Origin of the sequence: Thalassoglobus sp. (genome assembly GCF_048270125.1) — a bacterium.
GTDB lineage: Bacteria > Planctomycetota > Planctomycetia > Planctomycetales > Planctomycetaceae > Thalassoglobus.
On the sequence record NZ_JBLWTN010000018.1, the window covers coordinates 1 to 57,671 of the forward strand.

The 57,671-nt window shown below is 50.2% G+C and carries 36 protein-coding genes and 1 riboswitch (1 of these 37 running past the window's edge); of the genes, 17 read left to right on the forward strand and 19 right to left on the reverse strand.

Annotated features, from left to right (window positions below; all coding sequences use genetic code 11):
* Positions 1-121: 121 nt before the first annotated feature.
* From ACN0YR_RS17425 to ACN0YR_RS17435, 3 genes are all read left to right on the forward strand, one after another.
* Positions 122-544: a CorA family divalent cation transporter gene (locus ACN0YR_RS17425; RefSeq protein WP_417850589.1), complete on the forward strand. Its 423-nt coding sequence runs from the start codon at positions 122-124 to the stop codon at positions 542-544.
* 291 nt (positions 545-835) lie between these two features.
* A complete protein-coding gene (locus ACN0YR_RS17430) occupies positions 836-2,233 on the forward strand; it encodes a glutamate decarboxylase (RefSeq protein ID WP_417850512.1) in 1,398 nt (465 codons plus the stop codon).
* 103 nt (positions 2,234-2,336) lie between these two features.
* Entirely contained in the window at positions 2,337-3,215 is an 879-nt protein-coding gene (locus ACN0YR_RS17435; RefSeq protein ID WP_417850513.1) for a hypothetical protein, read from the forward strand.
* Between the two features lie 289 nt (positions 3,216-3,504).
* On the opposite strand, the gene ACN0YR_RS17440 is transcribed toward ACN0YR_RS17435, so the two are convergent.
* The 7 genes from ACN0YR_RS17440 to ACN0YR_RS17470 all read right to left on the reverse strand — a co-directional run bounded on the left by ACN0YR_RS17440 (position 3,505) and on the right by ACN0YR_RS17470 (position 13,253).
* Positions 3,505-5,493: a SulP family inorganic anion transporter gene (locus ACN0YR_RS17440; RefSeq protein ID WP_417850514.1), complete on the reverse strand. Its 1,989-nt coding sequence runs from the start codon at positions 5,491-5,493 to the stop codon at positions 3,505-3,507.
* A gap of 349 nt (positions 5,494-5,842) precedes the next feature.
* Complete coding sequence (locus ACN0YR_RS17445) at positions 5,843-6,508, reverse strand: carbonic anhydrase (RefSeq protein ID WP_417850515.1); 666 nt, start codon at positions 6,506-6,508, stop codon at positions 5,843-5,845.
* Positions 6,509-6,609: 101 nt separating this feature from the next.
* Positions 6,610-6,936 carry a hypothetical protein gene (locus ACN0YR_RS17450; protein WP_417850516.1) on the reverse strand — a complete coding sequence of 109 codons (327 nt, stop codon included), beginning with the start codon at positions 6,934-6,936 and terminating at the stop codon, positions 6,610-6,612.
* A 397-nt stretch (positions 6,937-7,333) separates the two neighbouring features.
* Positions 7,334-8,602: a GTP cyclohydrolase II gene (ribA, locus tag ACN0YR_RS17455; RefSeq protein ID WP_417850517.1), complete on the reverse strand. Its 1,269-nt coding sequence runs from the start codon at positions 8,600-8,602 to the stop codon at positions 7,334-7,336.
* Positions 8,603-8,721: 119 nt separating this feature from the next.
* Positions 8,722-9,783, reverse strand: a complete 1,062-nt coding sequence (locus ACN0YR_RS17460; RefSeq protein ID WP_417850518.1) for a protein arginine kinase — start codon at positions 9,781-9,783, stop codon at positions 8,722-8,724.
* Between the two features lie 275 nt (positions 9,784-10,058).
* The gene (locus ACN0YR_RS17465; RefSeq protein WP_417850519.1) at positions 10,059-10,985 is read right to left on the reverse strand and encodes an ABC transporter ATP-binding protein; all 927 of its coding nucleotides are present in this window, start codon (positions 10,983-10,985) and stop codon (positions 10,059-10,061) included.
* A gap of 57 nt (positions 10,986-11,042) precedes the next feature.
* Complete coding sequence (locus ACN0YR_RS17470; protein WP_417850520.1) at positions 11,043-13,253, reverse strand: hypothetical protein; 2,211 nt, start codon at positions 13,251-13,253, stop codon at positions 11,043-11,045.
* Between the two features lie 594 nt (positions 13,254-13,847).
* On the opposite strand from ACN0YR_RS17470, the gene ACN0YR_RS17475 reads away from it, so the two are divergent.
* The 4 genes from ACN0YR_RS17475 (at position 13,848) to ACN0YR_RS17490 (ending at position 18,975) form a co-directional block, all read left to right on the forward strand.
* Positions 13,848-15,545, forward strand: coding sequence for a hypothetical protein (locus tag ACN0YR_RS17475; RefSeq protein WP_417850521.1), 1,698 nt, complete (start codon positions 13,848-13,850; stop codon positions 15,543-15,545).
* 26 nt (positions 15,546-15,571) lie between these two features.
* On the forward strand, positions 15,572-16,516 hold the full coding sequence (locus ACN0YR_RS17480) for an ABC transporter ATP-binding protein (RefSeq protein ID WP_417850522.1): 945 nt from the start codon (positions 15,572-15,574) through the stop codon (positions 16,514-16,516).
* A 49-nt stretch (positions 16,517-16,565) separates the two neighbouring features.
* Positions 16,566-18,110: an ABC transporter permease gene (locus ACN0YR_RS17485; RefSeq protein ID WP_417850523.1), complete on the forward strand. Its 1,545-nt coding sequence runs from the start codon at positions 16,566-16,568 to the stop codon at positions 18,108-18,110.
* A 100-nt stretch (positions 18,111-18,210) separates the two neighbouring features.
* The gene (locus tag ACN0YR_RS17490) at positions 18,211-18,975 is read left to right on the forward strand and encodes an isoprenyl transferase (RefSeq protein WP_417850524.1); all 765 of its coding nucleotides are present in this window, start codon (positions 18,211-18,213) and stop codon (positions 18,973-18,975) included.
* A gap of 42 nt (positions 18,976-19,017) precedes the next feature.
* Here ACN0YR_RS17490 and ACN0YR_RS17495 read toward each other — a convergent pair whose 3' ends face one another.
* Together ACN0YR_RS17495 and topA are read right to left on the reverse strand one after the other, a co-directional pair.
* Complete coding sequence (locus ACN0YR_RS17495; RefSeq protein WP_417850525.1) at positions 19,018-19,584, reverse strand: YqgE/AlgH family protein; 567 nt, start codon at positions 19,582-19,584, stop codon at positions 19,018-19,020.
* 191 nt (positions 19,585-19,775) lie between these two features.
* Entirely contained in the window at positions 19,776-22,484 is a 2,709-nt protein-coding gene (gene topA, locus ACN0YR_RS17500; protein ID WP_417850526.1) for a type I DNA topoisomerase, read from the reverse strand.
* Between the two features lie 540 nt (positions 22,485-23,024).
* On the opposite strand from topA, the gene ACN0YR_RS17505 reads away from it, so the two are divergent.
* Positions 23,025-25,943: a hypothetical protein gene (locus ACN0YR_RS17505; RefSeq protein ID WP_417850527.1), complete on the forward strand. Its 2,919-nt coding sequence runs from the start codon at positions 23,025-23,027 to the stop codon at positions 25,941-25,943.
* Between the two features lie 264 nt (positions 25,944-26,207).
* On the opposite strand, the gene ACN0YR_RS17510 is transcribed toward ACN0YR_RS17505, so the two are convergent.
* Positions 26,208-28,196 carry an alpha-amylase family glycosyl hydrolase gene (locus ACN0YR_RS17510; protein WP_417850528.1) on the reverse strand — a complete coding sequence of 663 codons (1,989 nt, stop codon included), beginning with the start codon at positions 28,194-28,196 and terminating at the stop codon, positions 26,208-26,210.
* Positions 28,180-30,354, reverse strand: coding sequence for an HAD-IIB family hydrolase (locus tag ACN0YR_RS17515; protein ID WP_417850529.1), 2,175 nt, complete (start codon positions 30,352-30,354; stop codon positions 28,180-28,182). Before ACN0YR_RS17515 ends, ACN0YR_RS17510 begins: the two co-directional genes overlap by 17 nt.
* A 388-nt stretch (positions 30,355-30,742) precedes the next feature.
* Here ACN0YR_RS17515 and ACN0YR_RS17520 point away from each other — a divergent pair, with 388 nt between their 5' ends.
* Complete coding sequence (locus ACN0YR_RS17520) at positions 30,743-31,570, forward strand: HAD-IIB family hydrolase (protein ID WP_417850530.1); 828 nt, start codon at positions 30,743-30,745, stop codon at positions 31,568-31,570.
* 230 nt (positions 31,571-31,800) lie between these two features.
* On the opposite strand, the gene ACN0YR_RS17525 is transcribed toward ACN0YR_RS17520, so the two are convergent.
* Both ACN0YR_RS17525 and purL read right to left on the reverse strand, forming a co-directional pair.
* A complete protein-coding gene (locus ACN0YR_RS17525; protein WP_417850531.1) occupies positions 31,801-33,222 on the reverse strand; it encodes a hypothetical protein in 1,422 nt (473 codons plus the stop codon).
* 138 nt (positions 33,223-33,360) lie between these two features.
* Entirely contained in the window at positions 33,361-36,267 is a 2,907-nt protein-coding gene (gene purL, locus ACN0YR_RS17530) for a phosphoribosylformylglycinamidine synthase subunit PurL (protein WP_417850532.1), read from the reverse strand.
* Positions 36,268-36,547: 280 nt separating this feature from the next.
* A riboswitch (cyclic di-GMP riboswitch) is annotated at positions 36,548-36,630 on the forward strand.
* A 106-nt stretch (positions 36,631-36,736) separates the two neighbouring features.
* Here purL and ACN0YR_RS17535 point away from each other — a divergent pair.
* From ACN0YR_RS17535 to ACN0YR_RS17550, 4 genes are all read left to right on the forward strand, one after another.
* A complete protein-coding gene (locus ACN0YR_RS17535; protein WP_417850533.1) occupies positions 36,737-38,905 on the forward strand; it encodes a pilus assembly protein TadG-related protein in 2,169 nt (722 codons plus the stop codon).
* A gap of 290 nt (positions 38,906-39,195) precedes the next feature.
* Complete coding sequence (locus ACN0YR_RS17540) at positions 39,196-39,921, forward strand: hypothetical protein (RefSeq protein ID WP_417850534.1); 726 nt, start codon at positions 39,196-39,198, stop codon at positions 39,919-39,921.
* A gap of 82 nt (positions 39,922-40,003) precedes the next feature.
* A complete protein-coding gene (locus tag ACN0YR_RS17545) occupies positions 40,004-41,182 on the forward strand; it encodes a pilus assembly protein TadG-related protein (RefSeq protein ID WP_417850535.1) in 1,179 nt (392 codons plus the stop codon).
* Positions 41,183-41,396: 214 nt separating this feature from the next.
* Entirely contained in the window at positions 41,397-41,840 is a 444-nt protein-coding gene (locus ACN0YR_RS17550) for a TadE/TadG family type IV pilus assembly protein (protein ID WP_417850536.1), read from the forward strand.
* Positions 41,841-41,983: 143 nt separating this feature from the next.
* On the opposite strand, the gene rfbB is transcribed toward ACN0YR_RS17550, so the two are convergent.
* A complete protein-coding gene (rfbB, locus tag ACN0YR_RS17555) occupies positions 41,984-43,003 on the reverse strand; it encodes a dTDP-glucose 4,6-dehydratase (protein WP_417850537.1) in 1,020 nt (339 codons plus the stop codon).
* 226 nt (positions 43,004-43,229) lie between these two features.
* Here rfbB and ACN0YR_RS17560 point away from each other — a divergent pair, with 226 nt between their 5' ends.
* The 4 genes from ACN0YR_RS17560 to ACN0YR_RS17575 all read left to right on the forward strand — a co-directional run bounded on the left by ACN0YR_RS17560 (position 43,230) and on the right by ACN0YR_RS17575 (position 50,074).
* Entirely contained in the window at positions 43,230-44,519 is a 1,290-nt protein-coding gene (locus ACN0YR_RS17560) for a glycosyltransferase family 4 protein (RefSeq protein ID WP_417850538.1), read from the forward strand.
* Positions 44,520-44,876: 357 nt separating this feature from the next.
* A complete protein-coding gene (locus tag ACN0YR_RS17565) occupies positions 44,877-48,422 on the forward strand; it encodes an acyl-[ACP]--phospholipid O-acyltransferase (RefSeq protein ID WP_417850539.1) in 3,546 nt (1,181 codons plus the stop codon).
* Positions 48,419-49,045, forward strand: coding sequence for a nucleotidyltransferase family protein (locus tag ACN0YR_RS17570; RefSeq protein WP_417850540.1), 627 nt, complete (start codon positions 48,419-48,421; stop codon positions 49,043-49,045). The genes ACN0YR_RS17565 and ACN0YR_RS17570 overlap by 4 nt, the downstream gene beginning before the upstream one ends.
* A gap of 267 nt (positions 49,046-49,312) precedes the next feature.
* A complete protein-coding gene (locus ACN0YR_RS17575; RefSeq protein WP_417850541.1) occupies positions 49,313-50,074 on the forward strand; it encodes an AAA family ATPase in 762 nt (253 codons plus the stop codon).
* A 14-nt stretch (positions 50,075-50,088) separates the two neighbouring features.
* Here the strand turns inward: ACN0YR_RS17575 and ACN0YR_RS17580 are convergent, their stop codons facing one another.
* From ACN0YR_RS17580 to ACN0YR_RS17600, 5 genes are all read right to left on the reverse strand, one after another.
* Entirely contained in the window at positions 50,089-51,132 is a 1,044-nt protein-coding gene (locus tag ACN0YR_RS17580; protein WP_417850542.1) for a non-reducing end alpha-L-arabinofuranosidase family hydrolase, read from the reverse strand.
* A 358-nt stretch (positions 51,133-51,490) separates the two neighbouring features.
* Positions 51,491-51,997: an FKBP-type peptidyl-prolyl cis-trans isomerase gene (locus ACN0YR_RS17585; protein WP_417850543.1), complete on the reverse strand. Its 507-nt coding sequence runs from the start codon at positions 51,995-51,997 to the stop codon at positions 51,491-51,493.
* A gap of 54 nt (positions 51,998-52,051) precedes the next feature.
* Positions 52,052-55,114 (reverse strand): insulinase family protein, encoded by a 3,063-nt coding sequence (locus ACN0YR_RS17590; protein ID WP_417850544.1) that lies wholly within the window; start codon positions 55,112-55,114, stop codon positions 52,052-52,054.
* 243 nt (positions 55,115-55,357) lie between these two features.
* Entirely contained in the window at positions 55,358-56,344 is a 987-nt protein-coding gene (locus ACN0YR_RS17595; protein WP_417850545.1) for a hypothetical protein, read from the reverse strand.
* A protein-coding gene (locus ACN0YR_RS17600) for a glutamine amidotransferase (RefSeq protein WP_417850546.1) crosses the window boundary here: on the reverse strand, positions 56,341-57,671 show its 3' portion. Its footprint extends 1,126 nt past the window's final position; only the last 1,331 of its 2,457 coding nucleotides appear in the window; its start codon lies off the right edge, out of view; it ends in the stop codon at positions 56,341-56,343. The genes ACN0YR_RS17595 and ACN0YR_RS17600 overlap by 4 nt, the downstream gene beginning before the upstream one ends.

A 57,671-nucleotide genomic window follows, 5' to 3' on the forward strand; every position in this document is an offset into this window, starting at 1 on the left:
GGCGCGGCCTGGAAAAGCTCCTCCTCATCCTCCGCGGAGCATCGCTATAAACCAAAAATGTGGGTAACGTTGACTGGACCCTACTGTCCCTGAAAATCTTGATCCACAAGAGATTGCAACGCTGCGAAGAAAAGTCAGCCATTATTCGGCAGTTCATGATGACCACACCTACTGTGCAGGCATACTGCAAACCGTGGAGTCAGAAGCATTTCGAGTTAGTGAACAATCTCATTTTTACCATGACATGTTGAAATTGACACAGCTCTCCGGGCAGTTAATCGACGGAGCAGAATCAAGAGTCGTTAGCCTTGCACGCGATTACGAATTAGTCTTGCAGCGACGAGTCGATAATCGACTCCGATTTTTAACAATTCTCTCAGCTGTTTTAATGCCATTGTCATTGATCTCCGGAATCTACGGGATGAATTTCAACGACATGCCAGCGATGGGTAAGCCACTCGGCTACCTGGTCGTAATTGGTGCAATGCTCGGAACAGCAGCCCTGACTGGCGGATACCTCTGGCGAAAAGGCTGGTTTGACTAAACGCCCACTTACGCCCCTTCCGGAATTCGAAAATCAAAGAACGCAGGTTGTCCCCAGCCACACTCCCCTTCCACTCCGTCGCAAAGATGCATGTATGCGGTCTCGTGGAGATGGGTGAATTATCACCAAAAGAACAGGCTGCACGGACTCAAAAAAACGAAAGTGCTCTAGCGCCCAGCATTTTCTGGATCGGCTCTTACGGTCAACGGGAGCATTGAGTATCGTAGCTCGACGGCAGCCTGAGCATGAAATTCGCTGAGTGACACCCAGAATCTCCGAGGACTGAACGATATGTCATCTGATCAGAAAAACGGCAATCAAAGCACCAATGACGACGACTTATATGCGTCAAGTGATTTGTCTGTCAGTTTACCTAAGTCACGAATCCCGGAGGCTGAACATGATCCGCGACACGCCTACGCTGCGGTGCGTGATGAACTGATGCTGGATGGAAACTCTCGACAGAATCTGGCGACATTTTGCCAGACATGGGTGGAGCCTGAAATCGAGCAACTCATGACCGATTGCATCGGTAAGAATATGGTCGATAAAGATGAATACCCGCAAACAGCTGAGATTGAGGAACGTTGCGTACGCATGCTCGCTCATCTCTGGAACTCCCCTGCGGGTGATTCCACCGTTGGGACCTCGACTGTCGGTTCAAGCGAGGCAGCGATGCTGGGCGGCTTAGCGATGAAGCGACGCTGGGAAGCGAAACGTAAAGCTGCAGGGAAGTCGACTGACAAACCAAATTTAATCACCGGTCCCGTTCAAATCTGCTGGCACAAATTTACGCGTTACTGGGATATCGAACATCGCGAAATCCCCATGGAAGCGGGACGCCAACTCATGACGCCCGAGGAAGTTTTAAGCCGCTGCGATGAAAACACGATCGGTGTCGTCCCGACGATGGGAGTGACATTCACATGTCAGTATGAGCCTGTCAAAGCAGTGGCTGAAGCGCTCGATCAACTTCAAGCCGACACAGGGCTCGACATCCCGATTCATGTTGATGGAGCGAGCGGAGGATTTATCGCTCCGTTTTGTGCGCCAGAAATCGAGTGGGATTTCACAATCCCCCGAGTCAAATCAATCAATACTTCGGGACATAAGTTTGGTCTCTCGCCGCTTGGTGTGGGCTGGGTTGTATGGCGAGAAATGGAGGACCTTCCCGAGGATCTCGTTTTCTGGGTGAACTACCTGGGAGGCAACATGCGTGACATCGCCTTGAACTTCTCACGTCCTGGCGGACAGGTCGTCTGTCAGTATTACAACTTTCTACGACTTGGGATGGATGGCTACAAGAAGGTTCACTCTGCCTGCTACGACACGGCTGAGTACCTCGCAAGTGAGCTTGAGAAATTGAATCTCTTTGAAATGATTTACAATGGTGACCGTTCAGTTGGCATCCCGGCCCTCTGCTGGAAATTGAAAGAAGGGACTGATCCCGGCTTTACACTTTACGGCTTAGCTGAACGCCTGAATGCCCGTGGATGGCAGGTTCCGGCATACTCACTTCCCGCCAATCAAGAAAGTGTCGTGATTCAGCGTATTCTTGTCCGGCATGGTGTCAGTCGCGACTTGGCGTCGCTCCTCATCAAGGATATCCAGGCTGCCATAGAACACTTTCAACTTCACCCTGAACCGAAACATATTGCAGAAGAACACAATAGTGGGTTTCATCATTAAAACAGACTATGCCACGCAGAAGTTCCAACAACGAGCATAGCCCAGCTGCCCATCACGGTATTCCGTCGCAATCATTTTTTCCTCTCACGATACGATCTGAGAAGTGAGTCCCATCCACCATTCCAGGCTTGTCGAAACCGTTTCCTTCGGTCCCTTCATTACGCGCGGGATACTCACCCATCCCGACAAACCGGCAAGAGTCTGGCTGTCTCGACACCATCGCAAAGGCTTGGCTAACCCAGAGCGGTTCAAAGCGGAAGCAACGTTAAAATTGCTGCTCCGGTGCTTATGGTTGCCGGCTCATTTGAATTGGTGGATCGGGGTCATCTTCGCTGTCGGGGCGAGTTGTTTTGGAATGGCGAGCACGTTGATACTCTTCCCCAGCTTAACGGCTGAAGTCGCCATCTCTGAAACAGACATCAACCGCATCTTCTTTGCCGGTTCGATCCCATTTTCAATCGCAGCCTGGCTTCAACTTTATCAGGCAGCGAATGCCGCGCCGCTGCCAGCTTCCCAAGACCCTGAAGTAAGAGAACGCCGCAGCAGGCTGATTGGCTGGAGACCTCATGAGATCGGCTGGGTGAGTTGTGCTTTACAGTTCATCGGAACCCTGTTGTTCAACATGAACACATTCAATGCGATGTCTTCCAACCTGACGTGGGTCCAGATCGACCTGTGGGTCTGGACTCCGAACGTGATCGGTTCCATCCTCTTTTTGGCATCGGGATATTTAGCGTTTATCGAAGCGGGTCACAGTTTGTGGTCGTGGCCGCATGCCAGTCTTTCTTGGTGGATCGTCTTTATCAACCTGCTTGGTTGCATCGGGTTTATGACCTCTGCGCTGTTCGCCCCACTCTTTTCTGAGACTCCCAATCCATTAGCAACGACCATTTCAGTTTTCTGCACCTTACTCGGCGCGATTTGCTTTTTCGTCGGTTCACTCTTAATGCTTCCCGAAACGGCAGTTCAAGAAGTTACGTAACCGAGAGCAATTTCCACAGTTGGTCTGCAGTCAACACGCTGCATCGTTAGTAGTTATTATGCAGTTATATAGCCCCCGAGAGAGTCACCCGGGGGCTATAAATGGAGCACGAGAGCATCTCTCGAATTGGTTTGCAGGTTCTGCCTCGTGGCGAACAGCATTTTACTAGAACCAGTCCGAAAACCTCTGGAATAGCCGCTTTTCTCAACGTTTGAGAGAGCAATTTCAAGTTTCAGGATCAGTTCTAGAGAAATGCGTTCTACACGGGTAAACGGTAGAGCAAACTGCTCTAGTTGAATGCTGGGTCTGCAATCTCGACTTGTCGGTCGATGGAAGCAGAAACAGGGACCGGTGTCTGAGATTCATGAACCCCGTTTCGAGCAAACAACTTCAGATCTTCCCAATCAACATTCACGGTTCCTCCTGTTTGAGTGTGTTGATTCCCCCAAGTGGTCAGCAACGAAACGCAGGCGTGATCGATATAATTCAATTCGGAAATATCAACATTCACTTCTGTTCCAGGCGGAATAAGTTCCAGCTGATTTGCAAGAGAAGGAATCTTCAGGAATGTCGAAGCACCTGAGAGCTTGAGGTCGACGATGTTGTTTGGAAGTTGGTTCATTGTGACATTCAACTTGCCAACAGAAAACATCAGCTTCAACATGGAAAGTCCCAGCCCCACTGCCACTCCGATCAAGAGATCTTCAACGACGATCACGATCACTGTCACAAAGTAAACAGCGACTTCCCCCCATCCAAACTGCATTAAATTCTGCACTTTTTTCCAGTCACAAAGTTTATAGCCAATGTAAACTAAAATCGCTGCAAGCGCCGAAGTCGGAATCATGCGGAGAATGGTCCCCAAAAACACCACGAATACCAGAAGCCAAACACCATGTAAGATTGCCGACATTCTTGTCTTCGCACCTGCATGCACGTTTGCACTACTCCGAACAATCACTCCCGTCATGGGAAGACCTCCGACGAATCCAGCGACCATGTTGCCGACCCCTTGAGAAAAGAGTTCTTTGTCGTACCGTGTTCGCGGCCCGTTGTGCATTTGGTCAACAGCGGTTGCACTCAATAACGTTTCGGCACTGGCAACAATTGCTAAGACAATAGCGGAAACAATGACACCTCCCCAGGGAGCGTCTTGCAGCGTCGCCCAGCTGAGAAGATGTAACTCCTCGGAAATGGAGTCTGGAATTTCGACATACAAAACGGGAAGCTCTAAAAAGGCTGCGAGCGACGTTCCCACAAGGATCGCCAGCAATGGTCCGGGGATGATTTTCAGTTTTCCAAAGGAAAATGTCGCCCACAAAATGAGAGTCAGTATTGTCAGGATCCCGACACCCGCAGCCATCTCATGGTTTTTATAAACTCCCTCGATCGCCAAGATTGCGTTCGAAGCCTCTTTTTCAACTTTCAGAGCTTGAGAAGGATCGTCTGACCGAAGGAAAGCCAGACTGACAGACATCGCTTGAATTGCACGATCCTCTGCGGCTAAGAGTTTGGATTCTCGCTCAGGATACTCTTCGAAAAACGTCAGACTCTCTTGCACAAAAACCTGTGTCTTTGCAATCAGAGATTCCTGTCTTTCAATGAGATCGTCGACTTGCACCGAACCGGGGGCGACAACAGTTTCTTTATGATTCGGCAACCGCTCAGTCAATTTTTCATGAATCACTTCTTGTTGACGGTGCAATTCAGCGAGTTGCATCAATGACTCTCGCTGCACATGTCGCCGGTCTTTCTCTGTAAACGATGGAGCCTTCCAGGCTTTGGCAATCGCATCAGGAATCGTTGCCAGATTTTCCAATGCGGATTCCTTCGGCTTGTCATCAAGCATGACGTGAAACTGGCTCGCAAAGATGATGACACCGATCCCCGCTAACATTCCATTCACAACAGCAGGTGAGACAGCACGGAACCATTGCCCTAAATGAAGAGTGGCAGCAGCTAACTGGAAGATACCAGCAAGCAGCACAACCAGGCCTAACATTTCCAAGCCATGGCGAGTGACAACTTCATAGACAATCACAGTCAGGCCAGCTGCAGGACCACTGACCTGGAGTGCACAACCACTCAGGCTGCCCACTACAATTCCGGCAATAATCCCAGTAGCAAGACCAGCACTAACAGGGACACCAGAGGCAATCGCGATTCCCATACACAGGGGAAGAGCGACAAGAAAGACCACAATCGAGGAAGGAAGATCACTCCTCCAGTTCGACTTGGTTTCTTCGGGTTGGTTATTCGAGCTTTGAGAAGTCGACATGAGGATTACTCCTATAGATTCAGTTTGAGGTCGAGAAGAGAACACTCAGATTTCGATCGCAATTCAAGACGCCGTTGAGCAACCGGAAAGATTGCTCACTCATGGCGAGATACCTTGGCATGCAACACTGAAATCAATTCATCAAAGCCCAGAGCAGTTTTCTAACTGGTGTGAAATCTGTCTCGTAAAGTCCAGCGATTCTCATGAGAGAGCTGATTCATCACGAACACAAAATGCACGAAAGTGCTCTGGAGCAATTTTCGAATTGGCGTGCAAAATCTGCCTCGTGAAGTTCAGCGATTCTCCTGAGAGAACCGCTTCTTCACGGACAAAAAAGCACGGCAGTGCTCTAGGACGCAACGGGCTGACGATGCTCTTGTGGAGACCGACCTTCAGCTTGGTCGACTGTCACAAACTGACCGGTTCTATGCGAGAATCCAAAAACCTTCCCAGTTTCAAATTTATAAACCCAACCATGCACATTGAGTTCTTTTCTGGAAAGAGCTGCTATAACGGAAGGGTGAGTTCTTAGATTCTCCAACTGAACAAGAACATTCTCTTCGATAGCGAGAGTCAATCGTTTCTGAGGATCTTCGACCGAAGCGTAATTCTCTTCGAGGATCCGTTTCGTCGACTCCACATGCATGAGAAGCTCGTCCACAGCTGGAAGCTTCCCTTTACCTTCTGGATTCAGCAACGCCTGCATCACCCCGCAATGCGAGTGTCCACAGACGACAATGTCTCGAACCTTGAGGACAGAAACTGCATATTCAATCGTCGCTGCCTCGCCGCCCCGAACTGCTCCATAGGGAGGAACAACATTTCCAGCCGTGCGCAAGATAAAGAGTTCGCCCGGTTCGGTTTGAGTGAGAAGATTCGGACAAATTCTTGAATCTGAGCAGGTAATGAAGAGAGCAAGTGGCTGCTGACCACGTGACAAGCGAGTGAACAATTCTTCTTGATCGCTGAAGATGTTGTCCTGAAACTGGTGAATTCCTGTCATTAATTTTTGCATAATGCACCTTGAGCCTATGACTTAGCATGTGTTGAGTAAAACAATTCCACAGAGTTTCGATTGCGCAACGAGAAACGTTGACGCTGGCGGCGGAATTGATGCTAAGTCAGCATTGGTGCGCAAAGACCATTGGCCAGGCGATGGCCTTGGACAGAAAGAATTTGCGTTTGCTTTGCGGAGTACCGTGTGTTTTTCAAACAGGGATCAGACTCGATCCTCCCGGCAAAGCGGTTTTGTCGACGCGTTTCAACTCGACGAACAATATGTTCGGCGGTTTCAACATGTCGAGTCTCTTCCTCAGTCGTTCCACTGGTTCGAATTGGGAGCTGAGAAAGGCTGGCAATAAGCGCGTTCGCAGGAAGCCCGCCTGCCAATAACAGCAGTAAAGCTAAGCAATGCAGCCAATGTTTGAAGAATGGTGCCATCATACGCAGTGAAACAAGCTTCCGCCAAAAAGGGCTTTAGAGATGAAACCCTAGGAGCATATTATCGGCACCTCACATTTTTTCAACAAGACGAAATCAATCAATTTCACAGAATATTCTCATGACAACCAAACATTATTTGCCTCAAAACGCCTCCACTTGAGCTCAGAACATTTCACGAAAGCGGGTCGCTGCGGCCTCCAACCATCCAGGTCAGACTGTTCAAAAAAGCAAACACCAATCCACCAATGGTGCAATTTGGAACCATTTATCGCCGCAAAAATGTGCTCGAGTCATCCAGAATTGCCACACTCTGAACAAACGAACAGCAGTCATCTTACAGTTTGACTGCGAGTTGGCGATGCTGGGTCTCCCGGCACGCAGGGCTGAGTCTTTTGAGCTATTCCTTAGCTTCAGATTTGGCCTTGATGGCCCCCAACGGTGGGAGCAAATGCCCCATTTTTTCTCGTTTGGCTTCCAAGTATTTGGCTCGCTGCTCTTCAGGAGGAGCAACCAGTGGAACCTGCTCCACAACTTTCAGGTCGACCCAGTTTTCGAAGGCTTCTGTTTTTTTGGGGTTGTTCGTCAGGATGCGGATTTCCCGTAGCCCCAAATCTTTGAGAATTTGTAACCCGACCATGTAATCGCGCAGGTCTGCTTTGAAGCCTAATTTGTGATTCGCCTCGACCGTATCGAGCCCTTGATCCTGAAGTTCGTACGCTTTCAGTTTTGCAGTCAGTCCGATTCCGCGTCCTTCCTGAGGAAGATAAACCACCGCTCCACAACCTTCGTTGACGATCATTTGCATCGCAATGTGGAGTTGGTCACCGCAGTCACAACGTAATGATCCGAGAATGTCTCCCGTAAAACATGAAGAATGCATGCGGACCAATGGAGCGGGAGATGAGGCTAAATCACCCCAGACAATTGCAATCGGTTCCTGATCTTCATGCTCGACTTGATAGGCAATGAATTTCGGAGTGCCGTACTCTTCTGTCGGGATGTTGACTTCTACTTCTCGGGTCACCAGGTTTTCGCGAATCCGTCGATGCTGAATGATGTCAGCGATCGTAATAATCGGGATGTCGTGCTCAGCCGAGAGTTCTTCAAGCTCGTCGAGCTCAGCCATTCCATAACCACGCTGGCTACAGATTTCGATAATGCAGCCGACAGGCGTCAGCCCGGCGAGTTTGAGCAGATCGATCGCTGCCTCGGTGTGTCCTGCGCGACGAAGTACTCCTCCTTCGCGGGCCAGCAATGGGCTCACATGTCCCGGTTTGACAAAGTCATTCTTTTTCGATTGAGGATCAGCCAGCGCTTTGAGCGTCCGGGAACGATTCTCGGCGCTGACGCCGGTTCCTGCTTCGCGATGGTCGACCAGCATCAAAAAGGGAGTTTGATGAGCTGAGGTGTTAGCGTCTCGATCGACAATAGGAGAGAGATGCAACCGCTCAGCGACTTCTTGAGTGAGGGGAGCACAAAGGACCCCTGCAGCCCTGCGCATCATAAAGTCGACTTTTTCGGGTGTCATAAACTCTGCCGCACACAGAAGATCCCCTTCGTTCTCTCTTTCTTGTGCATCGACAACAATCACCATTCCCCCCTCTTTGAGGCGGGTTAAAATTTCATCCAGATTTTTTGTGGCTGTTGCGTGTCCAAGGGTATTCATGAGGAAATGACTTCTGTCTAAGAGAGAACGGCTTCTTCGATCAACACTCGGCGTATTATATGCGATCACTCCCTGAGGAGTACGACGAAGATGCAAAGTTCTCAAAGTCAGCAGGAATGTCAGTTTTGTGGAGGATCTGCCAGCCGTGACCTCAAGTAAGCAGCTCGCACAACATTCCGCTCGGAAGATTCCAGGAGTTCCCCTCGATTCTTCTGCAGGTGAGCCGGTTGAATGTGCATGAACAGCTCGTTGACGGTCGACATCTCCAAGTTGTCCAGAAGTCCCAGAGTGATCCCCATTCGCAAACTGGAGAGTTTTTCCATGGTCTCTTCAGAAGAGATTTGTCGGGCACTTCTGAGAACGCCATAGGCGCGGGCGACCTGATCGTGCAAACGCTGCCGATCGGCGTTGACTAATGCTTTTCGGGCACGTCGTTCATATGCCAGAATATCCGGGATGACCCGCTTCACATTCTGAATGATCTGTTCCTCGGAGCGGCCCAATGTGACCTGATTCGAGATTTGATAAAAGTCTCCCAGCGCTTGTGAACCTTCACCATACAAACCACGCACAGCCAGGTTCATCTTGTGCATTGCCTGAAAGACTTTTTGAATCTCTTTGGTCAACACCAAGGCTGGCAAATGCAGCATGACGCTCACTCGCATCCCTGTTCCAACATTTGTTGGACAGGCGGTGAGATAGCCGAATTCGTCGCTGAAGGCGAACGAGACACGCTCTTCGAGACGATCATCGAGTTCGTTGAGTTCACTCCAAGCATGATCGAGAGCGTATCCACTTCGCAGGACTTGCATGCGGAGATGATCCTCTTCATTGATCATCAGGCTGACGGTCTCTTTCGGCGAGATACAGGCTCCACGGGCTCCTGTTCCTTCTGAATGCTCGCGGCTGACGAGTTGACGCTCGACGAGAAACGTTCGATCCAGCGGACTCGCATCTTCAATATTGATGTAAGAGAGCCCCGGACCAGAATCGAGTCGCTCGATATGATCTTTCAGAAGATGCTCAATTTCCCGCTGAGTTGCCTCTTCCGTCCTTGTCGGAAACGGAAAGTCAGCGACATTTCGGGCCAGGCGAATTCTGCTCGAGATGACAATGTCTGACTCTGGACCGGTCCCTCGAAGCCATTCTCCGCTTGTTCCTTTCAAATCGTCTAAATCCACAGCTTATGTTCTCCTGACACGACCGCATCTCAAAGATGTAATTTCCTCTATTGTCCAGTGCAGGCAACATTCCCGCAACGGAAGAATCTCACGAAGTTCGTAGATCGTGAAATGTTTGAGATCTCTCACTCACGAAAGGTGATTGAATCGCGATTTGTTGATGCTTGTTGCGCCCGTGAAGATCACTTTCACGCCTGTTCGCCACGTGACAGAGCCTGTACACCAGTTCGCAAGAAGCTCTAGCGATGGCAACAAGCCTTACTGACTGCGAAGGCTTATTGTTGCAGCCCCTTGGTCAGTTCCATAAATGCTGTTTCAAGATTCACTTCTTCTTCCCGGAATTGAATAATTCGAAATCCGTTTTCAAACAAGACCGTGGGAAGCGCGCTGTAGTCTTCCGTGCCGGGCTTGAGTGTTACGAAGATCGTATCAACCCTCATTGAAACGTCTCGGACAACGTCTTGTTGTTCAAGAAGTGACGCTGCCTTTTCCTGATTCTCCGTCACTTTGACTTCGAGCAAGATCGCTTCACGAGCTTTCTTCATGACATCGGCAACGTAATCATCAGCGAGCATGTTGCCCTTTTCAATGATCCCCACTCGCGTACAGACATCGGCAAGCTCAGGAAGAATGTGGCTGGAGACGATGATGGTCTTGTTCATCTCTCCGAGTCGCCGCAACAACTTGCGAATCTCAATGCGTGCACGAGGGTCCAGCCCGGATGCCGGTTCGTCGAGCAGCAAGACTTGTGGATCGTGCAGTAAGGTTCTCGCAAGTCCGATACGTTGAGTCTGACCACGCGATAGCTGGTTGACCATCGCATCACGTTTGAAGGACATATCAACCAGTTCGAGTTTCTCTTCACAAATCTTACGACGATTCGGTCCATTGATACGGTAAGTCGATGCGAAAAACTCCAGGTACTCGATGACGGTCATGTCGTCGTAGACACCAAAGAAGTCAGGCATGTACCCGACGAGGCGACGGATCTCCTCCGGGTTCGTGTAGATCGATTGCCCGCAAACGTAGCACTCTCCGTAATCCGGATTCAGCAACGTTGCAATCATCCGCATTGTCGTGGTTTTACCGGAACCGTTTGGGCCGATGAATCCAAACACATCCCCCTGATCCAGCTTGATGGAGATTTCATTCGCAGCGATCAAGTCGCCATATCGTTTTGTGAGTTTGATCGTTTCGATCACAGAGTCACCGTATTGTCAAACAGAGAGGAGCAAGATGAGAATGGACTGCGTGAAGGATTACTTCACCCTCAGCAATGTTGGATCAGGCGGCGCACTCAGATCTGCCAGTTCGAACTCCACGGGCATGATAATGCGAATGACTGATTCCTGTTGTTCGTAAGTGAGTTCGTCATCGTTCAGCGCAAATTTTGTCACGGGAGCTTTCAATCTTCCGAATAGTACAGCTCGATGGAGTTTCAACGAATCGGAAAGATCGAGAGAATCAAGGGAGTCGTTTGTGAGTTTTGTGTAAGACTGCCCTCCCGTAATGTCATGAAACGAAAGTGTCCTGAGAATCGGAAAAGGATCGCGTGAGAGGGAATTGTAGAGTTCACGATTCACAAGAGAGGTATGCTGCTTTCTATCATCGCTGTGAAAGATCGAAGAGTGCGTCAACCCGGTGAGCAAGCCCTTGAGCATGTTTGATCGAGCATTTTTCAGCTCGAAGAGATCCCCCGGTCGCAGCGGTTGATGAGAGTCGCCACCTTCCGTTCGCGGAAAATAGGCGAAGTTTCCGTAGGCGACAAACCACCCGGTGAGTTCTTCAGAACCCTGGTAAGTGAACGAACCGGTGAGCCGTCCGCTACCGGGGTCGTGCAAGCGTGTTTGCGCGAATCGAGACGGGTCCACTTCAAGCTCCCACTCTGTCCCGGCTGAGCCTGTTGACCAGACTCGAACCGGCAAATCTTTAATCTCTCGATCGTCCGACGAAAGGTGGTAAGCCGCCTTTCGAGACTCAAGTCCCCCGGTTCGATACATCCCCCGGTAGCTCGATTCGGGACGCTCGATCCAACTGGTTTTCAAAAAATCTGCTTGAGTCTCTTCAGCCTGAGGATCTGCAAAGAGGGTGGAATCCGTATCGACATCCGCTTCAATTTTATAGCGACGAGTGAGCGTGCTGTAGAAGTTCATCCAAGACCGCCCCCGCGCAGTATTTGTCGTTAAGTCGACATCAAGTATCTCAATCTGCCGCGACTGTTGTTCCGTATTATTGATTGAGAATGCAGAGTTGTACGACCAAAGCGTGATACAGCCCAACCAGACAGGAAGAGTGATCCATGTAAGTTGCGGACGTTTAGCGAGGCGATGGACGATCAAATAATCCAACGGTCCAATAATCAGGATGAGGACGCTGCTCCATGCAATGACAACCCAATAGGAGGGGCGTTTGATGACATCGTAATGATCGAGAGCCTGAATCAACTGAGTTTGAAAATCAGAAATTCCAGTCGGACTTAACCCCGCGTTCACGCCAGAGGATTTGGCCGTTGTGCTGGCCGTCCAACTCGGTTCGAAATCTGCCAGTACCATTGCCATCTCGGCACGGGAGCTCCAGTTATTAAACGGTCGTTGATCCAGACGGACTCCCAACATTGTCACAGAACCAGTCCCGCACGCCGATCGTATCGCCAGGGCGTTACCGAAATCCGAAGCCAGAGTTTGACCTTCATCTAATGAAAACACTGCACAAGGAACCGTATCGAGCATCCGCATCGGATTGCTTCCGGGAACCCATTGATTGAAGCCGCTGAGATTCCGGATTTGAATTTCATTTTGCGGAAGGACCGGCAACCAGGATGAGATGGGACTGGAACGAAGACTCTCTCCATCCTCGCCGATACAAATCACCAGTCGACCACCACGATAGACCCAATCTCGAATCGCCAGTGACGACGATTCGCTGAGAGTTGAGTCTCCATTCAACACAATCAAGTTGACCGGTTCCAGCGCTCGAGGATCGAAGATCCCAGCGGCATACTCGCCGAACGGAGCGGCATGAATCGACCCAGACTGAATCTCCTTCATGTTCTCCGCTGCAGCTTGAAATGCAGGCTGCTCTCCATCGAGAAGCCAAAGATGAGCACTTTGCTTCAGGCACCGAACTTCATCGTTGCGATCCACTCGAATTGCCAGTTCAGCGATGATCTTTTCGCCATTAAGAATTTCAATCGTCACCGGGGCGTACAGTTTCCCTGAACGGAAGAGCCCTTGAACATGAACGGTTCCCCCACTCTTGAACTCTTTCAACCGGGAGAGCACACCATGACCATCCGGGTCAGCGACACGAATTTGTGGGGTGAGCGTCTGCACGGTCTCCGCCGTCGATACAACATCAAACTCGATGGGTGCCCAGCGTCCCACATGGAAGTATCCATCAATTCCAATTTTCACGTTCTGGATTTCGACTGCGGTCTCCCCATTTGCAGCCAGCGCTGTACTCTGAATCATCAGAAAGCTGCAAAAGAGAAAAGCCCCCGAAAACAGAAGGACTCCCCATAAAGAGCCCATCTGCTCATGAAATCCAGTCCGGAGTCCCTGAACATCAGTTGATCGAAGTTGCACGAAAAAAACCAAATAAAGTGAAAACTAGGTCGAATAAAAATATGATTCGCCAAACAGGCGAGAAATGAATGTCGTAATGATATGCGATCAACGCACTAGAATCAGTCCACAGAGTGTTGCAATTGAGAGCATTTTCGGCGAGTGGTAAGAAAAATCTCTCTGTCAGACAGAATTATTGTCCTGACTGGCTCGCTCGGGACAATGGTCCCAAGTGAGGATTTCCCGGGAATTTTCTTTCTGCTGCTCGCTTCGGTGAGTGTCAGGGCCGCTGAATTCGAAAATGAGTGAATCTGAAGTCGCCAGGTATACAGATTTCCCAACTCCCAGTATTGTATGAGAGACTCAGTTAATTCAAAACTTACCGATACGTAAACTGTGAACAGATTCATGATTTTCACTCAATTCCACATCTCAAAGAACGTGCTCTGCTCTCTACTTTTGAGATGTGTCCGAAGGTCGGCGTTTGTGCTGGTTGGGGTCATGTCTCTGTTGAGTTCCCCCTGCACGGCCAAAGCTGAGCTTCAAGTCGAAGGAAAGCCAAAGTGGAACTTCGACAATCAGGTTGAGATTGAAGAACACAACTTATTGACGGTTGAAGTTTTTAACAATTCCGAGAAACCCTGGCAGGGAGATGTTTGGCTGAAGCCCCTGCTCGGTTTTCAGGGAGTTGATGTTCCGCTTTGGCAACAGGACCTCTTTCTGGAACCGTACGGCAAAAGGCAGATCCAATTTTATGTTTTCATCCCGAGCCTGTCGGAATTCAAACTCGAGTGGGGTCGATTCCCCAGAAGCCGGGACAGCTTCGATATCGATTCCCCGCGTCGCCGCAACGGACCTCTCAAAATCGAACTCCTCAAGGAGGGTGCCTCCAGCAAGGGGCGCTCACTGCTCGCCGCCAGCGACGATGAATTTCCTTCCAGCGCAATCGTATTGAAATCGTTAGACACAGTCGTGCTTGACCATGTTCCCCGCTGGCAGGAACCGCAGGCGCGAGCTTTCAAAGACTGGATTTACCAAGGTGGAAAGCTGTTTCTCGTGGCAGATAGCGCTGGAGAATATCCAGAGTTCTCACAGCTCCTTGCTGAACTCAATGAGCCATCGAGCTCATTTCCTGTCGGGTATGGCTCGGTCACACGTTCGCTGAAACCTGTTCAGTTTGAAAAGCCTTCTCAAATCCAAAACTTAAAAACCAACAACCTCAGTACATCCGCCACGCTGTTTTCGCAACTGCGATCGATCACCACTCCGGATCACAATTGGGCGTTGATCTACTTTCTTTCAATCATCTACTTGCTGATACTGTTTCCGGGATGCTGGCTACTCGGACGAAAGAAAGGCGACTTTCGAATCACATATGGCGTGATTCTCTTAACTGTCGGACTCTTTAGCTTTGGGTTTCACTCAATCGGTAAACGTGGCTATGGAGAAGAAACCACAATCAACTGCATGACCATTGTCCGTCCCGGAGCACCAGGTCGCTGGATTGCGAAACAGTGGATGAATCTTTTTGTGACCAGCGGCGGAACCTACCAAATTGATTTCGAAGATGACTCGAGCATAGTCTCGACTGGTCAGCATTCCGAGTCCGTACGCGGTTTTGCGATCAACCAACCTGTTGGCATCTTAAGCTCCGCAGTCCCATCGTTCTCGAATCGCACGGTCCTACACGCCGGAGTCGTCAAACATGAAGGCTTTCGCCCTGAAGTTCGGAAGCTCAAATTTCAGGAGACCCTCAAGGAGTTTGAACTCGCCCTCCCCTCCGGATCAAGTTGGCCAGAAATCTCGCAAAGTGTTGCGATCCTTGGAGATCGTCTCTATCAGTTGAAACGCATCGATGAGACATACCAAATCCAAGGTTCGGGAAAACCACTCTCGCAATATCTGGATTATGAGTCGCTGCGATTCAATCCATTCAGACGCAGAAACAGTCCCAGAGAAGAGAGCGATGAAACATTCGACAAGGTCCTCTGGCCAGTCATCGCCAATGATCTCGGAGTCCTGAACGAAGACGAGATTCTCAACGGAGACCTGAAAAACAGTCAGGTTCATGTCTACTTCACAACAGATCTTCATAAAGATTTTTTCGCCAAAGGAGAAATTTCTCCACAACAGCGAGGAAGAGTCATTTACGCATTCCGATTTGACATGAACGACGTCATGAATGAATCGCAAGATTGATTACACCCCCCCTTGCCAGGAATCCTATGGAACACGTCATCGATATCAAAAATGTAAGCCATCTGTTCAAACAGCACCGGGCTTTAGATGGGATCACATTTCAGGTTGCGCCACAATCACTTCACGGATTTGTTGGCCCCAACGGAGCCGGAAAAACGACGACGCTCAAGTTGATTTGCACATTGCTGAAACCGCAAATGGGGCAGATCAACGTTTTCGACTACGATGTTCGAAGCAACGTTAAAGCAATTCGTCGCCGCATCGGTTACATGCCTGACCACTTCAGTATGTACCGACAGATGACCGTCTTCGAGTACCTCGATTTCTTTGGAGCAGCTTACGGATTTTCTTTGAAAGAACGAAACCGCATCGTCGGTGATGTCCTCGCGCTCACAGATATGGATGGTCGCAAAGACGATTTCATCCAAGGACTCTCCCGGGGGATGCAACAGCGAGTGAGCCTCGCACGCGTTCTCGTGAACGACCCTGATTTACTTTTACTCGACGAACCTGCTTCCGGACTGGACCCGCGTGCTCGAATCGAGCTGATGGAAATCCTTCGCGAACTTCGGAGGATGGGAAAGACCATTTTCATCAGCAGCCACATCCTCAGTGAACTGGCTGAATTGTGTGATAGCGTGACAATCATCGATCGTGGAAAAACGAAGTACAGCGGCCCCATGGAAGCCTTGCTCGATGAAAAGACCGAAACACCAACATTCCGGATTCGTGTTGATCTTCCGGCGGATGAAGTTGAAGCAACACTTTCAAAAATCAACGGTGTCATCTCGATTCACCCGATGGAAGGACGATCCGACGTCCGTGTCAAACTCGACCCCACTCTGACTGATAGCAATCGATTCCTCGGTGATGTGATTGCCTTGGGTTGCAACATCATCAACTTCGGTCGGGACCAAAGACATCTCAATGAAGCATTCATGGACCTTACCGAACGTGGAGTCCGGAATTAGAGACGTAGCGACTTACAGCAACTGTTCACACGTTGTCCAATGGTGAACGATGAACAAATTTCTGGCCCTTGTTCGACGTGCGTTGCAAACTGATTCTCGTTTGCTGCGAGGATACCTCGCGCGTGTTCTTCTGGCCGGATTTATTCTCCTGACGTTGATCACGTTTCAGCGAGACTGGGCGACCCGCGGAGCGCCCGGGTTGGATTTGTTCCGTTCTGTCAGCCTCTATAATTACTTCTTCATCACCATTCTTGGCACTGCATTTTTTGCGACAGCGATTACCGAGGAAAAAGAAGAACGGACCCTCAGCTTGCTGAAGATGGCAGGCGTCGGGGCAACTTCGCTGATTCTCGGAAAATGGACGCCGCGCATGATTGGGGCGTTTTTGCTGTTGTGCATACAAATCCCATTCACAGTCCTCGCGGTCACATTGGGAGGCATCCTGATTGATCAGGTGATCGCTGTTTACATCTCCCTGTTTGCTCACCTGTTTTTCGTTGGAAGCATCGGACTCTTTTGCTCGGTGATCATGTCGACGACAACCGGAGCCTGTGGGCTCGCTGGTGGAATTCTGATACTTCACCATTTTCTGCCAACGGCTCTCGTTGCAGCCTTTCGCAACCAGCAAGGCTTTTTCATCGTCGACGCGATCATCTCCTTCTCGATGATGCTCAGCGACATGAACGGATTTCGCGTCATGCTTGGGCTGATGATGGGGACATCCGGTTCGACCTGGATAAGCACTCAAATTCTTGGCAATCTGATTGCCGGGGCGATCTTGATGGCGGTGACCTGGGCGATTTTCGACCGATGTACATGTAACGAAAAAGAGCCGGGATCGTTGAATTACTTTGACCGACTCCGAAGACGGATGCAGGGGCAGGGACGCGGCCGGGTCTGGGAGGCGGCAATTGTCTGGAAAGATTACCAGTTGCTCGGCGGAGGTGCGGTCTTCCTGTTACTCAAGACTTTGTTGTATCTGATCTTCATGATCGGCTTCGCGGTCATGACGTACGGAGGGTGGTCCTCATTGACTGTAGCCATGGGCTACAGCCTGCTCGCATGGTCGTTCTATCTGCTGTTTCTCGAATTGGGAATCATGGCGACTCGCTTATATCGACAGGAACTCTCCAACCAAACCTGGTCAATTCTCCTGCTGATTCCTCGACGAGAGTCTGAAATCATCTACTCGAAATTAATAGGCGGACTCACAACTTTACTCCCGTTGACCTTTTGCTTCTTCCTGGGAACCATTTTCCTGGGAGAAAAATTTCTTGAGCTTATAGGAGACATTCTCGGTGAACTTGAAGTATTACTGGTCATAACATATTTCACACTTCAAGCACTGATCGCCATCCACTGTTCGGTTTACCTGGCAGTCACTCAGAAGTGGGCAATCTGGCCAATTGCGTTGTTTTCATCCGGGTTTGTGATCTTTATGGGAAACGTCATGGGCGTGGGCTGCCTCGCAATCGGCGGTGGCCCAGGGGAGATCGGTGCCCTCGCTTTCATTGGAAGTTTCGTTTCGATAATCATATTAATTCCGCTACATCTCCAGATCGGGAAACGATTGGTCGAACTCGCGGGCGAGTAGCGAATTCGCAATTGCTCTTCTGTTCTCGATTCGTCAAGATGCAAATCAATCGCTGATTTTCATTTCATTGACCTGCTTTATTAATCGAACGATAACAACTGTGGCTGTCGAATCGCCTTATACACCTGACGATCTGGAATCCTTGGGACTCTGCGCAGAAAAACTCCCCTCGCATATTGCCATCATCATGGATGGCAACGGACGCTGGGCTCAATCAAGAAGCTTGCCACGCATTGAAGGGCATCGCCGTGGAGTCCATAGCGTACGGGCAATTGTTGAAGAATGCGCCCGGCTCGGAATGGATCAACTGACTCTCTACTGCTTCAGCAGTGAAAACTGGAAACGCCCCCGGCCCGAACTCGATTTACTCATGAATCTGCTTCAACGATATGTTGTTGCTGAACGCGATGAGATCATGCGGCAGGACATTCAGTTTCAAACCATCGGACGAACAGACCGAATTGGACGGAACATCCTTGCAGAAGTGAACAAGACCATTGAATTGAGCCAAGACAACCCCGGCATGAAGCTTTGTCTGGCACTCGACTATGGTGCTCGTGATGAAGTTGTCCACGCAGTGCGAAGCATCGCCGAGAAAGTCCGTACCGGCGAATTGAAAACCGACGAGATCGACGAGTCAACCGTCTCTGAGCATCTCTATACTGCTAACATGAGCGATCCCGATCTGGTGATCCGAACAGCTGGGGAAATGCGAATCAGCAACTTTCTGCTCTGGCAAATCAGTTACGCCGAACTCTGGGTGACGGAAACACTTTGGCCCGACTTTCGCCAGCCTGAACTCTTTGCAGCCCTGAAAGACTTCGCAGCCCGCGACCGCCGCTTCGGCGGACTCAATCAGAAATAGCCAAGGCGACAAACTCAGACTTCAGGGTCAGCTTCACCCAGATCAGTTCCACTCGGGATGATCGCAATCGATGGGGAGCAGTCTTCTGGTCTGTTTAGCTTTTGCGGTCAGGGTGTCCCAAATCGCGTAAGGGTCAGGATGAAAGACTGTTTCTTCATCGGCTGGAACGACCGTCCAGTCACCCCGAGCCAGTTCACCTTCGAGTTGGCCCGGGCCCCAACCTGAGCAACCGGCAAAGACGCGGTAGATCAACTCCTGCGGGTCCTCGATGGCCACTTGCAGAATGTCTTCGAAGACTTCAGCGCTACTGCCCATGTAGACGTTTTCAACAATGGGCATTTCCGACGGATCGAGGGCGGAAGAATTGTGAACAACAAAGAGTGCCTCCGGCTCAACTGGCCCCCCGACATAAACCAGTTCCTGGTTTTCAGGCAGGTCAAAGTTTCCTTGTAAAGCATGAGACACAGTAAACGGCGAGGGGTGGTTGATTACCAACCCCATCGAGCCATCGGGACCATGTTCGACAATCAGCACGACCGACTTAAAAAAAGTCGGGTCACGTAGCTGATCTCCTGCTACCAAAAATTTTCCGCGCAGAGGATTCAACATTCTTCAATGTGTTTAAGGGAACGTAGTGGTTGTGACCGACAAGTTGGAACGAAGCTTCAACCTTCAGGGGATCAATGAAAGACAATCCCCAAACAGACTCCTCCTTGATTGTATTCATGAAGTCCAATTAAGAACAGATTCGACTTTAAATCTTATTGAAATCAAAGCCGAAGACGAACGACTACTCTCAGCTAATCCTCACTTGATTCGCCCGCGTCATCTTTTTTAGTCGTTTTCTTTTTGGCAGTTTTTTTCTTTGCTGTCTTCTTAGTCGTTTTCTTTTTTGTAGTCTTCTTTGCTGCTTTCTTCTTAGCAGCTTTCTTCTTCTTCGGAGCTTTTTTCTTGCCGACTTTCTTACCGGTTTTGGCTGCCTTGTCGTTGATCAGTTCGACAGCTTCAATGAGAGTCAGAGCTTGCGGATCTTTGTCTTTAGGAATCGTAGCGTTGAGCTTTCCGCACTTGACGTACGGACCGTAGCGACCTTCGAAAATCGCCAGCGGCTCTTCACTTTCCGGATGGTTACCGAGCTCTTTGATCGGTGTCGGTGCGGAACGGGTTTTCGCCAACTTGAGGAGTTCGACGGCGCGATCCAGTCCAACAGTCAGAACGTCATCCTCTTTGGGCAGACTTTTATATTTTCCCGCGTGTTGAACGTACGGACCGAAACGACCGATTCCCGCATTCACAACTTTGTTATCTTCCGGATGATGCCCGACTCGTCTGGGGAGAGACAGCAATTGAATCGCCAGATCGAGATCGACTGCGGTCGGATCGACATTCTTCGGAATCGACACTCGCTTCGGTTTTTTCTCTGCACCTTCAACGACTTCACCCAGTTGCAGGTACGGACCAAAAGGACCAGAGAGAACAAAAATAGGCAAACCATCTTCGGGATGCATTCCGAGAGATTGTGGTCCCTGCTTTTTCAATTCAATGAGCTTCTCTGCCATCTCATTATCAAGATCAGCAGGAGCGATATCCTCTGGAAGAGACGCATTGAATGTCTCACCGTCAGATTCCGCTTCTAAAAACGGACCGTATCTTCCGACACGAACAGCGGACGAAAGTGAGTCCAGTTGCAATGTACATACTTCGCGAGGATCAATCGTTTCCTTCTTCGATTCAACTTGATGCCCCAAGCCTTCTTCACCCGAGTAAAACTTGGACAGATACGGAATTTTCTCCGCCTCACCGTTCGAAATATCGTCCAGTGACTGTTCCATTTGAGCAGTAAACTGCAAGTCGACCATCTGTGGGAAATACTTCTCCAACAGATTAGTCACAGCCAAAGCGGTGAACGTTGGGACAAGTTGGTTGCTCACCTTGCGAACATACCCTCGATCCTGAACTGTTCCGATAATACTGGCGTAGGTACTCGGTCGACCGACCCCTTCCTGTTCCAGTTTGCGGACCAGAGAAGCTTCTGTATATCGGGCAGGAGGCTTGGTTTCGTGGCTGAGCGACTCGACATCCTTGCACTTGAGTCCGGCTCCTTCGCTCATTTCCGGAAGCATGGAGTCTTGATCTTCGAGTGCCGCTTCCGGGTCATCGGAGCCTTCAACGTATGCTCGGAAGTACCCGGGGAAGACAACCTTTCGACCGGTCGCTCGGAATTCAGTTTCATCCGCCGTAATGGTCACGGTATCAAATCGGAGCTGAGCCTCTGCCATTTGCGTTGACATGGTTCGCTTCCAGATCATTTCGTACAGCTTGGCTTCCCGGGCGGAGAGCCCAAGTTCGTCGGCTGTTTTCATTTCTGTTCCAGCAGGACGAATCGCTTCGTGGGCCTCCTGGGCATTTTTCGTCTTATTGGAATACTGCCGGACTTCGTCACTGAGAAAATCTTTTCCGTAGTTGCTTTCAATGCGGGCGCGCGTCGCGGTGACAGCTTCCTGCGAGAGCGTCACGCTGTCAGTACGCATGTAAGTGATATTTCCGTCTTCATAAAGACGTTGTGCCACCTGCATGGTTTCCCGCGCCGACATATTCAGCTTACGGTTTGCTTCCTGCTGAAGCGTACTTGTTGTGAACGGTGCCGGAGGTTTTCGCGTTTGAGTACGATGCTCGACCTTGCTGACTTCCCAGTTGGTGCCGAGAAGTTTCTTTTGCAATTCTTTCGCAGGCTCTTCATCGAGCAGAAGGACTTTTGAGCCATCTTTGAGTTTTCCGGTGTGCTCATCGAAATCTTTTCCGGTTGCAATTCGCTGCCCATCGACTGACCAGAGTTGAGCATCGAAACTTTCTTCACCGATGTGAAGCGCCGCTTTCAGATCCCAATATGTTCCGCTTCGGAATGCGCGTCGTTCGAGTTCCCGCTGTACCAGAACACGGACAGCGACGCTTTGCACACGCCCTGCAGATAATCCTCGGCGAACCTTCGTCCAGAGCAGTGGCGAGAGCGTATATCCGTATAAACGGTCGAGAATACGCCGCGTTTCTTGCGCTTCGACAAGATTCATGTCGACTTCACGTGTATTCTCCAACGCTTCGAGAATCGCCTTCTTGGTGATCTCGGAAAAGGTCATGCGTTTGACCGGACCTTTGGGCTTTAGCAGGTCAATCAGATGCCAACCGATGCTTTCCCCTTCGCGGTCTTCGTCCGTCGCGATGATGAGTTCTTCAGCGTTTTTCAGTAAGTCCTTGAGCTCTTTGACCACTTTCTTCTTAGCTGGAGAGACAATATACAGAGGCGCAAATTCCTCCTCGACATTGACCCCCAGTCGGGTCCATGCCTCTTTTTTCATGGCTGCCGGAATGTCCGCAGCTTTTTCAGGCAGGTCTCGCACGTGTCCCATGCTGGCACGAACCTCGTAGTCACTCCCCAAAAAACCCGCGATTTTTCGGGCTTTCGCAGGGGATTCCACTATGACGAGTGCTTTCTTCTTCTTCGCAGCGACCATTCGATATCCAATGATATAATTCAGTTCTACCTTTGACCGATCAGCCAAAGGCAAAGACGCTAAGTCCCTATTCGGAAACTTCGACGATGAAGGACTTCCTCAGTGCTTGAAGGACCAGATCCAGTCTCTCGGTATCAGCTTTAAGTTGTTGGGGAGTCGGACATTCCATGTCCCTTTGCCTGACGGCGCGGTGAGAAATTCAGTTCTTCACCGAAAGTCGACGTCCGACCATTCTACGAAATCGCGAGCATTCACTCTGGGGTTGCCACACACTCTGTCCCAGCTAAAATGCCGACTGTTATAAATGACCTACTCTTTTCAGATTCACTTTCATTTCCTCTAATTAGTGATGAAATGAAAGTTGAACTAACCTTGATTCACTTAAAAAAGTAGATTCCTCGCCCTGTGATTACGGAATCGTTTGAGGGATTGTCAAGTGAGCGTAGGATGAGAGTTCAGAAATCACAACGGAAATTTGATTTTCATTTCGTTCACAATCGCGAAAATTAATTTCTCAAGACGTTACAACAAGGCACACGGATGAGTTCTCCTTTCTCCCTTTTTCGACGTCACCAGCGCGTACTGATGGTCGTCACGACCGGCCTGGCGATGATTTCTTTCGTTTTGCTCGGTGCAATTCAAGACCCGCGTGACATGCCAATGCCGCTCGTGGTCGTCTTCCTTGCGGCAATTGTAGGCGGAATTTTTTGGCTCGCCGGGCTGAGTCGAGGAAAAGGTGCCGACTGGGGACTGACGGGAGTCGTCATCGGGGTTGCTCTCGGACTCGCCATGATTTGGGCCGGTAGAGAACCGAACGCTGTGACAATGGAGGGCGGAGACCTCAAAAGTTCCGAACTCAACGAGTTGATGCAAAACCGGCAGATCGCCAACAATTTTGTGCAAATGGCGGCAAGAGCCGGAATCGCTGACAACGACGAAAGCGAAGCAGCACAACAGGCCCTGACTGAAGCAGCACAGCGGATTCAACAAAATCTGTTCGGATTCAATCGCAATCGAGAAATCACCTCAGAAGATGTTGTCCTCGGTGAAGTCCTCAGACGGGAAGCGACCGAGATGGGGATGTCGATCTCCGATGACGTCGTCAAAAAATTCATCACCAAAATCTCTGGCGGCAAGCTGACCGGTCCTGAATTTTCAAAAATCCGCAAGACGCTCCGTGTTTCAGAAACCTCGCTGATCGAAATTCTACGAGAAGAAATTCTCTCTCAAGAGGCCGCTCGCCTTTTAAGTGACCCAATTTTAAGCAGCCAGACCCCACTGACGCCGCAAAACGACTGGAACTTCTTTCAGAAGCTCCACGTTAAGCAAACCGCAGAGCTTGTCTCAATTCCTGTGAGCAGCTTTGTCTCTGACTCAGTCAAGCCAACAGACGAAGAACTCCAGGCTCTTCTCAACCAATACAACAAAAATCTTCCAGGATTCACCCCGGAAGGTCGCCCGGAAGAGGGTCGCCCTGGCTTCTATCAGATGCCAAAAATGGAACTTGCTTATCTGGAAGCAGTCTTTGATGACATCAAAGCGACTGTCGGCGAAGTGACCGACGAAGAGATCCAGAAACGCTACGAAGACGAATACCTTCGAGAAGTCCCTGATTCTGCTCCTGCAGGAGCCATGCCATCAACAGGCTCGTCAGCGATCCCAGCACCTGCATTGCCCGTACGTCCCCAGACGCCTGAAGCCGCGACCCCAGCCAAAAGCACCGAGGACTCACCTTCTGAAAAGAGTGATGAGAAACCGGCTCCTGCCAAAGAAGAAGCACCTCCAAAAGAGGAGCCTAAGAAAGAAACAACTCCAGAAGAGCCCAAAAGTGAAGCAGCTCCCAAGGAAGAAACAAAACCTGAGCCAGCCAAGGAAACTCCTGAAGCCCCTAAAGAAGCGGCTCCCAAAGAAGAAACTTCCAGCGAACCTGCTGGTGACGAGAAATCACAATCTTCGATAGTCACTCCACTCGGGAAACTTCAATTCGTTTCCCTGCAGGATGACGAAAAGAAAAGCGAAGCCCCGGCTCCTGCAGAAACACCTGAAGATCCAGCAAAAGAAACTGAAGCTCCTGCACCTGAAGCTCCTGCAAAAGAAGCCCCATCGCCTGAAGCACCTGCTGCGAAAGAAGCAGATGCAGAAGATCCTGCAAAAAGTTTAGAAGCGCCTGCAAAGCCAAAGACAGATGCTGAGCAGCCTGCAGAGACTAAAAAAGCAGAAGAAAAGAAAGCAGAACCGCCGAAAGAAGAAAAACCGGAATCGGAAGCTGCACCAGCTGAGGAAAAGAAACCCGAAGCAGGCGACAAGCCGGCAGAAGCCAAACCGGAAATGAAAGCAAATCCGCTCGGTGACGACGATTTACCTCCAGCTCCGGAATCAAATGTTCCAGCCTTGGACGACACTCTCAAAGCTGAGCTCCGCGAGGACATTTTACGTGAACGAACACACGCCAAAATCACCACGCTGATGGACGAGGCCTACGAATTCGTCAGAGACCTCTCCGGAAAATACCGGTTAGGGAAAATCGACGAAAACTACGTCTCTCTCGAAGAGGCAACAAAGCAAATCAAGAAATACGCCGAGGAAAACAACCTCGAGTTTATCGAAACTCCATTCCTGACTTTAAACGAATTGCAAACCTCGGAAGACTATCCGATTGGATCAGCATTTGTGCAATCCTTTGCGGCATCTCGTGGGCTGCAAACTGTTGTGGAACAACTGCAACAGTCAATTCCAACAATGCTGTTCAACGTCAACCAGGCTCGTCGATTCAACTTTGGCGACTTTGGTGCATCCGAAAGTCGGTTTGTTTACTGGAAAACAGGCTTCAAAGAAGCTTACTCACCAGAAACGATCGATGACGAACCGAGCGTTCGCCAGCAAGTCACCAAAGTCTGGCAACAGCAACAGGCTGCTCCCGCCGCCCTGAAACGTGCCGAGGCTTTGCAAAAACTGTTACTGAAAAGTGATAAGCCGATGACAGATGCTCTGGCAGACGAAACCGTCACCGGTGACCCTGACAGCCTCTTTCTCACAGTCCGTGAAACTGGTGAATTCACAATGCTCACCGAAGGTGCTGCTCAGTCCACGAATCCGTTTCAGCCACAACAACCTGGCATGCCCAGGTACTCCAACATCCCGGGAGCAGAAGATGTCGGCGAGCGGTTCTTCAATAAGGTCTTCGAAGACTTGAACGTCGAAGATGTCGGTGTCGCTCCCAATCGTGACGGATCTGCTTACTACCTTGTCCGAATCAAGACCCGAACACCTGATTCTCCAGACGAAGTCAACAAACTGCGCTCAGACTTCCTGAATCAAGGTCAGCAGTTTGCATATCTCTTCCTCGGAGAACAGCTGCGGAATGAATACGCCTTGAACTGGGCACGTGACTTGATGAAAAAATACGACGTGCAATTTCTGGCGAATCAAAGAGACTCGGTCTCACCGGAAGAAAGCTAACGCATTCGCTTTTCTCGTCTCCGTGTAGAACCTTTTCCATCAGGAAAAACAGACTTCACGACGAGTCAGAACGCATCAAATTTTCAAAGCGCAAGAGGCCCAGCCAATTTTGGCTGGGCCTCTTGCAATGACAGAAGCTTCAATGTTTCTCGTGCCGGTGAACAAAACGGATTTTGTCAATGAAATGACGCCTGTCCCCGTAGCTGATCGCAAATCTGATTGCGAATACGTTTTCGAAAGCTGCTTCAGAGGCATCTGAAATGCTCAGACGCGACGCAGCCACATCACCTGATACGGTCCCAATATGACCTCTTCCGAAGTTCCGACGGTAGTTTCGGAGATGAGTTCTTCAAAGAAGCGACCGAGACCGGCGGTCCTGACGACATTGCCTGAAACAGGTTGTTCCTGTTCTGAGAAATTCCCGAAGACAATCACTCGCCCTTCCGCAGAGTGGCGAACGAATCCCAGGACATGTGGGTTCCCGGAGGAAATCAGTTCCATCTGTTGGCCGGCAAATGCAGGGGCCTCTTTACGCAAATGGATCAGTCGACGGATTGAGTTGTACAGGTTGGTGTGGACCATCCCTCCCTGCCCGTTCGAATTTTCCGGCAGCTGAAGATCCTGCAGGTAATCCCATTTCATTTTGGGACGATGAATCCAGCGGCTGTCACTCGATTTGGCGGGGTCTTGTACAAAATCGTAGTCATTCAGGAGCCCCCATTCTTCTCCGATGTATAGCAAAGGAATACCGCCAATACTCAGGGTAATTCCATGCAGTAACAAGATTCGATTGACGGCCAACTCTTTCAGCGTGTCGTCGTTCCTGCTGAAAGCCTGTTCGAGCCCAGCCAGCGATGCCATTGTTCCCGAGATACGCATGTCTCCGGTATCGGCGTTGTACTGAAACGGAACTCCACGAGCGAAGGAATCTGGATACTGACCAGTGTAAAATTTGTTGAGAAACTGCCGATGGTCGTATCCGTTGATCCCAACGGCGGCAGCATCGCCATCATCGAACGTCCAGCCAATATCATCATGACATCGCAGGTAGTTGACCCAGGCTGTTCCACTGGGGATTTTATGACGATGAGACAGCGAGCGGTTGAGGAGTTTGACTTCGCGTGTTGCCAGCGACTCCCACAACAACGCCATTAACGTTGGGTTGTAGGAAAGTTGACACTCCTGAGGTGAGACATACGTGAGGACATCATCGGGAGCGACAATCGCTTCCGATTTGAAGACCATCCCGGGACAGACAAGATGAACAATGGCGTTGTACGCCTGAATGAGGATGTGCGCTTCCGGGCGGTTTTCGCAATTTGTCCCCATCTGCTTCCAGATAAATGCCACTGCATCCAAACGCAGAATGTCGACGCCCATATTTGCGAGGAAGAGCATCTCTTCGAGCATCGAACAGAACACCGCCGGGTTATGGTAATTCAAATCCCATTGAAAGCTGTTGAATGTCGTCCAGACCCAACGCTGCATCCCATCATGCCAGGTGAAATTCCCGCGTGATTCAGTCGGGAAAATTTCTCGCAAAGTCTGTTCATATTGATCTGGCAGAGTTCTGTCTTCGAAGAGGTAGTAGTATTGCTGAAACTCTCGAACGCCAGCCTGTGCCTGCTTTGCCCATTCGTGGTCGTCGGCAGTATGGTTGAAAACGAAATCGAGCGCGAGTGCGATCCCTGATTCGTGGAGTTCGCTGGCGAGTAGCTGCAGATCTTCAATTGTTCCGAGCCGCGGATCAACAGAACGGTAGTTGCTGATCGCATACCCACCATCATTGTTTCCGGGACGGACCGCAAAGAGTGGCATCAGGTGCAGATAGGTCACACCCAGTTTTTTGAAGTAATCAATACTTTGACGGAGCTTGCCGAGGTTCTCGCTGAACAGATCGACATAGAGTGCGCCTCCGATCATCTGTTCAGACTGAAACCAGGAATCGTCATAGATCCTCGACTGATCAGTCTTTAACAGATGGGCTGGGCGATCTGCCCAGGCTTGCGCAGCGACGCGCGCGACCTCTTCCAGATGATAGAAGAAGTCGTACCGTGTTCCATACAAACGGTAAGCAAGACCGAAGATTCGAGGCCAGGAGTTACTGAACCGCTCCTCAAAAGCATGGCGGTCAGCAGGCTCATGACCCGCCTGTTCCCAGATGGAACAGACACGAGGCCAAATTCTTTGGAGACTGAGTTCAGCTTCAAGTTTGAGATCTTCGATCCCGGGGACGTTATTCGAGATCGTCATTCGGAATTTTGATGTGGTCTAAGAAATTGTAGTACTGGATGCCTTCTATAATACCATGCGCGTGTTCAGCTTTTGCAAAGTAGATTCGAGGCAATTTTTTAAGTTTGTTAAGTTCAGGGCTGTGATTACCGACGACAACACCCAATGTCCTGCCCTTGAGCATCCCTTCGTCGTTACCAGAGTCCCCAGCGACCAAAACCTGTTCCGGTGCGAACCCCCATTTGTAGAGTAAGTGTCGCAAAGTATTGCCACTTCCCCCCCGGACAGGAATCACATCCAAATACATCCCCAATGAAAATATGAGGTTTGCCCGCAGCTTGGCTTGACGGAGAATCTTACGAATCTCTGCCGCTTTGGGAGCCAATGTCGTATCAATTTCGTAGCTGATTTTGAAATCAGATTGATTTTCAGCAGATTGCAGACTGAGACCGGGGACATCTTCCAGCACCTTGCGAATTTCGTCAGGCTTCCAATTGAAATCAATCTGCCGTCGCCAGCTGCGGTCCTCAATTTGATCCTCTCCGTAGTGCAATGCCGTCCCGACTGATGTGTCCAAGACATCGGGCATCGGAAGCTTGAGTTTGTGAATCAATTCAAGAGCGTTCGTCAATGTCCGTCCTGTGGCGATTCCGAATCCGATCTTGTCGTTCTCTTCAATAATTTTGGTGAACTCTCGGACTGCCTCTTCATCTCCGGTGAGTGTGTTATCGAGGTCGGTGATAATGAGGCGATCAAATGTCGGAAGTCGTCGTTTTGGGAACGATGATGCGAGAACCGGTTTTTCTGAATACTTCAAAATGTCCTTGAGGTCTCGCAGGTATCGGTCTGCGTGATTGGACCATGAATAGTGCTTGTGTGCTCCCGCAATTCCCTGTTTCGAAAACTCCTCCCACTGCTCGGAATCTGTCAAAATTCGTAACAGGGCATGTTCGATATCCTCCTCATCAAGCGGGTCAATGAGCAGCCCGTTTTGACAGTTTTCAATAATGTCGCGTGGCCCTCCATCGTTGGTTGCAACGATGGGAAGCCCAGTTCCGGCAGCCTCTAAAAGGGTGAGACCGAACGGTTCGGTAAGTGCCGGATTCACGAACACGCCTTGAGTCGAAGCGGCTAGGCGATAGAACTCTGAAACTTCTCCGGGAGCGAGAGTCTTGGGATAAGCAATACTTCCGTAGAGATCGTAGTCATCAATCAGGGAGAGAACATTGTCAAAGATTCGGCGTTCCGGTTTCGTCAAATCAGCGAGTTTTTTCCGAGTCCCCAGAACCACAACCAAGTTTGCCACTTCTCGCAATCGTTGACTTTGGCCAAACACACGAACCAGTGTTTCGAGGTTCTTGCGTTCATCCAGTCTTGCAATCGTCAAGATAACAGGCTTCTCCAGATCACTCAAAAATCGTCCGACCTTGGTACGGACGCTATCGACTGAAGAGTTTGCAGTGGGAGAAAAATTCGTAAGATCCACCCCGGGCGGAATCACTTCCATTCGACTCGGATCATACTGTTCGTAAAGTTTGTACTGCTCTTCTACTTCCTGCGACGTACTGGTCACCACCATCGTTGCGGTTTCCAGTGCGACCTCTTCTGCTTCGATTCGTGTAGAGATGTTATATTTTTTCTCAATGGACTCGGCAGTCGAACCTTTCGCCAAGAGTCGCTCTTGCTTGACGCGGCCAAGTGAATGACCGGTAAAGATGTAGGGGATGTGCAACAGCCGTGCGAGATGTGCACCAGCCAAGCCCGCATCTGCGTAGTGACCATGAATAATGTCGGGCAATCCAGAGCGTTTGAAGTAGCTGAGAGTTTGGTCGGTAAATACTTCGATGTACGGCCAGAGTAGTTCCTTACGCAAGTATTTTTTTGGCCCAAATGGAATACGCACAATTTTGGCATTCTCTGCGATTTGCTCCTCAAGCTGTGCATAATCCGAGCTGACTTTGTCATCAACGATCTGCCGAGTGAGCAGTTCAACCTCTCGGACATCGGGGTGTTTGGCGAGTTCACGTGCTAACTCCAACACATAGATGACCTGACCTCCAGTGTCGGAATCTCGCCCGAGTTCTGGGTTGTCGCCTCGAATGAGACCATGTAGGCTGATCAGAGTGATCTTTGATTTCTGAGAATCGTTTGAAGATTTCGTGTTTGAATTTTTATTCATGATTCTTCATTAAGAGCTGATCCGAAAACCTGGACTGAGCCTCTCATACAATATGAAAGCTATTCATGGCAGTGGTTTGCGGAGAGGAACTCAACCTGACAATGGGAACTGATCTAACAACCTGGACTCTCAATCGCTGAGAAACTCCACATTGGGAAAGATCGCTTCACTGGAGATGATCTTTCATCGATCCGGTTCCACAAAAAGGTTCTTATTGCCTCCTTGAGTAACTTTGTCTAATTCCTGACTTGAAGAGCCCGCGAGGCAGAATCAGACGTTCCCTGCCACGCGGCATTCTTAACTCGGGCTGACTCGATCAAGACAGACCAAGAAGGCCGAAGAAATACATTCAACGACCCTTCTCTTCTAATAATGCAGAATTTGACTCATGAAACAAGCCCTGGCGACTGATCTTGATGGAACATTAATTCCGCTGGAGGGTCATCAGGAGAACCTCCGCGACCTTCAATCATTGAAAAACGAGCTGAATCGCACTCAGATTGAACTGCTTTATGTCACAGGTCGACACTTTGAATCGGTCGCTGATGCCATCGAATCTTACCAACTCCCTCTCCCCGGTTGGGTGATCTGCGATGTTGGAACGACTGTGATGCAACGGACTCCTCAGGGGACATTTGAGCAGCAAGCTGACTACCGAGAGCAATTGGTTTCCCTGACACAATCTTTGCCTCTGCATTCACTCGAACTGCTTCTGGAAAACCTCCCCGGACTTCGTCGGCAGGAAGAGGAAAAACAGGGTGAGTTCAAGCTGAGTTATTATTGCGATGATGCAAACCGAATTGAGATCTCCGAACAAATCAGGCAACTGCTCAGAGAGTCGTCGGCCCCCTACTCATTGATCTCGAGTGCCGACCCTTTTAATGGTGACGGGCTGATTGACCTGTTGCCGCAGAATGTTTCGAAAGCGTACGCCCTTGATTGGTGGACACAGTTTTTTGATTACCCCAAAGAGTCCATTCTTTTCGCTGGAGATTCCGGAAACGACCTCGCTGCCCTGACTGCCGGGTATCGGTCAATCCTTGTTGGAAATGCAGCCCACGAAGTTGTTGAGGAGGTCACTCAAATCAACGGAAAACTGGGGTTCCACGATCGCCTATTTCTTGCCGAATCTTCAGCAACCAGTGGAGTCCTCAGCGGTTGCCATCACTTTGGAATTTTCGGAAAGACATCCGATCCAAACACAAAAACTCTGTAGTCCATGAGTCTCAAACATCAGTCTCATCGAGAGCATGTTCACGGTTGGTCATGTCCATGGTTGGTCAGCAGAAATTTCGTCCCCCTGACGGTGACTCACCGGAGGCTAACAACAGGAATACTGAAGACTTAAGCGTCACATACCCTCACAAGTTGACGAGTATTGAACGCGTGGCGTCAACTGTTGATGTCAACAAGGTGAAATCAGGCTCAATCATCATAAGTAGCACTTTAAGGCCATTCGGTCAGCAAAGAGAGATCCGGATGTTCAAGCATGCCGAATGGCGATTTCAGTAGCGAGTCGATTTCGAGATGCCCCGATTGAGGGTGAACTGCGATTAAGCCAGATTCCATTTGATGAAAGAGATCTGGATGATTTCTCAACGATTGCTCCTGGAGTTGTCTCGGAAAGATGCTGAGTCCAGCGAAGTAGTGATGTCCATTTCGCTCAACGTGTTCAATCCCCAGACACGCTGCCATCGTAAGATCCTGCAATAGGGCGACCGGCCCAAGATTCGCGAGATCTTCTCCCGATAAAATTGCACATCGCCCCTCAAGCTCCGTCTTGTGAATCGTGGCAGCGTTCAACAATCCTTTCGTGATCCCTTTGCAATTTTTGTGACTGGTTCCTGAGTATCCCAGGCTCAGCGCGGTCGGCAAGCTCCCGAGGTCAGCATCTGACTCATCAATAATCATTGGAGGGGCGTCAGGCCAATTCTGAAGCGCAGCCTGCACATCTTCATTGAGTGACCAATCACGATGAAGCGGTTGCTCAACAAACAAAAGTCCATGCTGAAAGAACGCCGAGAGACGTGTGTCGCTCAAATGAAATTCGTAGTCATCACGAAAATGATTGATGTCTCGATAGTTCTCATTTCCGTCCATCGTGAATTGAAATGGACCTTGCAGCTCGTCTTGAAGAATCGATGAAATTGCAAGCAGTCGCTCTCGATCTTGATCGCGATTCCCGGAGAGTTTGATCTTGAAGGAACTAAGACCGTAACTTCGTAGCGTGGCGACGAGTGAGTGCGGAAGACCATCGTCGACACGATCTTCATCGAGAATTTCGGAGTCCGTCAGCGGGTCGCCCATTCCGATAGTATGCCGGAGCTGAATCGTTTTTGATGTCTCACTGGCAACAATGTCGCATGGCGAGAGTCCCTGCAACTCAGGCCGAATCGCTGCCAGATCGATCTCCAGCCGATTTGAAATCAGCAGTTGATGTAGTGTCAACTCGGTGGCGCGACAGATTGCATCAATGACAGCCCGTTCGATCAGGCTGACGCCGAAATTCGCCAGGAGAGAGGCAATCCCCTGCTCTTTCGCCCAGAGATTTTGTGAAGCGTAAAGCTCTTGCCACCATTCGAAAAACGAGGGGACCGGGCCGACGTCCATCGCACTCGTTGCAGCATGTGCAATGACGCTGAGCATTTCCGGGAGATCTTCGGTCTCGTAATCGCTATCTGGGTTCTTTGTGAACCACTTTGGTGGCAGAAGGTCCGCGCTTATGCCGATTGAACGCTTGCCTGCGAAATCAATTTCCGCCTTCACAAACAGATGTGGAACCTCCGTCATGCTGGCGATTCCGTATCGAAACGGAAATCGCGTTTTCAGTTCATGTCGATAAAATCGAACGGACTGGACTTTGAGCATACTCGGATTCCAATTGTCATTCAGCGAGTCCCCAGCAAAGCGAGCGGTAGATAATCAGCGACTCGTCGCCGGCACTTCGAGTCCGCGCGACGAGATGCTGGTCAAATTTTCTACTGCTCACCCAAGTGAACGGCTGGGTTAAAATTCTGCCAGCGGTCGCTGCCAGATCGCCTTGAGTTCGTCGATCTTTTCGTTGATGAGCGTGTTGCCTGCGGAGTCTTTGATGATGACTGCGGATGAACCAGTCACAGTTCCCAGATGCGTTGGCGTTGGTAGCCCACGATCCGTGAATGCCTGATTGATTCTGGCAACGTTTTCTTCGGTCACTTCGATCACAAAACGAGTGTTACTTTCCGAGAACAGTGCGATGGTTGCCTCATCTCCGGAAGAGTCGAGTTTGACATCGACGCCGAGTCCGCCAGCGAAGGCCATCTCTGCAACCGAAACCGCAATGCCACCTTCACTGACATCGTGACAACTTCGAATGGCTCCAGAGCTCACGCACTGATGAACGGCAGCAAAGACTTTCGGAGCCGTTTCAAGATCGACCTTCGGAACTATTCCGTTTTGATTCCCAGTGACGACATTGAAGTGAGAACCACCAATTTCATCTTTAGTTTCACCAACCAAAAGCAGGACGTTCCCGGATGCTTTCAGATCCATGGTGATGCACTGCTCAATGTTTTCCACTTGCCCCAAAGCTGTGATGAGCAGCGAGGATGGAATCGAAATCGTCTTCTGATTTCCTTCGTCGTCGTAGCTGAATTCGTTGTTGAGCGAATCTTTCCCACTGACGAACGGGGCGGAATACGCAATGGCAACGTCGTGGCAAGCCAGTGCCGCCCGGACAAGTGAGCCGAGAGTTTCCGGGCGTTCGGTATTGCCCCAACAGAAGTTGTCGAGGATGGCGATGCGATTCGGATCGGCCCCGACAGCGACACAATTTCGGAACGCTTCATCAATAGCTGAAGCAGCCATCCAATACGGATCACAGTCACCCAGGAAGGGATTCATCCCACAGGAGACGACGAGTCCTCGTTGTGTAGTCAGATCAGGACGGACAACAGCAGCATCCGAAGGACCGTCGTTCGCAATCCCGACCAACGGTTTGACGACGCTGCCGCCCTGAACTTCGTGGTCGTATTGCCGAATGATCGATTCCTTCGAGCAGATGTTCCAGGACCCCAGAATCTTCTTCAACACGTCACCATGTTGAAATTCCAGTCCTGTGAAATCGGTCTGCGTTTCTTTCGGAGGGTGATACCTCGCCTCTCGCACGACTGGTGGACGACCATCGTGCAACAACGACATGGGGAGATGCCCGACGACTTTGTCTTCGTACTTGAGGACAAGATCTTTCGTGTCGGTGAAGCGTCCCAGAATGCTTGCCTCTACACCTTCAGAGGCACACAAATCGTGAAACGCCTGCCAGTTGTGTTCCGGGACCGACAAGACCATTCGCTCTTGAGCTTCACTGATCCAGATCTCGGTGTAAGAGAGTCCGCTGTATTTCAAAGGGGCCTTTTCGAGCCAGACTTCCGCTCCGGTCTCTTCACCCATTTCGCCGACAGCACTACTGAATCCGCCAGCTCCGCAATCTGTCACAGCGTTAAAGAGTCCCTGGTCGCGAGCATCTAACAGGACATCCTGGACCATTTTCTCGGTGATGGGGTTTCCAATTTGAACAGCCCCGCCGGAAAGATCTTCACTTTCGTGCGTCAGTTCAGCTGAGGAGAAGGTCGCTCCGTGAATTCCATCGCGACCGGTTCGTCCGCCGATAGAAACGATGTAGTCACCGGGGATCACTTCTTTTTCGCTCATCCCTTTGGGGATCATCGCGATGTTCCCACAATAGACGAGTGGGTTTCCGAGATAGCGTTCATCGAAGTAAACCGCACCGTTGACGGTCGGGATTCCCATCCGGTTTCCGTAGTCTCGCACCCCTGCAACGACTCCGTGCATCACTGTCCGCGGATGCAATACTCCGGGTGGAAGGTGATCGAACGGGGTATCGGGAGGAGCGAAACAGAAAACATCGGTGTTGCAAACCGGGCGTGCTCCCATCCCTGTCCCGAGAGGGTCACGAATGACTCCTCCCAATCCGGTATTGGCACCACCATAAGGCTCCAACGCACTTGGGTGGTTATGTGTCTCGACTTTAATGCAAACATCTTGCTTGTCGTCAAAGAAGACAATCCCGGCGTTGTCTTTGAAAACACTGACACACCAATCATCCGCACCTAAGTTCTTACGGATGGTTTGGGTCGCTGCAAACACTGTCTCCTTCAGCATGTTCTCAAAACGCTTTTCGCCATTCTCATCGACATAGGCGATTCGGCCTGCGAGAGTTTTATGAGAACAGTGCTCACTCCATGTTTGAGCGATCGTTTCTAATTCAATGTCAGTTGGGTCGCGGTCAAGCTCTTGGAACTTGGCGCGAATTGTTTGCATTTCATCCAGGCTGAGATACAGCTGCCCTTCTCGACTCTGACGCATCAACGCATCATCATCCATCTCTCGAATGGCAACGTGTTTCAGTTCAAATTGATAGTCACCACCCACAAACAAGCTATCGAGTTGAAGCGGTCCGTCGAGGACACGTTCGATGGAGTCGTTCGATAAAACTCGAGTCGTGAAGCGTTCCACCTCCGCAGCATCGGAATCGGCATTGATCCAGTATTTTCGGCAGGTCGCAACCCCTTCCGCTTTAACGCCGAGGTTTTTCAGGGCGTCTAACGCCGTCCGACCGACATTATCTGTCACTCCGGGTTTGAAGAGAACGTTAAAAAGCCGTTCGCCACCCTGTTTGGGGTCGGTCGGATCAGGAAGCTGACGAATGACTGCTTGTTCGACAACAGCATCGCTGAGCAAACTTGCAGCTTGGGCAGCGCTGGTTTCGTCCAGATTTCCTTCGATGAGGTACGAGCGAGCCGTTCGGATTTGCCGAATGGAATTCAGATTTCGAAGTTGACATTCCACCAAAGCAAGCTGACCTTCGCGGTCAACTTCACTTCCGAGGGGCGTCATCTCAATTTCCCAAAGCATGGTGTTTCCCAGCAACAATGGTGGTTTTTAGCAACGTAAATGAGCCGTTATCAGGCATCGTAATCCATCTTGAACACGCAGCGAAGCGTGTTGAGGCCCAGCAAAATAAAATTCCGATGTTTCTCAAGTTTTGGTTTGCAAAATAATTTTTCATTACGTGCAAGAAATGTTTTTCTTTTTTTGACATTTTCTCGAATTCAATTCATTTAATCAGGAATGTGACTGTTGCAGAGATATGTTTTTGACGGTTGGATGACGCACAGATTCAGACTTGTGCGAACTCCCGAAATGGCAAACCCGTTGTGAAGCGGGGACGCAAAGCCGTGGATCTTGCAATTGAGGCAAGACAGCCTGGCTACCGAAAGATTGTTCGTACCGATCCGAAAACTGATGCAACCAGGAATCTTCTCGTCTCCCCTGAGATAACGCATCCAAGTTTTCGGGTCAGCACTCAACAAAGGCTGACTCTATGAAAAGTCCTCAATGGTGGTTACGCGCCCACCCTCTTCGCGCGGTTGTACATCGAACCAGGTTTCTTCGAACCGCATCCCGAAAGGAGGATGACCCGCCCCCCCGACGCGGGGCATTCATTGTCCTCACAGCTTTCTGCCTCGTCGCCTGCTTTGCATTCGTTTCGCTGGCAATCGACATTGGCTATCTCGTATTAACCAAAACTCAGCTACAAAACGCTGTCGATTCCGCTGCCATCGCTGCTGCTCAGGAAATCACAGAAGCAATCAAAACGGCCCCCGAGGATGTCGAAAACATCACTCTCTATGCCGAAGAAGCTGCCCGGGAAGTAGCTCGACAGATTGCGGAACTGAACGAGACCTACATCAATAAAGAGATTGATGTCATTTTTGGAGCCCGGATGCTCAACGAAGAGACCGGTCAATATGAAGTGAACTGGGGTGTCCATCCTTCGAATGTTGTGAAAGTCGTCGCTCGTCGAAACAACGAAGACTCCACTGCTCCGGACGGGAAGCTCGCTTTATTCTTCGCGGGTGTGACAGGAGACAAATACGCAAAGCTCCAGGCCGAAGCGATCGCCTACGTGGAAGCCCGCGATATTGTTGTCGTCCATGACTTCTCTCGATCCATGAACTTCGACAGTTACTTCAACGATGAAGCAGCGGCACACTTGAGTAAATCACAAATTGAGAGCAACCTCGGCCTCGTTTGGTCTGATCTCGGCCTTTCCCTGGGAAACATGGCATTTTCCCCACAATATCTTTCATTGGGAAGAACGACAAATGGCATCACGACCGGAGTGACCTTCAAGTACGATGACTGCACTGTGACAACATCAAGCACTTTGCGAAGCGTCAAAATTCGCTACACCGATGGCGGCGAACGTACTTTCAGTGGCCTAAGTGGGCAAACAGCGAACCTGGATGGATCGAAAGACATTGCAACTGTTTGGATCACTTCTGAAGGGCCTCCCGGCGATTTCGTTGTTTCAAACTCCGGAATCGATGTCACTTTCCCCAATGATCGCCTCTCCGCAACGACCAACTCTCCCGACCCAATCCGGGAATTGTACGTCGGCTTTACGGACAACTCAGACGACTATGTCTCGTTCGGAAGTGGAGGTCCGCTGACGTATGAGTACACATCGACCAAAACCATTGATTACGTTTATGTCGAGGTCCAGGATGGTCGCTCCTTCTGGTATTACTTTGATGCCCCAGACGGAGAAAACCCAAATGTCGTCGAACGATATGACGACACCAACTCAGCAGTGAAGCAAGCCTTCGAACTGACCGGTTCCTATCCTTATCCGGGTGGGAGTTGGGATAGTTTCATCAATCACTGCCGCAATGGTTCTGAACTGGCTGCGAATGGATACCGGGAAATGTATGGCGGTCTCACCTGGACTGACTACACTCTGCGACACCAATCAGGACACTGGGAAACACCAGATTTGTGGAAAACACGTCACTACCCTTTCCATGCAATCAAAGAAGGACACTTCCTGTTCTGCAATTTCCTCGACAAACTCGGTTTTGGTGATCAACTCGGAATGGTCAGCTACGACACAAACCATCGTCGCGAAGACTATTTAAATGATCCCGACCCTGCGATTCCGGTCGTCGATATCCGACATGATCCAATCACACATGATTACTACGCATTGAAAGACCTGATGGCGTATCGACAAGCTGCCCATTATTCCTATGCGACCAATATGGGTGGTGGATTGAAGGATGCGATCTCGCTGCTCGACGATGCGAAACGTGATGGTGCTCGTCCGACGATTCTTTTGATGACCGATGGAAACACAAACACCATCGACTCAGGAGAAGACACATCCTTGCCTAGCGGTTGGAATTGGGATGAGATGCTTGACTACGACGGAGACGGGAACGCTGACTACTCAACATCGAGCAGTCAGAAGCGGTACGTACTCCGCCTGGCTTATCAAGCAGTTGAGTCCGATTACACCATCCATACGATGGCTGTGGGTATCGATGCAGACCGAGACCTGATGCGAGCGATCGCTCACATCGGCAAAGGACACTTTATTGATATTCCAGGTGGAGTGAGCGTCAGTGATATGACGGCTGATGTCGAAGCAGCATTCCACAAAATCGCCTCCTTCGTCCCCTCGGCAAAACTGATGTACGTGGAAGAGTAACATCCAACTCTCAACGACCTTCCCAAAGAGAGTCTTCGACCTGTTCGAAGGCTCTCTTTTTTCGTTTTCAAAATCACTGGTTAAAAACTTTTTAATAAAAGTGACATAACTCACTTTTTTTATTTGCAAAATAATTCACTGCACACGCGGGGCGAAATTTCACAATATATCGCGATTTTTTGTTGCCAATTGATTTTGACGTCATGCTTCACAAAAACAGGGGGTAGATTTTTCAATATTGTGAATTCGGACAACAGTGCATTTCCTCCCCCGCCGCTTCGGAAATGAAGATGCCTTCGATTCTCACACTCATCAATCACATGTGGGCCAAGACATTTTACAAAGGGGAAAGTATGTCAATTCGGCCTTCCGGTGTAATCTTCTCAATTTCCATCGTTTTGGGAGCTTTGCAGGCAAACTTATTTGCTGAGCAAACATTTGAGGAACTTATTGCAGATGCTCCACCGATTCATCGCGTGGAAGAAGACTGGGAATTCGTGGTCGCCAATCCAGATCCGACACTCGACATCCCTCAAGTTGTGACAGTTTTCGGCCCCACGAACGCATCGTTCGACACACACACCGTTTTCGAGCTGAACCACGGTACTCTGCCAAGCTTCGGGGAAGGTGGAATGCAGCTTCAGGTATGGTTCTCGGACTACCTTCTAGGCTATTACCGACACCAGGCCCCGACCGAATTTTCCACAATTAATGAGAAGGTCACGTACACCACGGCGACATCGATTAATGGCCGTTACCTCCACATGGAGGTCATCAACGGAAACTCAATCACTTTCGGGACGTTCGGGACAGACAATTCTCTTCGCGCACGTTTGTACACAAATCGTGACGATCTAAACCCTTACCACCCGAACAACTCCGTCAAACATTCACGGGTCACTTTTGGTGCAAATCGGGTTTCGTACTTCAGACGTAACGAAATCCGTTTTTACGATGCAGATGGAAATCTCTACGCAAAAAGCGAAGATGACGTCTACATCCACCTGCTTCAATGACATCAAACTGAAACCACTTGCAACAGGGAAGTGTTCTGACTTTTCTTTCATTGAATGTCCTTGAAACAATTCGGAGTAATAGATGCTGATTCGATTCCAGAAATATGTTGGCATCCAGCATGTCGACCAGCAGAGACGCGGATCCGTGATGATCCTGTCTCTCGGCTTACTCATCATGCTTTTTGCTTTTACCGCATTTGCTGTAGATATTGGCTACGTCACGTTAACTCGCGCCCAACTTCAAAAAAGTGCTGACGCTGCTGCCTTGGCTGCCAACCTTGAGTTGTACGATGGCTGGGGAGTCAGCGCGACGAAAACACCATCTCAAGTCGCTGCTGCCGCGAAAGCCGCTGCGGTCTCCGTAGCTGCAAGCAACGAAGCAGGTGGATTACAGTCCACGTATATTAACCCGAACACTGATGTCCGTTTGGGGCAACGTCAGTGGGATGACGTAAATGACCAGTGGGTCATCTCGTGGGGCGTCGCGCCTTACAATGTCGTTGAAGTAACGACTCGTCGTGACAATTATGGAAGCACAAATGGAGATCAGCCTCTGAACTTGTGGTTCGCTCCGGTCATTGGACCAAGGAATGCGACGGTCTCAGTCAGCTCTATCGCTGCCCTTCAGCCAGCAACGAAAACACGCAAAATCCCCGGACGAAATGTCGACGTTTTGCCCTACGCTCTTGATGTGCAAACCTGGGACGCCATGCTGAACGGCTCTGGGGCTGACAATTTCAGTTACAACCCAGTCACAGGAGCTGTCACCTCAGGATCTGATGGAGTCCTGGAAGTAGATCTCTATCCGTATGGGAACAAGAACCTCCCTTCAGGAAACCGCGGAACAGTCGATTTTGGTCATGCAGGAAACAGCACAGCTGACATCTCTCGACAGATTGTGCATGGGTTGAACGATGACGACCTTTCCTACTTCGGGGGAGAACTCGACTTTGAGGCGGTTCCAATGTCAATCAACGGAGACACCGGAATTAGTGCCGGAGTCAAAGACGAGTTGACATCCATTATCGGCCAACCTCGAATGATTCCGCTCTTTTCTGAGGTTTCCGGCCCAGGAAACAATGCGATGTATACAATCGTCAAGTTTGTCCCAATTCGCATTGTCTATGTCAAACTGACTGGAAAACCATCTAACAAAAAAGTTTGGATTCAACCTGCAATTTTTAATGACCCCACAACAGTCGCGGGTGATACAGTCATCACTGAAGACTCCATTCTGACCGGAGCAGCCATCGTTCATTAGAGCATTTATGATGCTTGTCGTGACCTTGTAGAACGCGCTTCACCAGTGAGATTGCTGTTCTCCACGAGGCACAACCTGAACACGAACCGAAAAAGGCGATAGCGCATTTCCAATGCTCGTCGCACCCGCAAGAAATCGTTGTCCTGACTTCATTGACTGCTCACACGATGCAGAACGTGAATGCCAACTCGAAAATGCCCTAGAAAGTGATCTCATGCAACGAACTCAAAACCAGCCACTCCGCAAACGATCAGGAAGTGCAATTGTCGAAACGGCTTTCATGCTTCCAATCCTCCTTGGTGTCACCTTTGGTGTTGTTGAGTTTGGACGAGCATTAATGGTGTCCAACCTCATTACGAACGCCGCACGAGAAGGGGCACGTTTAGGAATCGTCAAGGATACGACAACAGCAGAAGTGAAAGCGGCTGTTGTCGACCAGGTTCAAAGAACGGTCGGGACAACAATTCCAACATCAAGCGTGATTGTGACCGTTACCCCATACTCAAATAATCCAGACCCAAATAACGAAACCGCAGATGCGATGACGCGAGATTTAGTCGTCGTCGAAGTCAAAGTCCCTTACAACGACGTGGGGTACTTCTTCCGGTATCTCGCAAATATCGACTTAAAGGGGCAAGCAGCCATGCGTCATGAATAAGGGAAACTGCGAGAGTCGTTTGCTTTCCCGTGTGCCCGTTTAGAGCACTTTGCTCGACCGTGTGACCATGCAAAACGCTTTTCACCTGTAAAATTACTGTTCACCACACGAGGCAGAACTTAAAGACCAATATTGGATTTGCTCTAGCTGAGTCGATCCCCATACTGCTCTTCGTAATACGACAGGTAATCCCCGGATCGGATGTTGTCGACCCACTCTTCGTTGTTGAGATACCAGTCGATGGTTTCCTGGAGGCCCTGCTCAAAAGTGACCTCGGGAGCCCAGTCCAGTTCGGTTTCCGCTTTGCGACAATCAATCGCATACCGCTGATCATGCCCTGGCCGATCATTAACGTAAGTGATCAATGACTCCGGCTTGCCGAGCAGTTTCAGAAGCAACTTAGTGAGAGCGATGTTCGTCATCTCCGTACGACCGCCGAAGTTGTAGACCTCTCCAATACGACCTTTTCTTAGCGTCGCATCAATTCCACGACAGTGATCCAACACATGAATCCAGTCGCGCACATTCTCCCCCGTTCCATAAACCGGCAAAGACTGATCGTTTCTTGCATTCGAAATGAAGAGCGGAAGAAGTTTCTCTGGAAACTGATACGGACCATAGTTGTTCGAACAACGAGTGATCAGTGCCGGGAAATCGAATGTATGCACATACGACCGGACTAACATGTCCGCTGCAGCTTTCGAAGCGGAATATGGGCTGTTGGGTGCAAGTGGTGTCGACTCGGTAAAGAAGCCTTCATCACCAAGAGATCCGTAGACTTCATCAGTCGAAACCTGCAAAAAGCGAGAGACCTGATGAGCCCGGCAACTATCGAGCAGCGTCAAAGTTCCATTCACATTCGTGGTCACGAATGGGGTCGAGTCAAGAATACTGCGATCGACGTGACTCTCAGCTGCAAAGTTGACGACGGCGTCCGGTTTGGATTCTTTCAGGACAGCGTCAACAAACTCGCGGTCGCAAATGTCTCCACGCTGAAATTGATACCGCTTATTCCCTTCCAGATCAGCCAGATTCGCAAGATTGCCCGCGTAAGTCAGCTTGTCGAGATTTGTAATCGAGAGTTCCGGGTACTCTTCGAGCATGAGTCGAATAAAATTCGAACCAATAAAACCGCAGCCACCGGTCACTAGAAGTCGGTTCATTGTCATCACTTATTGAATTCAATTGAAGCCAGTCAATGACTGGCAGAGATATGAGTCTTACAGATCAAAATCGACGCAGGGACCGCGATACTTTGTCAAGAAATCAAGATTTCGATACCGTCAACGATTCGCAATTCCGCCACCGGTGAATTCCCAGTGGAAGACGAACTCCCTGCCCAGGTTCCCTACTCTAGACCCTCAACCCCCAACTCTCAACAATACCCCCATGCATATTGCAATCATTACAGCAGGTGGAGCGGGAATGTTCTGTGGGTCGTGCATGCACGACAACACCTGGGCACGCGCGCTCATGCAAGCCGGTCATGAGGTTTCTCTCATTCCGACATACACCCCGATCCGGGTCGATGAGCACAACGAAAGCTCTGATCGGGTCTTCGTAGGCGGTATCAACGTCTACTTAAACAGTAAATCAGGCCTTTGGCGAGGCCTTCCCCGCTTCATGAAAAGCTGGCTCGACAGGCCAAGCGTCATCCAAATACTCACCAAGCGAGCCATCAGCAATGATGCCAGCGAACTCGGAGAACTCGCACTTTCAATGCTCAGCGGAGACTCAGGGCCGCATCGCGCCGCATTCGAAGAACTTGATCGCTATGTGAGTGACTCTCTCAAACCAGATGTGGTGATTTTCAGCAACGCCCTGCTCTCCGGAGCTGTGCGGCAACTCAAAGAACGGTTCTCCGGACCGATTCTTTGCGTCCTGCAGGGTGACGATGTTTTCCTTGACGGGCTGAATGAGAAGTACCGGCAGCAAGTGATCAGCGAAGTTTCGCAGCGAGCCCAGGACTTCGACGGCTTTCTCACTCACAGCCAGTTCTATCGCGACTACATGTCAAAATACCTGAATCTCCCCGTCGAAAAATTTTCGGTATTGCCGTTGGGAATTGATTTCACCGGCCACTATGGATTGCCCAAACTTCGCCAACCTGCCCCGTACACAATCGGCTACTTTGCACGCGTTGCTCCCGAGAAAGGAGTGCACCATCTTGTTAACGGATTTGTCGAACTTCGCCGAATCATCCCGGACGCACAACTCAAGGTCGGTGGCTTCCTCGGACCTCAATTTCAAAAATACCTGAATGACGCCTTCGCCTCTGCCGGAGAGCACGCATCCGCAATCGAATACATCGGCAGTCCGCAAACCCACAAAGAGAAGGTTGAATTCCTGAACTCCGTCGATGTCCTCTCCGTCCCGACCGAGTTCCTCGAACCGAAGGGGATCTACGTCTTAGAGGCACTTGCCAATGGGGTCCCCGTCGTTCAGCCAAGACATGGTTCATTCCCCGAAATCATCGAAGCAACTGAAGGTGGACTGCTGGTCACGCCGAAAGATCCCGCAGCCTTAGCTGAAGGATTAGCTGAGCTGCACGAATCATCTCGCCGAATCAAATTCGCCAAACGTGGCTGGGAACAAGTCCGCTCAGCCTACAGTCCCGAAGCAATGGCAGCCCGAACAACAGAGATTCTGGAACAGGCGATGAGCACAAAGTCGGAATAGCGTCAGATCCGACGTGCTGGCCCATTGGCGGTTGCTGTGATGGACATTCTCCCCACGCCCCTCTCCTGCTCCAGCTGATTCACGAGAGAAGAAATCTCTTTGGCAGATATTTTTGTTCTCTGCGATCGCTTGAATTCTGCTGGGAAACAACGGGTGGGCAGAAATCTGATGTTTCTGCTAATTGCATTGCGTGATATTCTGCGAAAAAGACCGCTTTTCACTTGGGAACGCTCGCAACAACTCTGAGATCACCGTTCTTCTCTGGGAGAACGATCACTTTTCAGGTTTTGTTAGGCGAACAAATACTCATTGTCCGGTATTGCATGAAGAACTTGTGTTGTCTGAAGAGATTTTTTGATGAGTCCAACTGAATTAGCCACCCCCGAGAACAAAGCTGATGAAATCGAGACCGCATCCCAACGGGAAGGTTCACTGTCATCCGTAAGCTTTCTTAGCTTGATGGTGACACAATTTCTGGGAGCGTTCAATGACAATTGTTTTCGCTGGCTGGGCGTAGCGATTGCTGCCTCGGTGATGGACAAATCCCGCGCAATCGGGATCGGAACGATCTGCCTGACAGTTCCATATCTGATCTTTACACCAACCGCAGGTTGGCTGGCGGACCGGTTTCGGAAACGATCTGTGATCATTGGGTTCAAGATCGCGGAAATCTTCATCATGCTGTTTGGACTGCTTTCGATTCTCTACGGAAACGTCTGGATGCTGTTTGCTACCACGACGCTTCTGGGCGTTCAAAGCTCGCTGTTTGGTCCTTCGAAGTTTGGAACAATTGCTGAAATCCTTCCCACACGACTCCTTTCCAAAGGAAACGGACTGATGGCGATGATGACAATCGTCGCTGTCGGAACGGGAACGTTTTGCGGGTTCGCATTATTCGGATTGAGTCAGCCGGTGCTTGGCTCGGGAGATTTTTCAAAACTGACACTCATCTCAGCGGTCATGCTCGGCTGTGCGATTGTGGGGACTCTCTCCAGCCTGTTGATCGAATCGGTTCGCCCCGCTGATCCAACTCGCAAACCATCATTAAACCCTGTCGTTGATATCGTCCCGGCTTTGCAATCGCTGTTTGCCGACCCCCGACTCATTCGGACATCGATGGGGATCGCCTTCTTCATGTTTCTGGCATCTTTGGCGCAACAAAACATTCTGCCTTACGGCGAGTTGGTGTTAATGCTTGAGCCAATCGATGTCGGAATTCTGTTTGGAATTCTCATCGCCGGAGTCGCCTGCGGAAGTGTGCTCGCAGGGGTTTGGTCGGAAGGGAAAGTCGAGCTGGGGATTGTTCCGATTGGAGCCTTCGGCATCATCGGCAGTACACTTCTGGTCTTCATCGCTGGCAGCTTTTTTGAACCAGGACTGGAACACCCCAAGCAGCAGTTTGCGTATTGGGGTTCGTGCATCGGACTGTTCCTGCTGGGAGCCAGTGCCGGATTGTATGATGTTCCACTGGAAGCGTATCTCCAGTTTCGCAGCACGCGAAAAAATCGTGGTACGGTTCTCGCCGGGAGCTATTTTATCTCGTATGTCTTCATTGTTTTTTCCGCAGGACTGTTCATGTTGATGAACAATGCCCTGGGGATGACGCCGTCACAGATCTTCCTCTTTTGTGGCCTGATCACAGTCCCGGTCGTCATTTACATTCTCTACCTGTTACCCGATTTAACATTCCGTTTTGGAATGTGGTTATTCACTCACACTCTTTACAAGTTGCGAGTCTTCGGAAGAGAGAACCTTCCCGGAAAAGGGGCTGGATTGATTGTCGCGAATCATGTCTCGTTCGTTGATGGCGTGCTGATGATGATCACTTCGTCGCGGATGATCCGCTTCATCATTTACGCAGACTTCACCGAGATGCCGCTCTTGCGTCGACTGGGACAGATCATGAGAGTCATCCCCATCGATGCCAGCAGAGGACCGAAGGAACTGGTCCGTTCGATTCGAACAGCGAAGGACGCGATCAAAAATGGAGAGCTCGTCTGTATCTTCGCGGAAGGCCAACTGACAAGAACCGGACAGATCCAACCATTTCAGCGAGGAATGATGAAAATCATTCAGGGAAGCGACGCCCCGGTGATCCCGGCATACCTTCATGGGCTCTGGGGAAGTATTTTCAGTTGGCGGGGCGGAAAATTATTTTGGAAATGGCCCAAAAGATGGAGACTTCCTGTTGATGTCCATTTTGGAGCCCCCATGCACAATGTCAAAGGACCTGTCGAAGTTCGGCAAGCGGTTGAACAACTTGGAGCAGAAGCAGTGAAAATGGACAGCGAACGTCACCCCATCCCAGCGCAGCGATTTATTCGTCACTGCAAATCTCATAAGAGTGCGATCAAAGCGGTCGACTCGGCAAAAACGAGCCTCACAGGTGGCAAGTTATTGGCGGCAGCACTCGCATTCCGCCGTATCCTCAAACGTAAAATTCTCGACAAGGATGAAAAGAATTTCGGCTTGCTGCTCCCCCCCTCAGTCGGCGGAGCTCTGGCGAATATGGCTGTCGCTCTGAATGGCCGAGTCGGTGTGAATCTCAACTACACTCTCTCTGAAGATGTACTGAATTTCTGCGTGAAAAAAGCAGGTCTGAAGCACGTCCTCACTAGTCGAAAATTTCTGGAGAAGAAACCTTATACGCTCGAAGGAGCAGAGTTTGTTTTCCTGGAGGATCTCAAGGAGCAGATCACCACGAAAGACAGGTTGCTCGCTGCGGCCGCTGCATATGCGATGCCTGCCAAGATGCTTGAATCGATCCTGGGACTGAACAAAATTGATCCGCAGGAAACACTCACAATCGTCTTTACTTCCGGATCGACCGGCGAGCCGAAGGGTGTTGTCCTCTCGCATGCCAACGTAGGTTCAAATATCGAGGCGGTTGATCACCTCCTCAATCTGAATGAGAAAGATGCGATCATCGGTGTGTTGCCATTCTTCCATTCATTCGGTTACACCGCCTGCATGTGGTTGCCGATGTGCTACAACGTGCGAGGCGTTTATCACTTCAATCCACTCGATGCGAAAGTGGTCGGTCGACTCTGCCAGGAAAATCAGGCAACGATCCTGATGGCAACGCCGACGTTCCTGAAGATGTACCTCAGACGCTGCGAGAAAGAAGAACTCCAATCACTCGACTTGATTGTCGTCGGCGCCGAGAAACTTCCGATCGATCTGGCGACACAGTTCGAAGCAAAATTTGGCGTCTTGCCAACCGAAGGATACGGAACCACAGAGCTCTCTCCCGTCGCCGCGGTGAACATTCCCGACCACAGGTCCCAAGATATTTACCAGCAAGGGACCAAGCTCGGAACTGTCGGCCGACCGCTCCCCGGAGTGACAGCCAAGGTGGTCAATCCCGACACTCGAGAAGACCTCGGCATCGAGAAAGAAGGTCTACTTCTCATCAAAGGCCCGAACGTCATGTGCGGGTATCTGGATGATCCTGAAAAGACAGCTGAGGCGATTCACGACGGCTGGTACAACACCGGCGACTTTGCTTCCATCGATAACGAAGGGTTTGTTTCAATCACTGGACGGCAAAGCCGATTTTCAAAAATCGGTGGAGAAATGGTCCCGCATATTAAAATCGAAGAGGAACTCTCGCACATTTGCGAAATGGGCGTCGAATGTGAAGGAGAAATTCTTCTAGCGGTCACATCAATCCCCGATGAGCGTAAGGGCGAACGCCTCATCGTGCTACATCGGCGTTTGAACAAACCGATTGAAGAGGTCCTGAAGGAACTCGCAACGAAAGGGCTTCCGAACATCTGGTTGCCGAACAAAGCTAGTTTCCTTGAAGTCGACAGCATCCCAATCCTCGGAACGGGTAAACTCGATTTACGAGGAATCAAAATGGTGGCAGAACAAAAATTCTGTTCCGTCGATTCAGAATGAGTAAAACCGCAGCGAACAGAATCCATGTTGTGATCCCAGCTGCCGGAGTCAGCCGGAGAATGGGACAACCGAAACTGTTGATGCAGCTGAACGGCGAGACGCTCATCGAGCGTCTTGTCCGACAGCTCTCAATGTTTCAATTCGCCTCGATTTCGGTACTCGCTCGAAAGTCTGATGAACCACTTCATCGAGCCATTCACAGATCCCAGGCACGGTTAGTGCTCCCGGACCATGATCCTGCCGAGATGCGAGAGAGCGTTGAACTCCTCATTCAAGACTTACATGCCAGCTTTGCACCAAGCGATAATGATGGATGGCTGCTGATTCCCGCAGACCACCCCATCCTCGAACCTCATATCTTGTCGCAGCTCATTGATCATTGGGCTGCATCTCCTGATCAGATCGTGCTCCCAACTCTTCAGGGACGACGTGGCCACCCGACCCTCTTCCCGTGGTCGACGGTGAACTGCCTCGAGAAGATCCCTGACGATCAGGGACTCAACTGGCTCACGCGGCATAGCGATTTCGCCGTTCAGGAGGTTGCTTGCGAGGAAGAATCCATTCTTTGGGACATCGATACGCCTGAAGATTTTGAAAGAATTTGCGAAATCCTCAAAGATTGACTGAAGTTCTGACAGCTGACAAGTTCCTCAAAGTTCTTACGATCCTCTTCAATGCTCTTGGTCGATAAGAAGAATGAAGCTCTGCTTCGCGACGACCTGAGCTGGAGATTCCTGATGATTTCCAACGGGAGACAGCGTCGACTGTCCAGTGGTTCACATTTTTTAATGAGTGAGAATGTGTGAGACTGAGCAGCTTCCGGTGACCAACAAATTTGAAACGTTCCGCAGACCAATGCGGAATGATCATAACGTGGCAGGATGCACGAGATGGATACGATAGGAACAATTCGCCCCTCAATAATTACTCCTCAGCCAGCGAGTCAACGGGCAGAAGCTCTCGAACGGATGAGATACCTTGCATTGCAACGACGCTGCGGTGTCCTCTATGGATCGAGAGGCTCAGGCAAGACCGATCTGCTGAATCGTCTAGACGACGAACTCAGCCGCGAGGCGGTTCAAGTTTCTCGCATAAATCTCGCCGGAATGCTGCCAGAAGAAATTCCATTTCATCTCGGTGGAGAACTTGGCCTGGGATTACCGAGTCGTACACCCCTGATCCATTCCTGGAGTCTTATTCAAGATTTTACCAACGCCTGCTCGCGTTCGGGGGAGCACCATGTTTTAATGTTCGATCAGCTCGATCGAGCCGATGAGTCAATCGCTCCTACGCTGGAACGGCTATTGACGTTGGTCAACGGAACCTTCTCATGCTTGTTTGCGTCACGCCCTAAACCTGGACGTGCCTTTCGATCATTTATTAAGAACCAAAGCTGGATGGAAGTGAAGCTGGAACGGCTTTCGAATGAGGATCTCTCGCAAGTTTTCGCTCAGGAAATTTCATCAAAATCTCAAGCCCTGAATCTTTCCAGCGATGCAACCAGCGCTGCGAAAGAGGTCACCAAGGGACGCCTCGACAAGCTCAAACGACTCGCTGAACTCGCCACACTGGCGGCTGAAGCTGAGGAAATCCACGAAATTAATGCCGAAATCATTCGCGCACTTCAGGGAGAAGTCGTCGTCAAATCGTAAGTTCACAGCTTCGCTCATTGCGAATCATTACTCGGCGTGAGCAAACCGATTCGCCAATTCCACCCACCGTATCCTTTTCCAGATTTGTCTTTTTCCCACATCCCTTGGAAAAGGAACTTCATGTTGCTCGGGTCGATAGTGAGCGTTTGGTCAATGCCGTCGCGAAGAATTTCTCCGTGACTGATGTTGTCCGTCCACGGCTGGACTCCTTTTTCCGGGCGGACATTGTGCCAGCTGGCGAATGGGTGCTCGGGAGTCACCGCGAGTGGCTTCCATTCACCGTCGAGACTCTCAGCGATATAGGCCTTGAAGTATCGACGACCGTTTTCTTCAATCACAGTGAGATACTGGTCGGTCCCTTTAATTTTGTAGGTATGGCTCGCTTCAAAGATTGGGCCCTGGAGCGCGAGTGTGTAATTGGTAAACCCGTCCGGAAACTGTTCGATTGGGCAGTCCATGCGCCACATTTTTCCATTGTTCGTCGTGATGAACAGATACGCTTTTGAGTCATCACAAATAATCCAGTAATCGAGCCCCCCTTTGCCGCGAGGGTCGTTCTCTCCTCCATCCAGATTCCGCATGGGCTTGGCTTTTGTCCAAGAGAGTGGATCAGCGATGTCCTTTGTCGTTGAGTAGGCCACCCACATTTTCTTCTGACCTGGTACTCCAACCTGGTAAATGAGATACCACAATTGATGTGGCTCGAAGTAGAACACCTGCGGAGCACAAAAATAGTCTCGGTCACTGACCGGAAGCAGTGTTCGCCTGGAAGCGTTCGCATCCTCCCAACTGGTGAACGAGCAATATTCTATCACCGATCGCCCCTGCAGTTTGACCGTCATAAAGAGATGCCATTTTCCATCGTGGAAAACAATCGAAGGATCTTTCTGTGCATGGCTGGCATCCTCATCTCTTACCTCTGGAGAGATGAGAGGGGCAGAACAGGTCCATTGCTTCGGAATGAACGTGTCCGCTGCCTGGACCTTCATAGAGACGCCAAACAAGCAGAGAACCATCAATGCACGGAAGATCATCAGAGACTCTCTTGATTTGAGCATAGTCAATGCTTCTTGCGCCCGTAGAACTTAGCTCCATGACTGCATAGACAGTTCGGCACGAGGCAAAACGTAAAGACCGAGATTGAAAGATGCTTTAGAGCAGTTTGCTCTACCGTGTGCCCGTGAAGAACGCATTTCTCTAGTAAAATTGCTGTTCGCCACGAGGCAGATCCTGCAAACCAATTCGAAAGATGCTTTAGGACACTCATTGCACACTAAAGGAATGCGTTTGTCAAATCGCATGGGCTCGACAGGGGTGAATGTATCACTCGATGCTGTGGACAGATCGTGCAACGCACAAAAAAGCCGCTCACCAACTTGGTGAACGGCTTTTTTAAAATCAGTTGATCAATGAGATTCAGCGAACCTTGAACAGTTCAACCTCGAAGTGCAATGTTGCACCTCCGGGGATGATTGGGGGTTGCCCTTTTGCCCCGTAACCAAGATCCGAAGGAATCTCGAGTTCGATCTTTCCGCCCTCTTGAATCAGTTGCAAACCTTCCGTCCAACCTTGGATAACTCCGTTGAGCGGGAATGTTGCAGCTTTCTTTCCGTAAGAGCTATCAAATTCATTTCCGTTATCGAGCCAACCACGATAGTGACAGGTGACAGTCGAATTTTTGTTCGGTTTTCGACCTTTCCCTGCGCGAATGACGCGATACTTCAATCCGGAACTCGTTGTTCGGAAGTCCGCGTTCCCTTCGATTTTCACATTGGCGGTCTGCACAATCTCAGATGACTCGGCATTCTGAGCAGCGATTTGTGATGAATCTGCTTCCGTGGAGGACGCGCTGGTGAAATCATCAGGTCCAGCGATACAGCCGCAACAAAAAACAACGGACAAGAGTCCCCAACAGATTTTCATAATTTTGCTCACTTCGTGCGAGAATTTTCGTGATCGTGAAGACGATTTAACGAATTATTTTACTTCGAGCAATTCCACTTCGAAATGTAGGGTCGCTCCCCCGGGAATAACCGGCGGAAATCCCCGGTCGCCATAACCGAGATCGGAAGGAATTTCGAGTTCGATTTTCCCACCCTCTTTGATGAGCTGCAAACCTTCGGTCCAACCACGAATCACACCGTTGAGAGGGAATGTCGCAGGCTGTCCGCGGTCGTAAGAGCTGTCAAAGGTTTCTCCATTGTCGAGCCAGCCTTTGTAGTGGCAAACAACGGTATTTGCGGGAACTGGGGCTTTCCCGTCCCCTTCCTTGATGATTTTGTACTTCAAACCAGAAGTTGTGGCTTTGAACTCGGTCTCTTTTTCAGTCGTCATAGGTTGGTCTTTCTTCATTGCTTTATCGCTTTTTTCACGGTCGAAATCGCCCGCTGCGATAACGAGATAATGATTCAGGTCGAGGCGTTTCTTGACAGCAGCATTGACGTCATCGACAGTCAACTTCTGGATGGCTGCTTCCTGCTCTGAGTAATACTCCATGGTCCGCCCCAGATAGGCAGTATTCGTCAGCAGGTTGACGAGCTGGTCATCGCTTGAACGATTGACAAGTTGTTTTTCCAGATAGCCTTTTTGGGCGGTAGCCAATTCCTCTTCAGTGACTCCTTTATCGATCAGGAGTTCAAGTTCTTCGCGAATTACGGTTTCAACTTTGGGCATGTTGTCCGGATTGGCAATTGCATACACCATCAGTGTCGTGCGAGGGTCCAGTGGAGAGGAACGCATGAAGGAACCAACGCCGTACGAAAGCCCTTCCTGTTGACGAACCCGGTCTCCCAAGCGAGACGAAAGTCCACTACTTCCGAGCACGTAATTCCCCATCATCAACCCAATGTAGTCCGGGTTCGATTCCTTCATCGGGAACACGGTCCCTGCCAGGTAAGTGGCGTTTTCTTTACCAGGCGTGAGGATCTTTTGAGTCATGCCCTTGATGTCGACATCTCCGGAACGTGGATTGCGAGAGAACTCGATGTCAGAGGTCCAGTCAGCCAGAATCGATTCAACAATTGGCTGAATTTCTGCGATCTCAAAATCCCCGACGATAGCAACTTCACCATTGGTTCCATTGAGATACTCATTAAAGAGTTTCGTAACGTCATCATGAGAGACGTTTTTCCAGCTTTCGATTTTCTCCTCGATGGTCTCTGCATATCGCACATCGTCTCGAGGATATTTTTCGCTCGTCGCGACGACCAGTGCAGTTTGTGCAAGAGCCATCGGATCTGTGAGCTGCTGCTCGTATCCTGTGAGACGCTTATTACGAATCAACTCCAGTTCTTCGGAGCTCAATGTCGGCTCTCGCAACACCTGTCGCAGCACATCCAGAACTTCTGGCAAGTATTCTTTACGCGTTTGAATATCAAAGCTCGCTAAGCCGGCGGTACCGGATGCGCTCAGTTTGGCTTTTTTCTGATTCAGTAAATCCTGCAGCTGTTGGCGAGACAGGTCTTTTGTGCCGCGTGCCATCAACGTAGGGAGAAGATCACAAGCAGTCGAAAGACCTTTGAGGGCCTCGCTGTTTCCGTATCGCAAGTTAACTTGAACAACGACCGATTCTCCGCGGGTTTTCTTTGGCAAGAACGCCGCTTTCACCCCGCTCGGCAAAGTGAGACGAGTCGTTCGAGACTCGATGTTTTCTGGTGAGACGTCAAACGCTTCACCCATGGCGACCGCTTCACGGCCTTTGTAATCGCCAATCATTTCTGCAAGATCGGGCGTCTCCGGAATGGTGACACGATCAGGCTCTTTCGTAGGAATGAATAAACCGGCAGTCCGGTTATTCTGTCGAACGTACTTCTTAGCGACTCGGTCCACATCTTCGGTGGTGACAGCTTCCAAACGATCCCGGTACAAAAACATCAATCGCCAATCGCCCTGTGCAGCCCACTCACTAAGCTGAACTGCAAGCTTGCTACTGTCTGCGAATGACATTTCCCAAGTCTTCATCCAATACGTTTTTGCCCGTTCGACCTCTTCCTCGGTGACACCATCTTCGCCAGCGGTCTCAACAATTTCGAGCATCTTGGAAAGAACATCGCGTGGGTCGACACCGGGAGAAGCTTCTGCCATGAAGCGAAGCATCCCCGGATCGTGCAATGAATAGGCTGCTCCGGAAACACTGGCCGCCAGTTTCGATTCAACGAGCCCCTCATACAGTCGCCCCGATGGGGATGCCGTCATGATGTGTTCGAAAACATCGATGGCAACATAGTCCGGATGAGCCCCTGAACTAATATGGTACAACGCAGCAGCAAGTCCGACATCGCCCACACGTCGCAGCGTCACCATTCGTTCGCCGTCTTGGGCAGGTTCCTCAGTGTAAGTCCCTTCCAGAACACGATCCGGACGTGGAATCACTCCAAAGTGTGCGTTGATTTCAGCCAGGGCAAATTCAGGATCGAATGCTCCTGCAACAATCACCATCACATTATCGGGCTGATAATACTTCTTGTAAAAACGACGCAATGATTCGACGGGGACTCGTTCGATATCGGCACGGTTTCCGATGGTCGATTGACCGTAATTGTGCCACTCATATGCGGCCGATGTCACACGTTGTCCAAGGATACGTGAAGGCGAGTTCTCCCCCCGTTCGAATTCGCTCCGAACGACACTCATCTCTGATTCGAGATCTTCCCCTTTGACATAACTGTTGATGAGACGGTCCGCTTCCAGTTTCAGCGCCATGCTGAGGTTCTCAGGACTTGCAGGCAACGTTTCGTAATAGTTCGTCCGGTCCAGCCAAGTGGTCCCGTTGAAGTTGGCTCCACTTTCCTGGAGGAGTTTCGGAATATTGGGATGAGTCGGCGTCCCTTTGAACAGCATGTGTTCCAGCAAGTGCGCCATTCCCGCTTCGCCGTAGCCTTCATGTCGTGAACCGACAAACACAGTCATATTGACTGTCACTTGCGGTTTTGATGGGTCCGGAAACAGCAGGACACGGACTCCATTTTCGAGTTGATACTCTGTGATCCCTTCCACAGAGGTCACCTCCTCAGCGGCAATTGCTTGTGACGCTCCCGTCATGTTCAACACTATCCCTGCGGCAAAAAGAAAGAATCCATATCGGAACATTTTCGTATTCCCCACTCCATGATTGGCTGGCACAAGTCAAGCAATGCGCAGCCGTGTTCTTGTAATCCGTTTCAAAACCATGCGTCAGATACTAACAGCGATCCCGTGGATTGAAAACTCTTGAGGATTGGAGAAATTGCAGAACGCTCCTTCCCAAATGCCTCGTGAGATGGCATCAATCACGCTCCAGGAAGCTCAACTTTCACCCGGATTTGCTTGATCCTCAAGCAGAAGAATCTCAGCCAATTGAAGAAAGAGAGCTTCAAGTTGACGGTAGTAGTCGTCTTCTTCGAGGCTGTTTTTCTCCAGCCGCAGCAATTCGATTTTACGTTCGAGTTCATTTCGTTGAGCAATTTGCTCGGGGGAAAGACTTTGTTCTGCGTCATTGGGAATGAGGTGAAGCTGATGGGCTCGAAATCCATCCAGCAAAATCCCATCCTCTTTCGGTTTGGCGATAGCTCGAACACCTCGAAAAGCAGTAGCACGCGTCCCTTTGCCGTCGCCGTTGTCATCGAGCAAAGCATTTTCGGTAGGGATTCGCCCATCCGATTCATAAAACTCCAAGGTCTTCCGAGAAGCACTGAGAAACGCCTCGAGCAAAGAAGTCTGCTTGTCCTTATCAAGATCGGAAGTGGTCTCACCAATCGCTTGAGAAATGTATTCGCCGAACCGTGAAAAATTCACTTGCTCGCCGCTACGAGTGGAGGTCAGGATGATGCGATTCTCCTGTGATAACGCATCGAGAAACGGAGCGCTCGAAGAAGAGCAGTTGATGATCACAGTTGTTCTTGCGACTTTCGCCAGCATTGTGTCCAACTCTTTGGCAGACAGGTCTTCACCCGCCAGATTGAACTTGGCTTCCCGACCATTAAACGTCCCGTGGCCGATCATCACGATCCACAGTGGGAAAGCCGTTTCGTTTTCGTAAGTTGCTAAGATTCCCGAAATCGCAACCTTCTGTTTTTCTTCCGGATTGGGAGAGCTGATGACAACTCGAAACCTTCCTCGTTCGGCGGCGGACTGCCAACGCTGCGACCAGATCGAAAACAGTTTGCCGTACTCCTCTTCACCGGGAGACCCTTGAATGATCAACAGGTCGCCGCGTGGAGGTTCATCAGACGCAGCAACAATCGAGCCCGCAAGTAGAGCCGTCGAGACAAATGTCCAAACAATAGAATTCATGGCATCCCTCGCCATCGTCGGAGTCCCCACTCGGCAGCGAAGCAGGCAAGTGCAAGCAGTAAGATCAGCGGTGAATGCCAAAGTGGTGTCGTTTTAATTTCCTGAACCGGCATCTCTTTTTGTGGAAGTTCTCGAACAAAACCTGACAAGTCCGCAATCGAAATCACTTCTCCCTTGGAACGATCCGCTAAAGATTCGAGAACACTGTAGTTTGTCTCAATCTGGCGAAACTCCTCTTCGTCCGGTTGGCTTGTCCAGCCAACTCTCATTTGGGATGTCAATTCTGTTTCATCTTTGACATGCACGTCCGCGAGATAAGCACCTGTGTCGCGAGGAATATAAGTCGCTTCGAACAGCCCCGGCTCAGAGAGACTCGGCTCTGCATCGAGTAGAATGGGGTCTCCATGGGGCGGTTGGACAGAGATTGAAACGACCGCATTTTCTTTTGGCTGATACTCTTCATTCCGCAGACGGACATTCAGTTTCACCCCGGGTACGATTCCAATTTCCGTCCATTCCAACTCTGTCTCAAGTTGCCTTGGGACTTCCGCAACGAGCCAGCGAATGATTTGCCGCCAGTTTTGTGCAAGGTCATCCTTCTCGTCTTCTTGTCGCTGAATCGACCAGCGCCATAAATCACCAATCAGAACTGCCACCGAGCGTCCTTGCCCATATTGGTGCGCAACCACAGACGGGAATCGCGCCCCCTGTTCATCTTCCACTTCAGCGAACACGCGAGCACCCGGCTTTGTTTCACGTGCAGAGTTGAGCAATTCAAGCTTGGGAATTTCTTCCAACCTAGCTTTTTCTTCGTTCTCTGTGGGCCGAACTCTCATCCACGGTTCCAGCCAGCCTTCTCTCGTCAGATCCCACTTGAGTTTCCCATGTGGTGCTCCCCCTGCTCGATCCAGATAGATCGGGGCGACATCCCGAAGCGGAGTTTTGTGCCATTGACCATGTCGATACGAGTCGCGTCCACCGAGCATCATCAACCCACCCCCTCGTTCGGAGACGAATCTCTCCAGCAAAGCTTGCTGATCAGGAGTGAAGAACGCCGCTTCGATATCGTCCAAAATAACGGCATCGTATTTGTAGAGTTCTTCTTTCGCTTTGGGAAAACCGTCACTCAGCTCAGAATTATCGAGAGTATTCAAGCGGATGACCACAGCCTCATCGTACGATTCCGTCTCTTCATCTGCTTCGCGATCCTGCCCGCGAAATAATGAATTACCTGTTTCACCCACACGTCCTCGAAAGTCAAACTTTGCCTCTTTCCGAGCAATGCGAATTAAACTGACAAGTTTCACTTCCCGATCTTCAGCGACAG

Excerpts from the sequence above, each read along its gene's own strand:
- ACN0YR_RS17495 (WP_417850525.1), bottom strand. The coding sequence starts at position 19,584 with ATGTTGAATCCTCTGCGCGGAAAATTTTTGGTAGCAGGAGATCAGCTA.
- ACN0YR_RS17445 (WP_417850515.1), bottom strand. The coding sequence starts at position 6,508 with ATGCAAAAATTAATGACAGGAATTCACCAGTTTCAGGACAACATCTTC.
- ACN0YR_RS17475 (WP_417850521.1), top strand. The coding sequence starts at position 13,848 with ATGTCTCTGTTGAGTTCCCCCTGCACGGCCAAAGCTGAGCTTCAAGTC.
- ACN0YR_RS17575 (WP_417850541.1), top strand. The coding sequence starts at position 49,313 with ATGGATACGATAGGAACAATTCGCCCCTCAATAATTACTCCTCAGCCA.
- ACN0YR_RS17595 (WP_417850545.1), bottom strand. The coding sequence starts at position 56,344 with ATGAATTCTATTGTTTGGACATTTGTCTCGACGGCTCTACTTGCGGGC.
- ribA (WP_417850517.1), bottom strand. The coding sequence starts at position 8,602 with ATGAATACCCTTGGACACGCAACAGCCACAAAAAATCTGGATGAAATT.
- ACN0YR_RS17540 (WP_417850534.1), top strand. The coding sequence starts at position 39,196 with ATGCCTTCGATTCTCACACTCATCAATCACATGTGGGCCAAGACATTT.
- ACN0YR_RS17565 (WP_417850539.1), top strand. The coding sequence starts at position 44,877 with ATGAGTCCAACTGAATTAGCCACCCCCGAGAACAAAGCTGATGAAATC.
- ACN0YR_RS17550 (WP_417850536.1), top strand. The coding sequence starts at position 41,397 with ATGCAACGAACTCAAAACCAGCCACTCCGCAAACGATCAGGAAGTGCA.
- ACN0YR_RS17585 (WP_417850543.1), bottom strand. The coding sequence starts at position 51,997 with ATGAAAATCTGTTGGGGACTCTTGTCCGTTGTTTTTTGTTGCGGCTGT.
- topA (WP_417850526.1), bottom strand. The coding sequence starts at position 22,484 with ATGGTCGCTGCGAAGAAGAAGAAAGCACTCGTCATAGTGGAATCCCCT.
- ACN0YR_RS17485 (WP_417850523.1), top strand. The coding sequence starts at position 16,566 with ATGAACAAATTTCTGGCCCTTGTTCGACGTGCGTTGCAAACTGATTCT.
- ACN0YR_RS17505 (WP_417850527.1), top strand. The coding sequence starts at position 23,025 with ATGAGTTCTCCTTTCTCCCTTTTTCGACGTCACCAGCGCGTACTGATG.
- ACN0YR_RS17450 (WP_417850516.1), bottom strand. The coding sequence starts at position 6,936 with ATGATGGCACCATTCTTCAAACATTGGCTGCATTGCTTAGCTTTACTG.
- ACN0YR_RS17590 (WP_417850544.1), bottom strand. The coding sequence starts at position 55,114 with ATGACGGGAGCGTCACAAGCAATTGCCGCTGAGGAGGTGACCTCTGTG.
- ACN0YR_RS17520 (WP_417850530.1), top strand. The coding sequence starts at position 30,743 with ATGAAACAAGCCCTGGCGACTGATCTTGATGGAACATTAATTCCGCTG.
- ACN0YR_RS17535 (WP_417850533.1), top strand. The coding sequence starts at position 36,737 with ATGAAAAGTCCTCAATGGTGGTTACGCGCCCACCCTCTTCGCGCGGTT.
- ACN0YR_RS17510 (WP_417850528.1), bottom strand. The coding sequence starts at position 28,196 with ATGACGATCTCGAATAACGTCCCCGGGATCGAAGATCTCAAACTTGAA.
- ACN0YR_RS17515 (WP_417850529.1), bottom strand. The coding sequence starts at position 30,354 with ATGAATAAAAATTCAAACACGAAATCTTCAAACGATTCTCAGAAATCA.
- ACN0YR_RS17580 (WP_417850542.1), bottom strand. The coding sequence starts at position 51,132 with ATGCTCAAATCAAGAGAGTCTCTGATGATCTTCCGTGCATTGATGGTT.
- purL (WP_417850532.1), bottom strand. The coding sequence starts at position 36,267 with ATGCTTTGGGAAATTGAGATGACGCCCCTCGGAAGTGAAGTTGACCGC.
- ACN0YR_RS17545 (WP_417850535.1), top strand. The coding sequence starts at position 40,004 with ATGCTGATTCGATTCCAGAAATATGTTGGCATCCAGCATGTCGACCAG.
- ACN0YR_RS17430 (WP_417850512.1), top strand. The coding sequence starts at position 836 with ATGTCATCTGATCAGAAAAACGGCAATCAAAGCACCAATGACGACGAC.
- ACN0YR_RS17470 (WP_417850520.1), bottom strand. The coding sequence starts at position 13,253 with ATGATTCAGAGTACAGCGCTGGCTGCAAATGGGGAGACCGCAGTCGAA.
- ACN0YR_RS17440 (WP_417850514.1), bottom strand. The coding sequence starts at position 5,493 with ATGTCGACTTCTCAAAGCTCGAATAACCAACCCGAAGAAACCAAGTCG.
- ACN0YR_RS17570 (WP_417850540.1), top strand. The coding sequence starts at position 48,419 with ATGAGTAAAACCGCAGCGAACAGAATCCATGTTGTGATCCCAGCTGCC.
- rfbB (WP_417850537.1), bottom strand. The coding sequence starts at position 43,003 with ATGAACCGACTTCTAGTGACCGGTGGCTGCGGTTTTATTGGTTCGAAT.
- ACN0YR_RS17525 (WP_417850531.1), bottom strand. The coding sequence starts at position 33,222 with ATGCTCAAAGTCCAGTCCGTTCGATTTTATCGACATGAACTGAAAACG.
- ACN0YR_RS17480 (WP_417850522.1), top strand. The coding sequence starts at position 15,572 with ATGGAACACGTCATCGATATCAAAAATGTAAGCCATCTGTTCAAACAG.
- ACN0YR_RS17560 (WP_417850538.1), top strand. The coding sequence starts at position 43,230 with ATGCATATTGCAATCATTACAGCAGGTGGAGCGGGAATGTTCTGTGGG.